Source organism: Ktedonobacteraceae bacterium (genome assembly GCA_035653615.1).
In the GTDB taxonomy this organism is placed as follows: domain Bacteria; phylum Chloroflexota; class Ktedonobacteria; order Ktedonobacterales; family Ktedonobacteraceae; genus DASRBN01.
Genome location: DASRBN010000005.1, coordinates 1 through 57,671 on the forward strand (window position 1 = coordinate 1; position 57,671 = coordinate 57,671).

The 57,671-nt window shown below is 55.4% G+C and carries 46 protein-coding genes and 1 other annotated feature (1 of these 47 running past the window's edge); of the genes, 26 read left to right on the forward strand and 20 right to left on the reverse strand.

From position 1 onward, the window contains the following. Positions 1-112: 112 nt before the first annotated feature. The 3 genes from VFA09_03310 to VFA09_03320 form a co-directional block, all read right to left on the reverse strand. The gene (locus tag VFA09_03310; protein HZU66280.1) at positions 113-2,422 is read right to left on the reverse strand and encodes an AAA family ATPase; all 2,310 of its coding nucleotides are present in this window, start codon (positions 2,420-2,422) and stop codon (positions 113-115) included. A 158-nt stretch (positions 2,423-2,580) separates the two neighbouring features. Then, positions 2,581-2,946: a hypothetical protein gene (locus VFA09_03315; protein ID HZU66281.1), complete on the reverse strand. Its 366-nt coding sequence runs from the start codon at positions 2,944-2,946 to the stop codon at positions 2,581-2,583. Next, positions 2,943-3,830, reverse strand: a complete 888-nt coding sequence (locus VFA09_03320; GenBank protein HZU66282.1) for a hypothetical protein — start codon at positions 3,828-3,830, stop codon at positions 2,943-2,945. Before VFA09_03320 ends, VFA09_03315 begins: the two co-directional genes overlap by 4 nt. A 361-nt stretch (positions 3,831-4,191) precedes the next feature. Here VFA09_03320 and VFA09_03325 point away from each other — a divergent pair, with 361 nt between their 5' ends. From VFA09_03325 to VFA09_03335, 3 genes are read left to right on the forward strand one after another with little or no spacing between them, the layout of a single operon-like run. Further along, a complete protein-coding gene (locus VFA09_03325; GenBank protein HZU66283.1) occupies positions 4,192-4,656 on the forward strand; it encodes a transposase family protein in 465 nt (154 codons plus the stop codon). A gap of 2 nt (positions 4,657-4,658) precedes the next feature. Beyond that, positions 4,659-5,507 (forward strand): transposase, encoded by an 849-nt coding sequence (locus VFA09_03330; protein ID HZU66284.1) that lies wholly within the window; start codon positions 4,659-4,661, stop codon positions 5,505-5,507. Continuing rightward, positions 5,507-5,824 (forward strand): transposase, encoded by a 318-nt coding sequence (locus VFA09_03335; GenBank protein HZU66285.1) that lies wholly within the window; start codon positions 5,507-5,509, stop codon positions 5,822-5,824. The genes VFA09_03330 and VFA09_03335 overlap by 1 nt, the downstream gene beginning before the upstream one ends. Before the next feature lie 225 nt (positions 5,825-6,049). Here the strand turns inward: VFA09_03335 and VFA09_03340 are convergent, their stop codons facing one another. Then, positions 6,050-6,775, reverse strand: a complete 726-nt coding sequence (locus tag VFA09_03340; protein HZU66286.1) for a methyltransferase domain-containing protein — start codon at positions 6,773-6,775, stop codon at positions 6,050-6,052. 41 nt (positions 6,776-6,816) lie between these two features. Beyond that, a complete protein-coding gene (locus VFA09_03345) occupies positions 6,817-7,215 on the reverse strand; it encodes a hypothetical protein (protein HZU66287.1) in 399 nt (132 codons plus the stop codon). 238 nt (positions 7,216-7,453) lie between these two features. Next, positions 7,454-7,714: a binding site (T-box leader), on the forward strand. 415 nt (positions 7,715-8,129) lie between these two features. Here VFA09_03345 and lysW point away from each other — a divergent pair. The 10 genes from lysW to VFA09_03395 all read left to right on the forward strand — a co-directional run bounded on the left by lysW (position 8,130) and on the right by VFA09_03395 (position 18,408). Further along, positions 8,130-8,291 (forward strand): lysine biosynthesis protein LysW, encoded by a 162-nt coding sequence (lysW, locus tag VFA09_03350; GenBank protein ID HZU66288.1) that lies wholly within the window; start codon positions 8,130-8,132, stop codon positions 8,289-8,291. A gap of 4 nt (positions 8,292-8,295) precedes the next feature. Continuing rightward, positions 8,296-9,159 carry a lysine biosynthesis protein LysX gene (gene lysX, locus VFA09_03355; protein ID HZU66289.1) on the forward strand — a complete coding sequence of 288 codons (864 nt, stop codon included), beginning with the start codon at positions 8,296-8,298 and terminating at the stop codon, positions 9,157-9,159. Next, positions 9,156-10,397 (forward strand): NAGSA dehydrogenase family protein, encoded by a 1,242-nt coding sequence (locus tag VFA09_03360; GenBank protein HZU66290.1) that lies wholly within the window; start codon positions 9,156-9,158, stop codon positions 10,395-10,397. The genes lysX and VFA09_03360 overlap by 4 nt, the downstream gene beginning before the upstream one ends. Positions 10,398-10,415: 18 nt before the next feature. Next, the gene (locus tag VFA09_03365; GenBank protein ID HZU66291.1) at positions 10,416-11,246 is read left to right on the forward strand and encodes a [LysW]-aminoadipate kinase; all 831 of its coding nucleotides are present in this window, start codon (positions 10,416-10,418) and stop codon (positions 11,244-11,246) included. Further along, the gene (locus VFA09_03370) at positions 11,243-13,648 is read left to right on the forward strand and encodes a [LysW]-lysine hydrolase (GenBank protein ID HZU66292.1); all 2,406 of its coding nucleotides are present in this window, start codon (positions 11,243-11,245) and stop codon (positions 13,646-13,648) included. Before VFA09_03365 ends, VFA09_03370 begins: the two co-directional genes overlap by 4 nt. Continuing rightward, complete coding sequence (locus VFA09_03375) at positions 13,645-14,793, forward strand: hypothetical protein (GenBank protein ID HZU66293.1); 1,149 nt, start codon at positions 13,645-13,647, stop codon at positions 14,791-14,793. The genes VFA09_03370 and VFA09_03375 overlap by 4 nt, the downstream gene beginning before the upstream one ends. Continuing rightward, positions 14,781-16,031 carry a 3-isopropylmalate dehydratase large subunit gene (locus tag VFA09_03380; GenBank protein ID HZU66294.1) on the forward strand — a complete coding sequence of 417 codons (1,251 nt, stop codon included), beginning with the start codon at positions 14,781-14,783 and terminating at the stop codon, positions 16,029-16,031. Before VFA09_03375 ends, VFA09_03380 begins: the two co-directional genes overlap by 13 nt. Positions 16,032-16,153: 122 nt before the next feature. Continuing rightward, complete coding sequence (locus tag VFA09_03385) at positions 16,154-16,642, forward strand: 3-isopropylmalate dehydratase small subunit (GenBank protein HZU66295.1); 489 nt, start codon at positions 16,154-16,156, stop codon at positions 16,640-16,642. Next, the gene (locus VFA09_03390) at positions 16,639-17,742 is read left to right on the forward strand and encodes an isocitrate/isopropylmalate family dehydrogenase (GenBank protein ID HZU66296.1); all 1,104 of its coding nucleotides are present in this window, start codon (positions 16,639-16,641) and stop codon (positions 17,740-17,742) included. The genes VFA09_03385 and VFA09_03390 overlap by 4 nt, the downstream gene beginning before the upstream one ends. Positions 17,743-18,027: 285 nt before the next feature. After that, a complete protein-coding gene (locus VFA09_03395; protein HZU66297.1) occupies positions 18,028-18,408 on the forward strand; it encodes a glyoxalase superfamily protein in 381 nt (126 codons plus the stop codon). 89 nt (positions 18,409-18,497) lie between these two features. On the opposite strand, the gene VFA09_03400 is transcribed toward VFA09_03395, so the two are convergent. From VFA09_03400 to VFA09_03410, 3 genes are all read right to left on the reverse strand, one after another. After that, complete coding sequence (locus tag VFA09_03400) at positions 18,498-19,358, reverse strand: LLM class flavin-dependent oxidoreductase (GenBank protein HZU66298.1); 861 nt, start codon at positions 19,356-19,358, stop codon at positions 18,498-18,500. A gap of 279 nt (positions 19,359-19,637) precedes the next feature. After that, the gene (locus tag VFA09_03405; protein ID HZU66299.1) at positions 19,638-20,360 is read right to left on the reverse strand and encodes a metal-dependent hydrolase; all 723 of its coding nucleotides are present in this window, start codon (positions 20,358-20,360) and stop codon (positions 19,638-19,640) included. A 393-nt stretch (positions 20,361-20,753) separates the two neighbouring features. After that, complete coding sequence (locus tag VFA09_03410; GenBank protein HZU66300.1) at positions 20,754-21,611, reverse strand: alpha/beta hydrolase; 858 nt, start codon at positions 21,609-21,611, stop codon at positions 20,754-20,756. 165 nt (positions 21,612-21,776) lie between these two features. Here VFA09_03410 and VFA09_03415 point away from each other — a divergent pair, with 165 nt between their 5' ends. Next, positions 21,777-22,145: a hypothetical protein gene (locus tag VFA09_03415; protein HZU66301.1), complete on the forward strand. Its 369-nt coding sequence runs from the start codon at positions 21,777-21,779 to the stop codon at positions 22,143-22,145. Between the two features lie 4 nt (positions 22,146-22,149). Here the strand turns inward: VFA09_03415 and VFA09_03420 are convergent, their stop codons facing one another. From VFA09_03420 to VFA09_03440, 5 genes are all read right to left on the reverse strand, one after another. Then, positions 22,150-24,504, reverse strand: coding sequence for a glycoside hydrolase family 3 N-terminal domain-containing protein (locus tag VFA09_03420; GenBank protein HZU66302.1), 2,355 nt, complete (start codon positions 24,502-24,504; stop codon positions 22,150-22,152). Between the two features lie 14 nt (positions 24,505-24,518). Next, positions 24,519-25,397 (reverse strand): carbohydrate ABC transporter permease, encoded by an 879-nt coding sequence (locus VFA09_03425; protein ID HZU66303.1) that lies wholly within the window; start codon positions 25,395-25,397, stop codon positions 24,519-24,521. Between the two features lie 39 nt (positions 25,398-25,436). Then, positions 25,437-26,324, reverse strand: a complete 888-nt coding sequence (locus VFA09_03430) for a sugar ABC transporter permease (protein HZU66304.1) — start codon at positions 26,322-26,324, stop codon at positions 25,437-25,439. Positions 26,325-26,640: 316 nt separating this feature from the next. After that, positions 26,641-27,972, reverse strand: a complete 1,332-nt coding sequence (locus VFA09_03435; GenBank protein ID HZU66305.1) for a substrate-binding domain-containing protein — start codon at positions 27,970-27,972, stop codon at positions 26,641-26,643. A 224-nt stretch (positions 27,973-28,196) separates the two neighbouring features. Continuing rightward, complete coding sequence (locus tag VFA09_03440; GenBank protein ID HZU66306.1) at positions 28,197-29,219, reverse strand: LacI family DNA-binding transcriptional regulator; 1,023 nt, start codon at positions 29,217-29,219, stop codon at positions 28,197-28,199. Between the two features lie 235 nt (positions 29,220-29,454). Between VFA09_03440 and pheA the strand changes: the two genes are divergently transcribed. Beyond that, positions 29,455-30,324, forward strand: coding sequence for a prephenate dehydratase (gene pheA, locus VFA09_03445; protein HZU66307.1), 870 nt, complete (start codon positions 29,455-29,457; stop codon positions 30,322-30,324). 11 nt (positions 30,325-30,335) lie between these two features. Here the strand turns inward: pheA and aroH are convergent, their stop codons facing one another. The 3 genes from aroH to VFA09_03460 form a co-directional block, all read right to left on the reverse strand. After that, positions 30,336-30,716: a chorismate mutase gene (aroH, locus tag VFA09_03450; GenBank protein ID HZU66308.1), complete on the reverse strand. Its 381-nt coding sequence runs from the start codon at positions 30,714-30,716 to the stop codon at positions 30,336-30,338. Between the two features lie 133 nt (positions 30,717-30,849). Beyond that, entirely contained in the window at positions 30,850-31,911 is a 1,062-nt protein-coding gene (gene aroF / locus VFA09_03455) for a 3-deoxy-7-phosphoheptulonate synthase (protein ID HZU66309.1), read from the reverse strand. Positions 31,912-31,942: 31 nt separating this feature from the next. Next, a complete protein-coding gene (locus tag VFA09_03460) occupies positions 31,943-32,800 on the reverse strand; it encodes a prephenate dehydrogenase/arogenate dehydrogenase family protein (GenBank protein HZU66310.1) in 858 nt (285 codons plus the stop codon). 340 nt (positions 32,801-33,140) lie between these two features. Here VFA09_03460 and aroB point away from each other — a divergent pair, with 340 nt between their 5' ends. The 3 genes from aroB (at position 33,141) to VFA09_03475 (ending at position 38,421) form a co-directional block, all read left to right on the forward strand. Beyond that, complete coding sequence (gene aroB / locus VFA09_03465; protein ID HZU66311.1) at positions 33,141-34,253, forward strand: 3-dehydroquinate synthase; 1,113 nt, start codon at positions 33,141-33,143, stop codon at positions 34,251-34,253. 61 nt (positions 34,254-34,314) lie between these two features. Next, a complete protein-coding gene (aroC, locus tag VFA09_03470; GenBank protein ID HZU66312.1) occupies positions 34,315-35,529 on the forward strand; it encodes a chorismate synthase in 1,215 nt (404 codons plus the stop codon). A 3-nt stretch (positions 35,530-35,532) separates the two neighbouring features. Beyond that, the gene (locus tag VFA09_03475) at positions 35,533-38,421 is read left to right on the forward strand and encodes an adenylate/guanylate cyclase domain-containing protein (GenBank protein HZU66313.1); all 2,889 of its coding nucleotides are present in this window, start codon (positions 35,533-35,535) and stop codon (positions 38,419-38,421) included. Positions 38,422-38,721: 300 nt separating this feature from the next. On the opposite strand, the gene VFA09_03480 is transcribed toward VFA09_03475, so the two are convergent. Further along, positions 38,722-40,107 (reverse strand): pentapeptide repeat-containing protein, encoded by a 1,386-nt coding sequence (locus VFA09_03480; protein HZU66314.1) that lies wholly within the window; start codon positions 40,105-40,107, stop codon positions 38,722-38,724. Between the two features lie 159 nt (positions 40,108-40,266). Between VFA09_03480 and VFA09_03485 the strand changes: the two genes are divergently transcribed. Together VFA09_03485 and VFA09_03490 are read left to right on the forward strand one after the other, a co-directional pair. Further along, the gene (locus VFA09_03485) at positions 40,267-41,991 is read left to right on the forward strand and encodes an alkaline phosphatase D family protein (GenBank protein HZU66315.1); all 1,725 of its coding nucleotides are present in this window, start codon (positions 40,267-40,269) and stop codon (positions 41,989-41,991) included. Further along, positions 41,988-42,857, forward strand: a complete 870-nt coding sequence (locus tag VFA09_03490; protein HZU66316.1) for an arginine deiminase family protein — start codon at positions 41,988-41,990, stop codon at positions 42,855-42,857. The genes VFA09_03485 and VFA09_03490 overlap by 4 nt, the downstream gene beginning before the upstream one ends. A gap of 82 nt (positions 42,858-42,939) precedes the next feature. Here the strand turns inward: VFA09_03490 and VFA09_03495 are convergent, their stop codons facing one another. Both VFA09_03495 and VFA09_03500 read right to left on the reverse strand, forming a co-directional pair. Beyond that, positions 42,940-45,558 (reverse strand): NB-ARC domain-containing protein, encoded by a 2,619-nt coding sequence (locus tag VFA09_03495; protein HZU66317.1) that lies wholly within the window; start codon positions 45,556-45,558, stop codon positions 42,940-42,942. A 314-nt stretch (positions 45,559-45,872) separates the two neighbouring features. Next, complete coding sequence (locus tag VFA09_03500; GenBank protein ID HZU66318.1) at positions 45,873-46,865, reverse strand: ornithine cyclodeaminase family protein; 993 nt, start codon at positions 46,863-46,865, stop codon at positions 45,873-45,875. A 190-nt stretch (positions 46,866-47,055) separates the two neighbouring features. Between VFA09_03500 and VFA09_03505 the strand changes: the two genes are divergently transcribed. The 3 genes from VFA09_03505 (at position 47,056) to VFA09_03515 (ending at position 50,986) form a co-directional block, all read left to right on the forward strand. Further along, complete coding sequence (locus VFA09_03505; protein ID HZU66319.1) at positions 47,056-48,006, forward strand: UDP-glucuronic acid decarboxylase family protein; 951 nt, start codon at positions 47,056-47,058, stop codon at positions 48,004-48,006. A gap of 138 nt (positions 48,007-48,144) precedes the next feature. Further along, positions 48,145-49,788 (forward strand): O-antigen ligase family protein, encoded by a 1,644-nt coding sequence (locus VFA09_03510; GenBank protein HZU66320.1) that lies wholly within the window; start codon positions 48,145-48,147, stop codon positions 49,786-49,788. 19 nt (positions 49,789-49,807) lie between these two features. Then, entirely contained in the window at positions 49,808-50,986 is a 1,179-nt protein-coding gene (locus VFA09_03515) for a lysylphosphatidylglycerol synthase transmembrane domain-containing protein (GenBank protein HZU66321.1), read from the forward strand. Between the two features lie 2 nt (positions 50,987-50,988). Here VFA09_03515 and VFA09_03520 read toward each other — a convergent pair whose 3' ends face one another. Beyond that, complete coding sequence (locus tag VFA09_03520; GenBank protein HZU66322.1) at positions 50,989-51,972, reverse strand: YafY family protein; 984 nt, start codon at positions 51,970-51,972, stop codon at positions 50,989-50,991. Positions 51,973-52,198: 226 nt separating this feature from the next. Between VFA09_03520 and VFA09_03525 the strand changes: the two genes are divergently transcribed. From VFA09_03525 to VFA09_03535, 3 genes are all read left to right on the forward strand, one after another. Next, positions 52,199-54,049 (forward strand): ABC transporter ATP-binding protein, encoded by a 1,851-nt coding sequence (locus VFA09_03525; protein HZU66323.1) that lies wholly within the window; start codon positions 52,199-52,201, stop codon positions 54,047-54,049. Then, on the forward strand, positions 54,046-55,881 hold the full coding sequence (locus VFA09_03530) for an ABC transporter ATP-binding protein (protein HZU66324.1): 1,836 nt from the start codon (positions 54,046-54,048) through the stop codon (positions 55,879-55,881). Before VFA09_03525 ends, VFA09_03530 begins: the two co-directional genes overlap by 4 nt. A gap of 915 nt (positions 55,882-56,796) precedes the next feature. Further along, positions 56,797-57,671: the beginning of an FtsX-like permease family protein gene (locus VFA09_03535; GenBank protein HZU66325.1), read on the forward strand. 2,179 nt of this gene lie beyond the right edge of the window; the window shows 875 of its 3,054 coding nt (coding positions 1-875); the start codon lies at positions 56,797-56,799; its stop codon lies off the right edge, out of view.

Genomic DNA, 57,671 nt, shown 5'->3' on the forward strand with positions numbered 1-57,671 from the left:
TTCTCGACATGATGGAGTTGGAGAGCTACCGAGCCAGAACGGCACAGCTTCGGCTGCAAGGAGAAGGAGGTGAACTGGCGGAGTAAGCACCAGCGGCAGCAGTAATACGCGCTCACCCGAATTTCTTATTGACATTTAACACTGCGGAAACGTGCCACTGATTACACTGATTACGATTGATTACAGTGATGCCACTGATTACGGCAGGTTCTTGCTGATGACAACCCTCTAACGAGAGGGCCTCTTGCTTGCACAGCCTGCTAGACTTCATTCCTTGCCGCTCAATACCTGCATCATCAAAGGCAGGCTTCCTGGGAAATGATGTGGCAGCAGTGTCATTGCCGTAATCAGCGTAATCAGTGTAATCAGGTTGTCGTTTTACCAGATTACCGACACCATTCGAAGTATCATTGCCGTAATCAGCGTAATCACTGTAATCAGTTTCATCACTCCGACGTGCGCTCTCATGGTCATCACTCACACCCATGCCAGTAGATGCAAAATCCATCGTTTGGCGAGACTCAAGGTCTTCCTTGCGAACATCGTTCCCTTGCAATGGCTCTCTCTGCCCTTGATGATTCCTCTTTCCTGAAAGGATGAGGTAGTGGCCATGCAGTTGCGTGACCTCACCGGTTTGCTCCATCTTGCGCAGGATTGAGCGCGTGGTGTGATAGTTCTTTTCCAGCGTTTCGGCGATCTTGCGCGGGCTCATCCCCTCTGGCTGATCGCGGAGCAGCTCGATGATCTCCTGACGGGCCTGAGTGCGGCCAACTTCCTCGGCAACGCCGAGGACCGACCACAAAGCGGTGGTCACATCGAAGCGCAATGCCAACTCCTGCTCGCGCTCGACATCGCGCCCGGTCACAAAAAGGGTTGCATCCTGTTGTCCGCGCTCGCGCTTCAAGATGAGCGTGCCGTCGACAGCCCCGGTCATCCCCGTCGAGCCGGTGATCTCGTCCAGCACATCGCTTGCCCCGGTCTTACGTAGATGATGAACCGCCAGGATCGAGACATGGTAGGTCTCGGCCAGCTGCTTGAGTGGGGTCAGCGCGTCGTAATCGCCCTCGTACTGCGTGCAGCGCCGCGTATCGGTGCGCGGTGCCACCCTGGCCCAGGTGTCGACCACGACCAGCCACGTGTTGAGATGAGTCTTGAGATATTCTTCCAGGCAGGAGAGCCCACCTTCGGCCAGACGCGGCCACTCCAACGCAAAGCCCAGGCCGTTTGGGACTGTCGTCATGGAGGTCAACAACTGTCGAGCGCGTGTTTGGAGGCGACGTGCGTTCTCTTCAAGCGCCAGGTAGAGTACCTCGCCCTGGGCTACGGGTTGTTGGCCGAGGGCAACTCCACCTGAGGCAATGGAGAGTGCCAGCGAGAGCGCGAGCCAGCTTTTGCCAAGTTTAGGTTTGCCTGCCAGCAACGTCAACCCTTCCGGCAAGATCTCCGGGACCGCCCAGCGTACTGGTTGGAGTTCCCAGGCGAGCAACTCCTTCAGGCTGAAGATCTTCGGCTGTGACCCGGTAGGAGACGCAACTGGCTGAGGGCGATCAAGTACAAGCGGTTCGGCGTGATCGAGGGCGTGTTGAAAAGCGGCACGAAATCCCTGGCGGTCCTGGGTATAGAGATCACTCGAGTCTTTGGCCCTGGAGAGTCGCACCACGAAGACATTGCCTGACCAGCGCCACTCTGTGAGCCGTTTCGTCAGGTGCGAGACGAAGGTGCTACCCCCCTGATCTGGTTCATGCATGAGGTAGAGTCGGTCGATGCCCGAGAGCATGGCCGCCTCCAGAACGCCGGTCATTTCCGCGCCGGGAATGCCCAGTGCTGGAATGCCCTGGTACCAGAGCGTCCAGCAGTCTGATTCGCCCTCGACGAGTACCAGGTAGCCTGCTTTCCTGGCATCCTCCAACCGCTCCAGACCGTAGGGAACGATGTTGCCCTCGCCAACACTCCAGCGCGACCCCTCTTTGGCCACCAATGCCGTGCGAATGCGGTAACGTGGGGCCGCCCGGCCATCAGCCAGATGATAGGGGATCTGCACTCCGCCAGAGGCATGATCCATCACTCCCAGATGGAAGAGGTATTTCCAGGGCAACTGCTTCGCTAATGCAAGATCGAGCAGCGTGAGAGCCTGGCGATGCCCATTATTGGACGAACCCTGTTCAAGGGTCGTAGCCCCATCAGGAAAAAGATCCGTGATGGTGAGTCCTATGGCCTCCACAATGCGTTCGAGGGAACAGCCGGCAAAACACTTGAGCAAGACCTGTCCCTGCTCTCCCAGGCCGATGCTCAGGCTCGGTTCGCTATCGGCATGTGCAGGGCAGCAGGCTCTCCAGCCGCGCAACGAAGTGCGCACGCCCTTGAGCTGGGCCAGGACGTGGTCCAGAGTAGGAGAGGCTGGTTGTTCAGCATACAGGGACATCGCAGGTTCTCCTTCCATTTGAGAATGAAGGCAGTAGATATACAGGCCAGCACCACTGTTGATGGCCTGTGGAGAAGCTGTGGATAACTCGGCTGCGCTGCCGGGTTAAAGCGGGCCAGTGCTCTCAGATGTTCACGCGATATGCTGGCCCGCTGCCCTCACGCGCCCTCGGCCTGCTCACCTGTACGAGTCAGCAGCATATAGCCAAAGCCGGTGAGGCAGAGGATATCCAGGCCAAGCGGCCATAACCGGGCACGCAGGCGGCTGATACGCTGGGAGAGGCGATGGCGCGGACCCAATGCCAGCGTCCGATGGGCGTCCCGGTAGGCCAGACGGGCGAAGGAGACGGGTTCGCCGGCCGATCGCAGCAGCAGGAGCAGCACATCGTACTCCGAGGGCGTGCAGTCGATGACGACGCTATCGATAATGAGCAGGTGCTGCTGGTCGTTGTACCAGACCTGATGCTCCTGCAACTGGGGATGTTCTAATTGCCGGAGCTGGGCGGAAACCGTGGTCATCGTCATCGCCTTCCACCTCCCTGGTCTATCCCGACGAGTACATGAGCAGCAGATGCGGTCAACACCACCCGGGAACTGGCATCTGCGTCACCGGGTGGCTCGTTGTCTTCCCCGGTTTCCTGCAGATCGATGAGGCGCACCTCCGGATAGGTACGGGCAGAGTAGCTCCGCAGCAGTGAGCGCAGGCAGCTAAGAGGGAGTATCAGACTCTCCCACAACGAGAGCGAAATCGCCACCTCGCGCCTCTGAGTCTCCCAACACCTGGGCCAGGGAAGAACCACCAGCGCCGCGAGCCTGGTTGCTCGCATAGGGCGCAGAAAGGGTGAGACCATGCCAGGCAGCATGCCGAATTCCTCGACCGTCTGGAAGCTCGCTGGATTGATGGTGGTATGCCTGCTCCTCCGGCTCGACAGCCCAAGCGCCCTGGTGATCGCGTGCAGGTCCTGACGCGAGAGCTGCCAGGTGCCTACACCGGTGCAGAGTACGAGCAACTCGTCTACAGCCAGTGTCACCGTCTTTTGCACCAGTACCCCAGGAGGTAAAAGCGCCTGGGTCTCCATGGCGCTGTAGGATGGAGAATGCCGCACCAACCGGGTGTGCAACGGACGCGCCTCCCACGGGCTGATCTCTGCCTCCTCCGTTCTATTGGTAAGGTATTCCTCGACACAGGTCGCGAGTAACTGGATGCTGGTCCCCGGCAAAGTCGTCGGGCCGAGCAGGTATCTGCGCCGGGAGAAGAGCGACACAATCCCAGGAGTTAGCGCTGCCGCTCCATGCATGTGCCAGTGGAGCAAGACCCCTTCCAGAGGAGGTAGATCATACAGGACTTCCTCCAACAGGGAAAGCGGAGGAAGCGAACTCGTCAAAGAAATCGATGCGTGAGAACGCATATGAGATGCACCCCTTCTATTTAGTTGTAACAATGACGTTGTGCCATCATCTTTTGCCATCCCTCTCGGATAGCTACAGAGAGGCGGCCAGCAGAACGGCTCGCCCCGATGCAGCCGGGCAAAAGGCACAACCAGGACGCTGCCTGCGCCTTCATCCGGCACAGATCCCGTCCTTTGAAATAGATTAGAACAAAATTACCAGATTTTTCCTCAAAAGTGTGTGACCTTGATACCGACTTTTTGGAAGAGAATGTCTCTGATTTTGGGAATGAATGACTCCCGAAAAGGGGCTCACCCGCACTTTGCGTGAAAGAAGTGATATAATGTAAGAGAATTCCAAACCCCAGTGAGTAAAGGCCCCATGTCTATTCCCATGATTTTTCTGCCCGATTCGTTACTTGAAATTGACCAACTGATCGTCACGGAGGAAGGCATCACGCTGGTTGCCAACTGCACGACGAAAAACGGAAGCTGTCCCACTTGCCAGACCAGTTCTTCACGCGTCCACAGCCACTATCAACGGACGTTGAAGGATCTGCCTGCCAGCGGCCTGGCCGTGCAGTGGAAGCTGAACGTGCGACGCTTTTTCTGCGAGAACTCCTCCTGTTCGCGCAAGACCTTTGCTGAAGCGCTTCCCGAGGTTGCCGCGCGCTCGGCCCGCAAGACGGTGCGCTTGACCGAACTCCTCCGGCAACTTGGCTTCGCCCTGGGAGGCGAAGCAGGCGCTCACATTGCCACGGTACTCAACATCGCCTGTAGCGCCGATACCTTCCTACGACTGGTGCGGAAGACCTCTCTGGCGAGTCATCCCACCCCACGCATCTAGGCGTGGATGACTGGGCTTTCCGTCGCAATGTCTCCTATGGGACGATCCTGGTTGACCTGCAAGACCACCAGGTCGTCGATCTGCTGCCTGATCGCTCCGCGACGAGCCTGGAAAGCTGGCTCAAGTCCCATCCGGGCGTGCAGCTCATCAGCCGAGACCGCTCGGGGGACTATGCCACGGGAGCGAGCAAAGGAGCGCCGGAGGCCGTTCAGGTGGCGGACCGGTTCCATGTGCAGAAGAACCTCTCCGAGGCGGTGGAGCGCATCTTCCACCGCCATCGGCGCCTCTTACAACAGATCGTGGTCGCCCGCCCGGCTTCCTCTCCTGCTCCGGTCTCGGTCCCCATTCCACGTCCAGAGCGGGAAGCAAGTCGACAACAGACACGCGACAGGAGAATGCAGCAGTACGAGGCGGTGCGAGCGCTCTATCTGCAGGGTAGCAGTCTATCGGAAATTGCCCGGCGTTTCCACATGGGACGGATGACAGTCCAGAAATTTGCCTATGCCGACGCCTATCCCGAAACGGCTGCCTATCGCGTCAAGGCCGGGATGCTCCATCCCTACGAAGCGTATATCCGTGAGCGATGGCAGCAGGGATGCCGTAACGGTGCCAGGCTCTACCGCGAGGTGGTAGCCATGGGCTATGTCGGCAAACGCCAACAAGTGGCTCGCCTGGTTGCCCATCTGCGCAAGCAACTCAAAGCGGGGATCACGGATTTCTCGGCGCAAGCGCAAGGCTTAACGCCTCGTGCCGCCGTGAGCCTGCTCATGCGGCGGTCAGAAACCTTGACCAAGGAGCACCAGCAGGCGCTGGTGCAGATGCGTCAAGCACACCAGGGATCGCCCAGGTGATGGACATCGTGACCCGCTTTCTGACCCTGCTGCGGACCCTGCAAGGCGACCAGTTAGAGGCTTGGATGGAAACAGCACAGCTCAGTAACATTCGTGAACTACAGAACTTTGTGGGGAAATTACGCAAAGACCAGCAGGCCGTGCAAGCCGGGTTGACGCTCAGTTGGAACAATGGCGTCGTCGAAGGGCATGTCAATCGACTCAAATGCCTCAAACGGACGATGTACGGCCGCGCCAAATTTGATTTGTTGCGTCAGCGCGTTCTCTATCGGCCACCTTCCTCACCAACTCAGCCTTTTCACGCAAAGTGCGGGTGAGCCGATTTTCTAGGGCCATTATATAATGCATTGCTGCTGATTCGGCAAATTGCAGGTTTAGGGCGGATTACTTAGAAAGTAACTACTACTCTGTTAGTTTCGCCGACGACGAAAAGCCTTAACATCATACACTAGCAGTGCCTGGGCCTCTTACTTGGGGAAGTGGACTAGGAAATGTAGTAGCTCCAGTTTACATGCGGGAAAGATTGAAAATCTCGTTTTCCTTCAACCTTTCCTGCATCTAACAATCAAAACAGCGGGCACGTTCTGGTTTCCAGGGACACGCCTGGCCATTTCTCCACCCGCTTTAGGCTCAATAAACCTCTCCAGGATAAAACCTGCTTCCATCAGGTTGTTTAGATACCTACTTAATGTTCGATGGTATGCTCCAACTTTCCCCCGTACCCCATGCGGATTGTCTGAACGCCAGTATCCCTCGGTCAAATAATCGCTTATGGTATAACGAACAGTTCCATCTGGCCCGATTTCCCTGCTTGCGCCAGGTCCCTGAAAGCAGGGATGAGTGATAGAGAAAATAAACCATCCACGCGGGCGCAAAATACGCGCTACGGCCAGGAAAGTGCCACGGATGTTTTCAATATCCATCAGTGACATATTGCAAACCACGCCATCAAATGTCGCATCGGCAAGCGTTGCCAGTAACTGTGCATCATCAAGAACGTAATCAATACCCAGAGGTTGAGCGTCCTCATAACGCCGCGCAATTTCCAACAATTTTGCCGAGAGATCAACTCCCGTCACTCTCGCCCCTTTTTGAGCCAGATAACGGCAGAGCATCCCCTGGCCGCACGCGAGATCACAAATCGTTTGACCACCTGGATCACCCATTAACTCAAGTAGCGGTGGTAGAACAAGATCATGAATCAGCGTATTCCGAGTGATGCTGCTGTCATACCATTCAGCAATATCGTCATAATGGGCTTTCTGCATAGCCTTCACAATTTCATTCTGAATACCTTAAAATTCATAATTTATGCCTGCGCGAACACATCATCATCCTCTTCCAGCAACGGATGAATCCAGTATTTAACTTGAAACTCTTTCAGCATCTCAATAGCCCGTTCAGTTACCTCTTCAAGCGGAATGCTTAGCACCCTGGCCGGCGGCCTGTATTCATGCAAGCCGGGCAAAGCCGCTTTCAGTTCATCCAGGTGATCCAGGTTTTCCTGGTAAAGATGAATCTCAAGTTCCTGCTCCGCATTCTGTACCTCACTGATGGACTGCCGGGCCGTACTGAGCAATATATTGTTATGCTTGGATAGCCATTGCAACAAATTTAAGGCCTCAAGCGGATTGAGAACCGCGACATTGCCATTCTGATCGCGAATTAATACGTTCTTGCCATCTAAAGTAAAATTCGTCGTTGTCATTGCTTCGCCTCTCCTCAAGTCTAACGCTTCCTTGCCGGGAGCGGCCCCCGTCTACTAGTAAGTGTAACATATTTGTTGGAGAGTATCACCGTAATGACGATAGAAAAACCTCACATCACCTCTATATCATCCGCCTGCATTCCTATCGAGTAGCAATTGCCTGGACACTCCAAAAAATCCTTGACAACTCAACTGCGCATATGTTATACATTCACTAACGCACTGAAAACTTCATAAAACAAAGGCCTCGAAGGGACGAGTAACAGTAGCTGTTGCGTCCAGAGAATGGGCGGTTGGTGGAAAGCCCATATGTCAACATACTGTGAATAAAGACCCTGAGCCGCGAGAAGAAATCGCCGCGCGCGAGAGTAGAACTTCGCCGGATGCCCCCGTAATCGGGCGTGAGTATGAAACATACTCCACGAGGTTGGTGCCGCGAGGCATCAACGAATGAAGGTGGTACCACGAGAGCCGTATTTGATCGCTCTTCGTCCTTAATGAAAGGATGAAGGGCGTTTTTATTTGTCCCTTTATCCAGGTCGCAACAAAAGAAATCAAAAACCAAAACGACAAAGCTTTGAAGGGACGAGTAGCGGTCCCCGGTTGCATCCAGAGAGCGGGCGCGTGCTGGAAAGCCCGTATGCCAACCAACCGCGAATAAAACCCGGAGCGCAAGAAGAAATCGCCCCGTGCGAAAGTAGACCTTGCCGGATGCCCCCGTTAACAGGCACGGAGTATAGGGTATAAAAGCTGCCCTTACTTCACAAGGTTGATGTCGTGAGGCATCAACGAATGAAGGTGGTACCACGAGAGCCACGCGCAATGCAATGCTCTACGTCCTTCCCCAAGCGGGGGACGTAGAGCATTTTTATTGATCGTCGTTATGCAATCGAATGTACAGGAGGAAAACACACATGGCAAACTGTCCTGAATGCGAAGCCGAGATTCCCGTCCAGGGTCTCATCGTTGGCGAAATCATCTACTGCCCGGATTGTAACGCCGAACTGGAGGTGTTGCACCTCGAACCACCGTCCGTGGCACTGGCGCCTGAAGTCGAAGAGGATTGGGGGGAATAGCACTATGCGCCTCGCTATTCTCACATCGCGCATCCGCGTTGAAGAAAAGTTGCTGATCGATGCCCTGACACGCCGGTCAATTGCTTTCGATATCATCGACGATGGCGAATTATTGTTCGATCTATCGCATCCTGATGAGCGATGGCAGCAGTATGATGCAGTCCTTTGTCGCACCGTCAGTCAATCGCGCGGCCTGGCAATTCTCAACGTTCTCGAAAGCTGGGGCATACGAGTATACAACTCGGCAGCCGTCACCGCGACCTGCAACGATAAGCTGCTCACCACGCTCGCCCTGCTGCGTGCCAGCATTCCAACACCGCGCACTCTGCTGGCTTTTGATGCTGACCAGACAATTCGCGGCATCGAAATGCTCGGCTACCCGGTCGTACTCAAGCCCACAACCGGTTCATGGGGTCGTCTGCTGGCCCGCGTCAATGATCGCGACGCGGCAGAGGCAGTCCTCGAACACCAGGAAACGCTAGGTTCTTACCAGCACCACATTCACTACATCCAGGAGCATATCGCGAAGCCCCGGCGCGATATTCGCGCCTTCGTCGTTGGAGATCGCACCATCTGCGCCATCTACCGTACCAGCGAACATTGGGTAACGAACACGGCTCGTGGCGCGGTAGCGAGCAATTGTCCCGTCACACCCGAACTCGATAGCCTTTGCGTGCAAGCAGCCCAGGCGGTCGGTGGTGGCATCCTGGCCATCGATGTACTTGAAGACCCTGAGCGCGGCCTGCTGGTCAACGAAATCAACGCCACCATGGAGTTTCGTAACAGCATCGCGCCAACCGGCGTGGACATTCCCAACGCCATGCTTGACTACGTGCTGAGCGGCATACAGGAAGAGGTTCTACGATGAGTCGATTGCGTGTTGCGATTGCCGGCGGCTCCGGCTATACCGCTGGAGAACTCGCCCGGCTGCTGCTCTTTCACCCGCAGGTCGAATTGACGCAGGTGGCATCAAGCAGTCATGCCGGACAATACCTGCATAGCGTCCATCCAAATCTGCGCAAAATCAGTACCTTGCGCTTCTGTCATACCGATGACCTGTCATCATGCGACCTCTTGTTTCTCTGCCTGCCCCATGGCATCTCATCGCGAGAAATAGACCGCTACCGCCGGCTCGCGCCTCGCATAATCGACCTTTCGGCCGATTTCCGCCTGCGCTCCGCCGCCCTCTACGAACAATGGTACGGCGAACCGCATCCAGCGCCACACCTGCTGGCCGGAGCCGTCTACGGCCTGTCCGAACTGCATCGTGAGGAACTACCATCCGCGACACTCGTGAGCGGCACCGGCTGCATGGCAACGGCGGCTATCCTGGGACTCTATCCCCTCTACCGCTCAGGCCTTGTGGATACCACAATGCCGCTGGTCGTAGAGGCCAAAGTAGGCTCATCGGCCGCGGGCGCAACACCAGGCGCCAGCAGTCACCACCCCGACAGGAGCGGCGCCGTTCGCTCATTCCAACCCACCGGCCACCGTCACACCGCCGAACTCATCCAGGAACTGGGGCGAGTTGATGGCGCGTTAAACCGGGGCCCACGCGAGTCCTATCCGGTCCGCGCGCTCTCACCATGTCATTCTGAGCGGAGCGAAGAATCTGCGCCAGGTTCCGCTGAGATTCTTCGCTCCGCTCAGAATGACATGGGCAGGGCCGCTTGGTTTGCCGATTCTTGTTATTCAAGTCCATTATCGGCCCTTGAGCACGAATCGCCTCAACACATCGCCTTCTCCGCCACCGCAATCGAACTCGTGCGCGGAATACTCATCACCGCCCATGTGTTCGTCAACGAAACGATTGACGAACGCACACTATGGCGGCTCTACCGTGAAGCCTACCAGCGCGAACCGTTCATCCGCCTGGTCAAAGAACGTACCGGCGTCTACCGCTATCCAGAACCGAAGATATTGGCCGGCAGCAATTACTGCGATATCGGCTTCGAACTCGATCCGCATCAACCGCGTGTGGTCGTCATGGCCGCCCTCGATAACCTGGTGAAAGGCGCCGCCGGCAACGCAGTACAGGCGCTCAACTGCATGTATGGTTGGGACGAATCGTTGGGTCTGACCTTTCCCGGTCTGCACCCGGTGTAGCAAGAGAGGAACGTTACTATGACGCTTGTTGTGAAAATTGGCGGGGGAGCGGGTGTTATCACCACGAATATTGTGCGCGAGATAGCCCAATGCGTTACGGATGGTCAGCAGATAGTCGTGGTGCATGGCGCCTCAGACCTCACCAACGAACTCTCCGAACGCCTGGGGCATCCTGCTCGCGTGATTACCTCGCCGGGTGGCCTGGTCAGCCGCTATACCGATGCCGAAACGCTGCGCATCTTCGCTATGGCTACTGTGGGCGAGATCAATACCGCCCTGGTCGCGAGTTTGCAGCAGCAAGGAGTCAGCGCGCTAGGATTGTCAGGCGTCGATGGCCGATTGCTGCTGGCACGGCGTAAATCGATCGTGCGCTCCCTGATGCCGGATGGTCGCGTACAAATCCTGCGCGACGACTACACCGGGCAAATCGAACGTGTAAATGAGGCGCTGCTGCGGCAGCTCCTCGCTGCCGGTTACACTCCCGTCATCGCTCCCCTGGCATTGAGTCACGAGGGAGAACGCCTGAATGTTGACGGAGATCGAGCGGCAGCTGCCATTGCTGCTGCACTGCACGCCGAGACCCTGGTTATCCTGACCAACGTTCCCGGCCTGCTTTCCAATCCAGAGGATAGCACGACGCTCATCAGAACAATTCCTGCCGGGTGCCTGCCCGACTACATGCACTATGCCAGGGGACGCATGCGCAAGAAACTGCTGGGCGCGCAGGAAGCATTGCAAGGCGGCGTACCGCGCATCTGTATCGGTAGCGCCTCGCTACTCGACGTGCTGCATGGCTCAGGCACGATAATCGAGGCATCGTCCATCTCAAGAGAAAGGCTAACCGTATGATTTCGACCATCGAACTCGAAAATACCTACACAACAGGCGTCTACAGCAAGCGTCCCATCGCCATCGTGCGTGGCAGCGGAGCAGTAGTATGGGATGAAGAGGGCCGGGAATATATCGACTGCGCGGCAGGGCATGGCGTCGCTAATATTGGACATGGACGACCTGAAATTGCCGCCGCCCTCGCAGCCCAGGCCCATCGCCTCATCACCTGCCCCGAAATCGTCTACAATGACATGCGCGCTCGGCTGCTCGAACGCCTTGCCAACCTGGCGCCGCGGGGACTCGATCATATCTTCCTCTGTAACAGCGGAACCGAGGCCATCGAGGGCGCGTTCAAATTCGCTCGTCTTGCTACCGGTCGCCCCGGCATTATTGCCACATTGCGCGGCTTCCATGGTCGCACAATGGGATCGCTTTCGGCCACATGGGAACCGCATTACCGCGAACCGTTCGCGCCCCTCGTTCCAGACATTACCCATATCCGCTACAATGACCTGGCAGCCGCCGAAGCCACCATCAATGAGCAGACCGCGGCGGTCATCATCGAACTCGTGCAGGGCGAAGGTGGCGTGCATGTCGCGAACGGCGAGTATGTACGCAGTCTCGCATCGCTCTGTCATGAACGCGGCGCCCTGCTCATCATCGACGAGGTGCAAACCGGCTTTGGTCGCACCGGTCGTCTTTTCGCCTGCGACCACTATGATTTGCGGCCCGATATCCTCTGTCTCGCGAAATCCCTGGCCGGTGGCATCCCCATGGGCGCCATCTGCCTCGGCCCTCGCGTAATGGAGAGCGGGCGCATCACTCGCGGCGTCCACGGCAGCACCTTCGGCGGCAACCCCCTGGCCTGCGCAGCCGCGCTTGCTACCCTCGACATCATCGAACAGGAAGCCCTGCCCGAACGCGCAACCATCCTCGGCGAACACGCGCTGGAAAGGCTTCGAGCCATACCCAACCCACTTATCCGCGAAGTGCGTGGCAGAGGCCTCTTGATCGGCATCGAACTCACACGCCGCGCGCAGCCATATCTCGAAAAGCTCACCGAACGAGGCGTCATCGCCCTGCTCGCTGGCCCAAACGTCATTCGCTTGCTGCCACCCCTTGTGATAACCCTGGAGCAACTGGATCGCGTGCTGGACGTGGTAGAGGAAGTGGTAACAACGCAGCCGGTAGGGGCGAGTGCTGTGATGGATGCGGAGCGGGGGAGCTTGCTCCGCTCTGGGGAGTTAGGGGATCGCTCGCTCGATTCCCACCATATTGTACTCGAGACAGAGGAAGCCGGGTTAGATGCCTCGCTTACCAACCCCGCAATCTCTCTCCTGCACAACATGCTCACCATCCCCAGCTATTCGGGCCAGGAGAGCGCGCTTGCTCGCTATCTTGTCGAACAGGCGCAGCAGATGGGCCTGCATGCCACCGTCGATGAAACCGGCAATTTCATCGCCAGCACGCACCCTCTTGACTGCGATACGCACCAGCAGCCCATCATCCTGCTCGGTCACATGGATACCGTGCGCGGCTACATTCCCGTCAGACTACAGGATGGCGTTCTGTATGGACGAGGGGCCGTAGATGCCAAGGGTCCTTTAGCGGCCTTCATCTGTGCAGCCGCCCGCATTGCGAACGACATACCTGGCGATTCCATCCATCATCCAATCATCGTAATTGGAGCCGTTGAAGAGGAATCCGCGACCTCAAGGGGCGCGCGTGCAGTCCTCGAACGCTACCAGCCCATCGCCTGCATCATCGGCGAACCCAGCGGCAGCCAGGCCGTCACGATTGGCTACAAGGGCAGGTTGCTGGTCGAATATAGCCTGTCGCGTCCGGTCCATCACAGCGCGAGCCAGCAGTCGAACAGTAGCGAGACGGCCATCACCTTCTGGAACCGCGTTCATAACCATGCTATTGAATGGAATGAGCAGCATTCCTCACATTCCGCGTTCGCCGCCCTCATGCCCTCACTCAGGAGCATCAATAGCAGCCAGGACGGCTTAGAGGAACACACACGACTGCTGATCGGCTACCGGTTGCCGCCCGATTACGATATCGCCGGCTTGCGTGAAATGTTAGAGCAATGGGCACGTGAAGACGATGCCAGCATCAACTTCCATGGCGAAGAAGCTGCCTTTCAATCCACGCGCGCGACGCCCCTTGCGCGTGCCTTCATCTCCGCCATTCGCGCTGCCGGAGGTCAAGCCATCTTCAAACATAAAACCGGCACATCGGACATGAACGTTGTCGGCCCCATCTGGGGGCAAAACATCGTCGCCTATGGCTCCGGCGACTCGCGCCTGGACCATACGCCGCAGGAACATATCCAGATTTCCGAGTATCTGCAAGCCATTGACATCGTGCAAAGAGTGCTGGGGGAACTTGCGCTCAGGAAGGAAACATTGTTATGAGATCGCTCGCCATTCTTGACTCGACATTGCGTGAGGGAGAACAGTTTGCCGGCGCCTTCTTTACTCTGGAGCAGCGGCTCAACATCGCGCGTATGCTCGATGCCGTCGGTGTGTCATTCATAGAGGTTCCGTCGCCCATCAGCTCGCCTGGCATGCGGCAGGCCATACAATCGATTTGCAAGCCTGGCCTGCGGGCGCATATCGTAGCGCACGTGCGCTGTGTTGAGGCCGATGTCGAGGCCGCGCTGGAAACACCCGTTTACGGTCTGAACCTCTTCTACGGCACATCGGCGGAGTTACGCACGTTCAGCCATGGCCGCCGCGTCGACCAGATCATCGCCGATGCCGTGCCACTGATCCGGCGCATCCGCGCCGCCGGTCGCTACGTGCGCTTCTCCTCCGAAGATGCCTTTCGTAGCGACCTCGTCGATCTACTGACCGTTTTTGATGCCGTCGTCGATGCCGGCGTGCAGCGTATCGGCCTGCCCGATACCGTCGGCATTGCTTGCCCGCGCCAGGTGGAGCAGCTCGTGCGCCTCTGCGCGGAACGCTACCCACACGTCGGTATCGAATTTCACGGCCACAACGACACCGGCTGCGCCCTCGCCAATACCGTCGCGGCCCTCGAAGGAGGCGCGGACTGCCTCGATGTCACCGTACTGGGCATCGGCGAGCGCAACGGCATCGCCCCGCTCAGCGGCCTGATTGCGCAACTCTACATTCACTATCCCGAGCTGCTGGCAAACTATGATCTTACGCAACTGGCCCCGCTTGACCACTATGTCTCGGAGTGCCTCCAGCTTCCCATTCCTTTTAATATACCCATCACCGCCCCGGGCGCATTTACGCACAAGGCGGGTGTGCATACCCGCGCCGTACTGAGGAATCCACGCGCTTATGAGGTGCTTGATCCGGGCGATTTTGGCCTGATGCGCCAGGTCGTTGTCGGTTCTCCCATCACCGGTCGCCATGCCGTCGGCCATCGCGCCGCGACATTAGGTTTGCAGCTCAGCAATGACGAAATCTGCCATCTCACCCACGCCCTCAAAGAGCGGACCGAGCAGGGCAGCTTAAATTCAGATGAAGTCGATGCATTTATTCATGCATGGTATCAAGAGAAAGGAAGTGTCGCATGGGAACGTTAACCGAAGAAATCTTCAGTCGCAAAGCCGGTCGTACCGTAGAGCAGGGCGAGACGGTCGTCGTGGATGTTGACCACGTCATGAGCCACGATACCACGACGCCCCTGGCAATCCAGGCGTTTCGTAAATTATCGCAGCAAAATGGCGGGCGCGTCTTCGATGCGCGTCGCTCGCACATCGTATTTGATCATATCATTCCGGCTGCGACCATCCAGGCTGCCACCCTGCATCGCGATGTCCGCACCTTCGCGCGCGAGCAGGATATCGCCATCTTACAGGAAGGCATCTGCCACCAGGTCATGCCCGAACGCGGCTACGTCGTTCCCGGCGATATCATCGTCGGAGCCGACAGCCACACCTGCACCTACGGCGCGCTCGGCGCTTTTGCCACCGGCATGGGTTCTACCGATATCGGTGTCGCCTATGCCACCGGGCGCGCCTGGTTTCGCATCCCAACCACCATCAACGTGCGTCTCTCAGGAGCCCTGCCGCATGGCGTCTACACCAAGGATGTCACATTTGAAATCGTGCGTAGGATAGGCGTCGACGGGGCTAACTATCGCGCCATCGAATACACGGGCGACTTCATTGAGAACTGTTCGGTAAGCGAGCGCCTGACCCTCTGCAACATGGCGATTGAGATGGGCGGCAAGGCTGGCCTCGTCGCCGCCGATGAAACCACCCGTGAATGGCTGCGTGGCCGCACCGAACGCGATTATCCCATGCTCAGGCCGCGCAACCCGCGCTACGAAAGCATCGTCGAAATCGATGTCTCAACCTTGCAGCCGATGATCGCCTGCCCGCCGGATGTCAACAATGTCGTTCCCGTTGAATCGGTCGAACACGTCAAAATCGACCAGGTCTTTCTCGGCACCTGCACCAATGGTCGCCTTGACGACCTCGCCATCGCCGCGCGTATCTTACAGGGCAGGACTATCCATCCAGAAACCCGCATGGTCGTCATTCCCGCTTCGCGCGAGGTCTACCTGGAAGCAATGCGCCTCGGCTACCTGGAAACATTCGCGCAGGCCGGCGCCTCCATTGGCACCCCAGGTTGCGGCCCCTGCATCGGCCGGCACTTCGGCGTACTGGCCCCCGGCGAGCGCGCATTAACCACCATGAACCGCAACTTCACCGGTCGCATGGGCGACCCCACCGCCGAAATTTACCTCGGCAGTCCGGCCTCCGTCGCCGCCACCGCCCTGACCGGCCACATTACCGATCCCAGGAACTTCGTATAGCCATATATGACATGTTGATTATATCTTTTTGTACCCGTAGGGACAGGGCCTGGTGCCTGTGCTGCTATCCGAGGAGGACAGGCACGGGCTTTATCTCAATCAAACGAAAGGAACCAACCATCATGGGACGTATCTGGAAGCTTGGCGACAACGTCAACACTGATGTCATCATTCCTGGACGCTACAACGTCACAACCGACCGCGCGCAGCTGGCGCGTTATTGTCTCTGCGAAGTATTGCCCGAATTTGCCCAACAGGTGCGGGCAGGCGATATAGTCATGGCAGGCCACAACTTCGGTTGCGGCTCATCACGCGAACACGCTCCGGCAGCTATACAGGCCTGCGGCGTGCAGGTCGTCATAGCCCGTAGTTTCGCCCGTATCTTTTATCGCAACGCCGTCAATATCGGCTTGCCCGTCCTGATCTGTGAAGAGGCCGTGCTAAATAGCGCCGATGAGCAGGAAATGGAGGTCGATCTCGCGCGCGGCATCATTTCCAACCGAACCACCGGGCAGATCTTCCAGGCCGAGCCATTAGATCCCTTCGTCGCCCGCATCGTCGCGGCCGGTGGCATCATCGAATACATCCGCCAGGAAGGAACCCTGCGATGATCCCGAAGCTCTTCGCCAGGAAGGAGCCGCTCGCATTACCTCCAACCGTCTGCGTCGTCGCCGGAGATGATGCCGCGCCCGAAGTCATGCATCCTGCTGTGGAGACCCTTCGTCTGCTCGCTCCCGGCATATGCTTCACCGGGGCGCTCAGTGGTCGTGAGGCCCTGGAGCGATTCGGCGATGCATTTCCAAAAGAGACGCGGGAGGCAATAGATAGTGCCGACTGCACGCTCTTCGGCGCAAGCGGTGGCCCCAGCAGGCCCGTTCTCTGGTATCTACGCTGGGGTAAAGAAACCTATGTCAATATTCGCCCCGTGCGCTGGTATCCTGGTTACAACAGCCCGATGGGCCATCCCGAACGCATCGATTACGTCATCGTGCGCGATAACCTGGAAGGTATGTATCCGCCTCGCGAGGGCAATCTTGCGGAGCTTGCGGCCTTACCCAGCAGCACTACATGGTGGCAGGCTCCCCCGCTAGAAAAACGGGGGAGCTACGCCGTCCGCATCTACACAGAAGAACAGATGCATCGCATGGCCGTCGCCGCCTGCGAGTTAGCCCTGTACCGTCAGGTCAATGGCTATCCTGGCCGCGTAACCCTGGGCGCCAAATACTCGATATTGCCGCGCACCGATGGCCGCCTGCGCGAAATCGTGCGCGAAACCGTGCATTCATATCCCGGCCTGAGCTACCAGGAATTCCTCATCGACGACCTGGCCCGGCGTATGATTGCCGAACCCGAAACGCTCGACGTAGTCGTCCTCTCCAACGAGCATGGCGACATTCTTGCCGACGCCGCCAGTGGCAGTATCGGAGGCCTTGGACTCTCACCCAGCGCCTGCTGCGGCGAATACTACGCCTACTTCGAGCCTGTACACGGCTCCGCGCCCGATATCGCCGGCAAAGGCATCATTAATCCCACCGCCATGTTATTATCCGGCGCTATGCTGCTCGACTATCTCGGCTATAGCGAAGAGGCCCGCCGGCTGGAGCGGGCAATACAGCAGGTCTATCATGAAGGGGAGGTCTTGACGCGCGATCAGCGAGGGAATGCAGGAACGATGGAGTTTGTGGAGGCGGTGCGTAAGCATTTGGATTGATGGGATACTGTAGGGACAGCGCCTTCTCCGCTCGACTTGCTTGAGTGTGATAGCACGCCGCCCTGCCTGGGGCAGGCAACCGCGAACAAGCGGCGTTGGCGAGGCGGGTAGGTGCCAGGTGCCTGTCCTCATTGGGATCACTTATTCTCCGTCTCGACTGTTGAAGTTCATCATAAAATTGCCTTTAGCTTTCCATAAAGGATGGTCGATTCTGTCCTCTTTCCCGGTTATACTTAAACCAGAAACGTCGTTAAGTATCAACTACAGAGAAAGAGGAAAACAATCATGACCAACATGCAGATGAAACTCGAACTGGTTATTGTCCCCGTTTCCGATGTTGACCGCGCCAAGGCTTTTTATACCGAAAAGATCGGCTTTAACGCTGACTATGACTTTCAAGTCCGCGAGGGCCTACGTTTTGTCCAGTTAACTCCTCCCGGTTCCGCCTGCTCGATTGCCATTGGGGATGGGATTACAGATATGCAGCCCGGGTCGCAAAAAGGTCTGCAAATGGTGGTGGAGGACGTGAGAGCCATCCGCGAGGAACTGCTCAAACGAGGCACTGAGGTGAGCGAGGTCGATGTGCAGGATTGGGGGCATTTCGTCTACTTTAACGATCCCGATGGCAATCGCTGGTCCTTGCAGCAACTCCCCAGGCGTGGCTAACCAGCATTTAGAAGTTCATGGGCCAGATTCAGAAGTGGAAGAGAGCAAGCGATCTGTTCTCTTCCACTTCCGCGAGCTTGTTGAGCCAGCTACTCAACCCGCAATGGCCCACGCCTCACACCCTCCCGCATCTCATCCAACTCCCCGGCAGGCACATACTCCACCCACCAGGTAGCTCCCGCCTCGGCCAGCGACTTGATCAAGGCGCGGTCCTGTTCCCAATCATCGCCACGGCTCCGCCCACCCAACATAACCTCATATGATTTTGCCCGCTGCTGTTCGCTTCTATGACTTTCGATGAATGACTTGAGTTCGCGCACTTCATCAGGCGTCCAATCGCTGAAATCGCCTGACCCGTGTTGCTTATAGAGACAACACCCATCATAACGCGCCGCCCGCAGCGATGGCCCTTTCAGCGGCCAGCCCCCGCCTACAATGATTGGAATACGTGGCTTTTGCACTGGCGCGGGCAAAAAAGTCATCTCATTCACTTGAAAGTATTGCCCCGAATAACTGAAAGGTTCTCCACTCCACAATCCCACAATGATAGCCAGCGCCTCGTCCAGCATCTTCGCCCGTTCCTTCGCCTCTCTCACCTCATGGACGCGACTGAAACCGGCCTCACCAGCATCACCCGAACCCACACCCAGCATAAAGCGCCCGTTCGACAATTCATCCAGCGCGACCGCCTCGCGAGCTACCTTCCATGGCCTTCGCCTGCTCAGCGGTGTCACCGACGTGCCTAAGCGCACTCGTTTCGTGCCAACAGTCATCGCCGCCAGCGCAATCCATGGATCGCACGTTGGCACCGCCCCATCGCTCTGATGCACAATGTAATCCTCGACAAAGACGCCATCCCATCCCGCTTCTTCCGCCAGGCACCCTAACTCGGCCAGCACTCGTGCATCCCCGCATACTCCGCCATTCGGGAGAGCAAGACCATACTGCATAGCAACCTCCTTGCAGAATAACCTGTAATACATTTGCTATAAACAGTATAGTCTGGCATCATGACATCTTCTGTCATATTTGCCTGACCCACGTGCGGGGAGAAACTTCTCCAAACATGAGTCATCCCAGCTTTTGACGAATGGGCTTGGAGAGGGCGACCACCAGGATGCGCCCTTACTATGACCGCGAAGCTTTCTTGTAAGGGATCGTCTCATAGTAAGGGCGACCACCAGGGTGCGCCCTCTGCCCTGGCCTCTGCCGCGAATTCGGGACTGAAACTAGGCGATAGTCTGCCCCGGCGTCATTTCGATCACCTCGACGCTTTCCAGGCCCAGTTTGCCCAACTCGTCCTTCAATTGTGCTGGCGTGCCGATCAGAATGGGGAAGGTGCCGTAGTGCATGGGAATGACATGCTTCACGCCCAGCAAACGTACCGCCAGCGCTGCCCCTTTCGGCCCCATCGTATAGAAATCGCCGATGGGCAGCATGGCAATATCAGGCGCGTACAGCTCGCGAATCAATTGCATATCTCCAAAAGCGCAGGTATCGCCCGCATGGTACAACTTGAGACCGTTCTCCAACTCGATCACATAGCCGACCGGCTCGCCTCCATACACCGTCTCCTCTCCCTGGCCGCTGATACCCGAAGAGTGGAATGCCGGAGTCATGGAAACGGTAATCCCCTGCACGTTCACGCTGCCCCCGATATTGAAGCCCACCACATTTTCGACGCCCTGCGAGCTGATCCAGCCCGCGGTCTCCACCATAGCCAGCACCTGGGCATGAAACTTCTGCGCGATCGGTACGACATCATTGATGTGATCAGAATGCCCATGCGTGACCAGGATCATATCCACTTTATCGAGCTGCCTGGCTTCAGCCGGGCTCTTCGGATTCCCCTCAATCCAGGGGTCAATCAAAATCACCTTGTTCTGCGGTGTTGTCACCTTGAATGTGGCATGTCCTAACCACGTGATCTGTGTTCCATTAAGTTGTGCCATACTACTTCCTCCTTTGGTATAGTAATCTCGTCCCTGCCCGCACTGGCAAAGACATGCTGCGAAATATCAATGACGCTCTGCCCCATCACCAGCGCCAGCGTGAAAATCGAATCGACCGGCGACTTGCCAGACTCAGGAAAAGCCCTGTAGGGACAGCGGCTTGTCCCTGTTCGCCTCGGGGCAAAGGGACAGGCACCAGGCCCTGTCCCTACAGGGCATTCCAAACGAATTGGTTCAAGTCCATGATTGGGGTCATATTTTGCGTCAATAAATAAAGTAAATCACATATTGCCGGTGGTTGTCACGTATACCTCTACGGATGTGCAAGATTTCCTGGTCTTCCAGGAAGCTCGCTCAATCATCGGGCAGGAAGGAATTGTGCAGCGTTCCTGTTCATAGTGCTTCCATTCCGCGGTCCGCGGCGACCTGACCGTCTTGCAACGGCGCATCCAGGAATTCAGTGAGCATTGGCAACAGGTAGCTCCGCGTCATGATTCCATGATAGGGAGGTGCCCAGCCCACATGCGTCGTGGCCGGAAGGATCGCGAGCGAGGATCGCGGCAGGCCGGCCAGATCGCCGTCTCCCTGACTACCGCCTAGCAGAGCAAAGAGTTCCAGCACGTGTGCCAGGCGCACGCCATCCGCATCCCCCACCAGGATCAGGGTGGGAGCTTTGATCCCTGCCACACCTGCTGTCCAATCATAGTCGGATGTCACCAGCTGCCTCACCTTCGCAACGAAGCCTGGCCAGCCCTCAGGCCTCGGCGAGGTTCGCAGATAAGCATCGTGGATGGGCGTTCCGGCAAACCCTTCAGGGCTTATCGCGCTCATAGCCACCAGGTCTTCAGGGTACCAGCCATCCCTTTTGAAAGCGGTCGAAGCAACCACCAGTTTCCGTACCACCTCTGGATGCCGGATGGCTGTTTGCAGCGCGACCCCACCTCCCAGGGAATAGCCGAAAATATCCGCCTTGTCCAGGCCGAGATGCCTGATCAGGGCCGCGATGTCGTCTGCCAGCCACTCGTAGCTCAATGGACGGCCGATATCGGCGGTATGCCCGTGTCCTTGCAGTTCCACGGCGATGACGCGCCGCGTTGCGGCAAGCTGCGGCACCAGTTCCCCCATCGCCTCAATAGTCCCGAAGGAGCCGGGAATCATCACCAGTGGCTCCCCGCTTCCATGAAGCTCGTAGTAGAGTTCCAGACCGTTGACCGGCGCGTAATTGCCTCTCTGGTCCTTGTTAGTAGTCATGCGAATCATTCCTTTTCAATGATTTGTACTGTCAGTATGTATGTCGGCACATTATGGATAATCACCGGTAATCACCGACTTGTCCTCTCCAATAAAATAGCATACTATAGTAGAAAACCTTTTCACAGGAACTAATATGTCTATACATTGGGAGAGAAGAAAACCATGGACATTCCTGTAGAGCAAATCAATCAGCTATTCGAACCCTATGACCCACAGCATTTATTGCTCCTCTGGACTGTCATGACCGTTTTCCTATTGATGGTCGCTATCATCGTAAGCGCCAGCGGCATCTATCCTACGCGCAGGAACTTCTGGCAGGTTGAACTGCTTGTCCTGGCCGGTGCTTATCTACTGAGCGCGGCCGGCTTTCTCTTATTTCACGTCAATGCTATATTTACCATCATGGCCGCCGTGTGTATCGCCTTTGTAATGCTCGGAGACGTGGGTCATAAAGAAAAGAATCCCTCTGCGGATGAGTATAGTGCTATGCTCTCTTCAAATAACCCCCTTCATTCAGACCCCGAACCCTGATAGATCACTCAATCGTCACTTTCGTATCCACAATCTCGCGCTGCCGGTACTCAGCGACCGGCCCATCAAGCGTTACAGTCTTCTCATCTCGTATATCAATGGAAGAGCCTCCAATGCTGAAAGTGAAATCTCCAGGCTCAGTCACAAACCGCATGCACGCATCATAGAAGGCGAGCCGCGATGGATGTACGCTAAATATTACTTGCCGCGTCTGTCCAGGTGCGAGAGCAACGCGCGCGAAACCGAGCAACATGCGCTGGGGACGCGCAACGGAAGCAACCACATCTCGATAATATAATTGTACTACCTCCTCACCCGCGCGCTCACCGCTGTTACCTACTTGAATCGAGACCTCGATCGGTTCAGTCGTCGTCTTCGCCTGTATGCGAAGATTGCTATAGACAAAGCTGGTATAGCTCAAACCATGCCCGAAGGCAAATAGCGGGGTTACCGGAGAATCGGTATAATCGCCGAAGAACATCACGTGATCGCCTCCGGCGCGTGTAGCGGCATAGTTTGGAATCTGCCCCACCGAGCGAGGAATGCTCACCGGCAAGCGACCGCTGGGATTCACTCTCCCGGTCAATACATCGGCCAGCCCGTTGCCACCCTCTTCTCCGGGGGGAAATAGCTGTAGCAGCGCGTTGGCTCTGCCGGCAATCTCTGTAAGCGTATGGACGCGCCCGCTGAGTACCACCACTACAACAGGTGTCCCCGTACTCGCAATCGCCTCGACCAGTTCCTCCTGCACACCGGTAAGATCGAGGCGAGTTGCGTCGTTCCCCTCGCCAACCGTCGCTGAACGCAGCAGACCGCTTCGTCCGGCGACCACAACGATTGCCAGTTCCGAATCGCGCGCCACTTTCACCGCTTCAACCAAGCCGCTGAGGTCGTCGCCCAGCACCTCACAACCCTTAGCGTAGCGCACCTCTACATCCTCCCCTAATGCTGCCCGCAGGCCGGCCAGCGGCGTAACATGTGGCGCGAAATATGGACCCGGCGCATAACTCCCGCGCGCTTTTGGAACGACCAGCCCCGTAGCCTCGAGATTTTCTGGCGCCTGGTAAATCATCTCAAGGTGCGAAGGATAGTGGTAATCGCCTTGCAGAAGCCGTTCGTCGTCCGCGCCCGGTCCGATAACCGCGATGCGCTTCACAGTAGGAGCAATTGGCAGCACTCCATCATTGCTCAGCAAAATGATCGACTCGGCAGCACCTTGACGGGCCAATGCGCGCTGTTCGGAAGTTTGAAAAACCGCGCCGGCAGCCTGCTCGTCAACATAGGGATTCTCGAAGAGTCCAAGCAGGAATTTGAGGCGCAGTACACGCCGCACCGCTGTATCAACAGCCCCAAGCGATACTCGTCCCGCCTCGATCTCAGCCCGCAATGGCGCCCCATAGCAGTCCATCGTTGGCAGTTCCATATCAAGCCCGGCCTGCAGAGCCATGCGAGCCGCCTCTCCAGGCGTTGCCGCCACATGATGGTGATCCATCAGCATCCTGACAGCCCCATAGTCCGCGACGACGACGCCATCAAAGCCCAGTTCCTCACGTAGCAAGTCATTCAGGATCGCAGGGCTTCCCGCGCAGGGAAGGCCGTCGACGGAAGTATAGGAGTTCATGACTGTAGCAAGTCCGGCATTGCGAATCACAGCGGCGAAAGGTTCGGCGTAGGTCTCCCGCAGCTCGCGTGGGCCTAGCTGGACAGGACCCCAGTTGCGCCCGCCTTCCGATAGAGCATAGCCAAGGAAGTGTTTCCCCGTAGCCGCGACTCCATTGGCAAGATCATTGCCCTGAAGCCCCTGAACGTAGGCTGTCCCTATTATCCCGGAAAGTACCGGGTCTTCGCCATAGGATTCCTCTACTCGTCCCCAGCGCGGGTCGCGTGCCACGTCCAGCACCGGAGCAAGCGCGTGCCGGGCGCCAACCGCCATCATCTGAGCACGGATGACCTCCGCCATTTGCTTCACAAGGGCGGGGTTCCACGTCGCGGCCAGCCCTATCCCCTGCGGAAATGTCGTCGCATCGCGATGGCAGAATCCGCCCGCGGACTCCTCATGAACGATGACAGGAATGCCAAGCCGCGTTTGTTCGACGGCAACACGTTGAATAGCGTTCATGAATGCCGCGCTTTCTCGCGGGCGCAGTCCCGTCGAGGCTCCAATGCGCGTAACTTGCCCAATGCCATGCGGCATCTTCTCGATGATCGTATCGGGATCAAGAACGCCCGTACTGACGAAAGCAGTACTCCACAGGCAGCCGAGTTGGGCCAGCTTCTCGTCGAGCGTCATCAGCGCCAGTAAGCTCTCGACTCGCTCCTCGACGGAAGCGCTCGCGTCGCGATAGGACAATGTAGTCAAATTTGAACTCCTCGTTATTTACTAAAGCCAGCAATCAGGCCGCTGAGTAACTGACGCCTCCCGAAAATGTACAGCAGGATGATGGGGACGGCGGAAAGGAAAACTGCCGCCAGGATTGCCGGTACATCGGTGGTAAACTGCCCCTGGAAGTTCCAGAGCGCCAGTGGCAGCACTCGCACATCCGGGCTTTGCGTCAACACGAGCGGGAACAGGAAACCGTTCCAGATCTGGATGGTCTCATAAATGATGACTGTGATCAATGCCGGTCGGCTCAGGGGAAGGACCAGCCCGCGTAAAATTCTAAAATCACTGGCCCCATCCAGAATCATCGACTCGTACAGCTCTTTCGGAATATCCCGGATGTACGTCACCAGCACAAGCACTGAGAGAGGAATACCGAAAGCCACCGAAGGGAGTATCAGCGCAAACAGCGTATCGTACAGGTGCATGTCACTAATCAGCGCGTAGATTGGTATAATCGTCGCTTGCAAGGGAATCGCCAGCCCTAATAAAAACAGGCGAAACAATACTTGCGTGAAGCGATTGCGAATCCGCGAAATGGCATAAGCCGCGAAAAGGGAGACGGCGACAATCAGCACAACACTGATAACCGTGACGAAAACGGAATTGGCGAAGTAAAGGCCAAAATCATTCTCCAGCGCATTCTGGTAATTCGCCAGCGTCGGATGCGCGGGCGGCAGCCAGGGGATATCGGTGAAAAAATCCGTTTGTGGCCGCAGGCTCGTCATAAACATATAAAGAATAGGAAAGAAGGCTATCACCAGCCAGGCGATGCCAAGCAGAGCAGGGATCATTCCCCATAATCGGCTCCAGCGCAAGGCTCGCTCCTCAGTCCGGTGAACAGCTTCGATAGAAGTTGTGTCTACCTGCATAGAATTCTCTCACCTTCTCATTATCTTGTCATCGTTGTTCTATAATCCCTCGCGCTGGCTTGACATCCTGGCAAAACCGGTGAAGCGCAAGAGGATGAGTGAGAGCAGAATGCCGATCACCGCCAGTAGCACCGCCAGTACGCTCCCATAGCCCACCGCTTCGTTCTGAAAAGCAGTAATATACATCTGGAGCGGCAATGTGCGTGTGGCGTAGCCCGGCCCTCCACCGGTTGTCACCCAGATGAGATCAAAGTACGTGAGCGACCCCGTAAGGATCAGCGTCGTAGAAGTAACAATTGTGTATTTGAGCTGGGGCAGCGTAATCGAGAAGAATTGCTGCATACGATTAGCCCCATCGATATTCGCCGCCTCGTACAGCTCTCTGGGAATTTGACGCGTGCCGCCCATATAGAGCAGCGCGTGAAAGGGAATGAACTGCCAGGCAATCAGGGCAACGATGACATAAAATGCCAGGCTCGGGTCACCCAACCATCCTCTCGTCAAGCCCGACAGTCCAATAGCATTGAGCAGTGTATTGAGCAGGCCAAAGTTTGGATCAAGGATTGATAGCCATGTCAAACCGACAGCAACCGTTGAGAAGAGCAGCGGTATGAAATAGAAGAAACCCAGTACCGAGCGATAACGCTGCGTGCCCGCCATAAAAACGCCCAGCAGCAGGCTTACCGGCGTTTGAATAACCCAGCTCAGCGCCATTAATTCAAGCGTGAGGAAAAGCGCGTGACCGGTAACAGAATCGGAAAATAGCGCGATCCAGTTTTGGATACCGACCCACACCTCCGGCGAAAGGCCATTCCATTGCGTAAAGCTGAGGTAGAGCGCAATGAACATCGGAAAAAGGGCAAAAAGCGCGTAAAACGCCAGCGCCGGCATCGTCCACAGTACTGCTATCCACTGTCCTCGTCGCATTTTCCTTGCAACCTTTATCGATGCATCCACGATGGCCTCCAATCTGGCGCCCACGCTCGCAAACGTCTATCCCGCCGGTTCCCTCGTGTCAAAGGTACCGTCCCGTTAATGATTTTTAACAGGCTCCTCGGTGCAGTAGAGGCGGGAGTGGTGCTGCGGCGGCGAGGGGGAGCTTGCTCCCCCCGCATCCACCACAACCCCGCCCCTATTGGTATCCGTAATCTCCATAGGTAAGAGACCTTGTGCCTGCTCTCTCCTCTCCGGTTAGAAAAACGGGAAAGTCAGAGCCCCTCAGCCCGAAACCTGTACCCTCTGCTCAAGCCGTAGTAATCGTCTGGTTCATATTGGCTGAGAATTGCTGCGGCGTAATCTGTTTCAGGAACAACTGATCAAGATTCGTGAGCAGCGCCTGTGCAGCCTGCGGCGACAACGCCTGGTCCCAGGATAACTGGTAATGAGGAGCGTTCTGCACAATATTGTAATTGAATTGCAGCCACTCGCTATTTGGCGCGTTCGCCAGCTGCGTTTGTATCCCCTGCACCGGCGGCACATCACCCAGGCCAATCAATTTCTGGATGTCATCATTGCCCAGAACAGCATCCTTGAGATAGGCGACGCAGCTCTGTGGAGACTTGGAAGCGGACGCAATGGAATAGTAATTGCAGGGATTTCCCGCCAGGTCCTTTGGATCGCCCGAGCCACCTTCAACAGCCGGGAAGAGGAACCAGCCAAGCTTGCCACTTTGCACAAATTGCGGGCTATTCGTCTCAAAAACAGGGAAGTTCCAGTTTCCCTGTAACATCATCGCCGCTTTCCCTGTGTATACCAGCGCCGCATCCTGGTTCGTATCCGCGACTACCGAGGCAAAAGACGAACCAAACGCCCCCATACTTACTAACTGCTGAATAGCAGCGTTGGCTTTCATAAAGGCATCTTGCGACCACGCGTTCGGTTGATTGGCGAAAACAGCATCAAATGCTCCTGGCCCGCCAAATCTATCGACAAGATACTCTTCATACATCAGGTACGGCCATTTGCTTCCGCCTGCCAGCGCAATCGGAATAACATTGTGCTGCTTCAACGTGCTGATAATATTCAGCAGGTCGTTCCAGGTTTGCGGGACCGTCAGGTGGTACTGATCGAAGATCGCCTTGTTATAGAAGAACATCACCGGCTGCATACCACTATTCGGCACCCCATAAATCTTGCCATTGAACGTAACGGACGACATCACCGCCGGCAGATAGCGATTCTGCCAGGATGGGTCCGCGTTCAAATCGGCGGTCATGTCGTACACATCGTTCGCGTCTATATAGCTTTTGAGAACGCCACCGCCCCAGCCAAAGAAGATATCGGGCGGATTATGTGCTCCCATTGCCACCTGCAATTTTTGCTTGTAGGGATCGTTCTGGAAGAAGTCGACGACCGCGTGGATGTTCTTATGCGAAGCGTTAAACGTATTCGTGATATCCTTCACGACTTGCTGCTCGCTGCCAGTGCGGATATCCCAGATAGTGATAGTCGCACTACCACTTCCCCCTCCCGTTGTCTGACTACTGCCAACTCCAAAGCAACCCGCCAGCGTTGTCGAGAGCGCCGCCGCGCCCGTTAGCTGGAGAAAGGTGCGGCGAGATATCTTTTCTTGCATCTTTTTGCCTCCCTGGCATCTTTGTCGCCCAGACTTTTTGTCAAGCCCGGGATAATCTAACATGATGATCTCGGATAAAGAGTCGCTCCATGTATTCCTGGGAGTTCCCGTCTTGCGAACAGCCTCCTTAGATGTTCCCAGATGCAGTACAGTAAGTAATGCTCTTTTGCCCCTCCTTTCTTTCTTGCAGCAGCAACTCCGATGGCTGCTTAATGGATTAGAGACTAATGCAAGCGCGCGCACGATTCGCGAACGACCAGTGTCGTCGTCAGCTCGACGCGCTTACTATCCAGCGGCTCCTCGGCGATCTGGCGTAATAGCATCGTTGTGGCTATCCTGCCCATCTCGACCAACGGTTGTCGTACTGTCGTCAGCGCCGGCGTCACGATTGAAGCGATGGGCACATCATCGAAGCCGATAACGCTCATTGACTCAGGAACACTGAGGCCGCGAGCGCGTAACGCGCTATAGACGCCCATCGCCTGTGTATCGCTTCCGGCAAATATCGCCGTGGGTGGCTCCGGCAAGTCCAACAACGCGCAGGTCTGCTCGTATCCTGTCTGCTGTATAAATGCACCTGGGCGTATTAATTCTGGATCAATAGCTACCCCGGCATCTTCCAGGGCCGCTCGATAACCCGCAATGCGATCCCGGCTGCACCGCAATGCTGAATCACCACTGATAATCGCGATGCGCCGGTGCCCAAGCGAAAGCAGGTACTCCGTTGCCATACGACCACCAAGCCAGTTCGTCGCCCCGACCGATGGAACATCTGCCCCCAGTTCTCCACGGTGGTCCACCACCACAAACGGGATTTTGTTGCGCAGCAACATATCCAGGCGATTCGATTGGCCATGAGCCAGCACCAGAATTGCCCCATCCGTCGCGCCATCAATTACTTTGGCGAGCCATCGCTGCTCAAATTGCACAGAATCATGCGTGAGCGAAAGCGCCAGCCGTAGCTCTGTGCGCTCCAGCACCTCTTCAACGCCGCGCACGATTTCTACCGAATAAAGCGTCGCCAGGTCGGGCACCAGCATATCGATAATGCCACTGCTCTCTTTCAAGGCATTTCTCACCCGGCTGCGTATAAAACCACTCTCTTTGATCACCTGCTCCACACGCTCCCGCGTCCCTGGCGCCACATCTGGCCGGTTATTCAAGACACGCGAGACAGTGGGAACAGAAACCCCCGCTTTTGCCGCAATCTCTGCGATAGTTCTGCGTTTAGATGCTTCCTGTTTCATTTTCTGAAAATATTCGGCTCCTTATGATAAAAATTTTCTGAAAAACTTTCGGAATATGTATCTAGTATTCCCGAAAATTTTCCATTTGTCAATAGGTCGCTTCCTTTCCTGGTGATTCCCCAGAAGTGAAGTTGTGCAGCGGCCCCAGCTTCCGTCATCCAGCCTGCTTCTTGACAATCTCCTGATAAATTGGCACAATTGCCCAAACCACACAGAACGCGAGGAAAGTTCATACATGACGAATCAGTTCAACGCGCCAACCGAAACGCTTTCAGCTACTCAGCGCACCATCAGCGCCGCGTTCCAGGGCGAACGTGGAGCGTTCGGCGATGAGGCCGTGCGAGCATATTTTGGCAAAGAGGCTCAACCCGTTCCTTGTCGCAGTTTCGCAGATGTGTTCCGTGCCGTTGCCACGCGCCAGGTTGAAGCCGGGCTGGTGCCTGTAGAAAATTCCCAGGCCGGCAGTATCAACGAAGTGTACGACCTGTTGCGCCAGTATGACCTTTTCGTCACCGGGGAAATCAGCCATCCCGTCAATCACTGCTTGCTGTGCTTACCGGGTCAACAGTTGAGCGATATTCGCCGTGTCATCTCGCATCCGCAGGCGCTGGCACAGTGCGATGCTTTTTTGCGCACACTCGACGTGGAAATTGTCGCGACCTATGATACCGCCGGCAGCGCCAAAATGGTGCGACAGGAGAATCTGGTGGGGGTAGCGGCCATCGCCGGAGCTGGCGCGGCGCAATTGTATGAATTGGAGATTCTGGCCCGCGATATCCAGACCATTAAAGATAACTATACCCGTTTTATTGCCCTGGGGCGAGAACCGGCGCGTCGTCGTGAGGGTGAGGCGAAAACCATGCTGGTGATGGCTACTGCCCATCAACCCGGCTCTCTCTATACATGCCTCGGCGTCCTGGCCGAAAAACAGATCAACCTGCTCAAATTGGAATCCCGACCCTCGCGTCATCGCATCTGGGAATACGTCTTCTATCTTGACTTTGAAGGCCATCGCGACGACCCACACGTGTCGGCAGCGCTGGCCGATCTAGCCGCATATACTACATTTTGCAAAGTATTGGGATCGTTTCCCAAAAATACATAAAGGATAATTTATCATTGATTTTTCATCTTCGCCGCCAGCCCCGGTCGCAGCGAAACCGCCTCGCGTAGATAGACATGCTGCATTTCTGACGCGCCGCGCGTCGTATTGACGTGCAGCAGGACGCGAATGCATTTCTTCAGGCTCTGCGGCACCGGAATTTCGCGCATGCATATCAGTGCGACCTCATCCCACCCCAACGCTCGCGCTGCCTCCGCAGGAAATGCCGCGTCCACGTCCTCTGTCACCGTAAAAATGGCACTGGCAATATCTTCCACCTGCAAGTCGTTCTGTCGCACCATCAATTGTAAAAGCTCCATCGTCGCCTGTAAAATTTCTTCGCGCTCATTCCGTTCGACCGTCGTAGCCCCCCGGATACCCCTGCAATACATCATATCTCCTTAGAAATAGTTTGAGAAAGAGCTAGAGGCAAAAGCGAAATGCCTTCGCTCGCGCCCATTCATTCGCGGCTCCTCCCAGGAAACCAATAAATCGTGCCACTCCATTGGGGCCACGATTGCTTGAGTCCTAAGCAACCAGCATCTTCCCCTCCAATAGCTGGTTGATGATGCGCGTTTCATGCACAATCGCTTGCAACTGCTCCGGAGTAATCGATTGCCGTCCATCGCACAATGCGCTGTTCGGATCGCGATGCACCTCCAGGATCAGCCCATCCGCGCCCGCGGCGATCCCCGCGCGTGACATCGTCGGCACCAGTTCGCGCCGCCCCGTGCCATGGCTGGGATCAACAATCACCGGCAGATGTGTCAGTGTCCGTAAGAGCGGAATGCAGGCCAGGTCGAGCAGGTTGCGGGTATGCGTATCAAAGCTGCGGATACCGCGCTCGCACAGGATCACATGCGGATTGCCCGCCGCCACAATGTATTCCGCCGCCAGCAGCCATTCATCAATCGTGGCCGCGAATCCCCGTTTGAGCAGCACCGGACGCCTTCGCCTATCGCGACCCGTGGCGAACAACAGCGGGAAGTTTTGCATATTGCGACTGCCAATCTGCAAAATGTCGGCATACTCAGCAACCGCCTCGACCATCTCCGGCTCCATCACTTCCGTAATCACCGGCAGCCCCGTCAGTTCGCGCGCCTCCGCCAGCAGTTGCAGCCCTTCGATACCCAGTCCCTGGAACTGGTAGGGAGACGTGCGTGGCTTGAACGCTCCTCCGCGTAAAATCTGCGCCCCCGCCTCCTTGACTGCCTGTGCCGTCTCCAGTAACTGCTCTCTACTCTCAACCGCGCATGGTCCCGCAATCACCATCGCTGCCGCACCGCCGCCAATGCTGACCGGTTGGCTCCTGCTCGCATCGCCCACCTGGACAACGCTCTTCCCTGCTTTAAAGGCCGAACTCACCAGTTGATATGGGGTGCGTACCTGCACGATCCCCTCCACCGCGCTCTGATTCTCAATGGCCATGCATGCCTGCGCATCCAGTTGACCATCATCCAGCACAATCAGCTCGCGTTCGTCGATAATCGTCGAGTGAGTTGGTCTCCCATTGCCGGTGATCTGGCAAAGAAGCGCCGCCAACTGGCTACGTTCCTCGCTGCTCACCCGCTCCCGAAGCGTAATAATCATAGTGTTTTCCTTTCTAAAAGTCCAATAATAGCTAAAAAGCGCTCCCCGATCCTCCATCCCGTATCTCTTTCGACTGCGCAAAATAGCCCTCAAGCGTATCATCACCGGTCGCAATAAGCGACCGTAGGCTCGCCAATTCCATCACCAGCGCGTCAATCCTGTCTATGATTGCCTCCCGGTTTGTTAAGCAGATGTCCCGGTACATCACCGGGCTTCCTGCCGCTAGCCGCGACATATCCCGGTAGCCGCTAGCCGCCAGTTGAGACATTCGCGCCCATTCCTCATCCTGGCCCAACATCCGCACCAATGCCGCTGAAACCACAAATGGCAGATGACTGACGCCTGCCACCAGGCGATCATGTTCCTGTGCATCCAGTACCAATGGCTGTGCTGCCAGCCCCCTTACTAGCTCGCTCATCTGTATCACAGCAGCGGTAGGCGTATCATATGCAGGCGTCAAACAATACGTACAACCCTCGAATAGTCCTGCATCAGCCGCTTCAATCCCCGAACACTCGCGCCCGGCCATCGGATGACCGCCCACGAATACCGCGTGCGCGGGCAACAATCTCCTTGCCCATTCGATGACCTGTGCCTTCGTACTGGCTGTATCGGTCACTAATGTACCTGGCTTGAGAGCCGGCGCGATACGCTCGAACAGGGCCGGCATCGCCCCGATCGGTGTCGCCAGTATCACCACATCGGCCTGCCTGACAGCCTCCTCAGCCGTGGCAGCGCAATGCGTGATCGCGCCACGCTCCATTGCGCCACGAATAGCATCAGGATAAGCATCATACCCCGCGATTTGCCCCACCAGATTCGCCTGCCGTATGGCAAGTGCCAGCGAACCGCCGATCAGACCCAATCCCAATATCGCTATTCTCTTCATGGCAACACCTTTCAAACAAAAACTGTGAGCAAATAAAAAAGCAGAGGCTAAAATCCTCTGCTTCCCTCCGGCCTGTCTTCAGGCCTCTGGAGTCGTTTTTTGCGCAACCCAAAAGGCCCTTCGTCAAGCCGGAGGGCTAAAATAAAACCAATATGCGTATGTGTGTTTCAGTTGGGTTCGCAAGTCAGTATTCATGATGGCAAATTGTACCTGTAACTGATGCTTTTTGTCAAGTGTTTTTTTCGCAGACTACCTTGACATCCCCACCCCATTCCTCTAAACTCACCACAAGATCACAAAACTGATCCCGAAATTCTTGCGAAGTGAGTAGGAAACAAACGTGGAAGTTAACGCCGCTGGGGCGCTTACTCTTAAATCCGGCACAACCTCTTCTCAAGCAATCATTGCATGGGGTGGCCTCCAACGGCTGCCGGAGATACTGCATGCCTCTGGACTGCCCCACAGGCTATTCATTGTCACCGATGCGAACGTCGGAGAACTCTATGCAGGGCTAACCCTGGATACACTACAACAAGCCAGCTTTGCTCCCAACCTGCTGACCATTCCGGCAGGAGAATCGAGCAAATCACTGCTTTACTGGCAGCAAATTCTGGACTGGCTTGTAGAAAATAAAGCGGAACGCCAGGAGCCACTCCTGGCCCTGGGAGGGGGAGTCGTCGGCGATCTTACCGGTTTTGCCGCGGCAAGCTATCACCGTGGCATCCCTCTCATCCAGATTCCCACCACCCTGCTCGCGCAGGTCGACTCCGCCATAGGCGGCAAAACCGGCGTTAACCATCCAAAAGGCAAGAATCTCATCGGCGCCATCTACCAGCCCAGGCTCATCATCGTAGACCCCGCCTGTCTCCTGACCCTTCCCGACCGCGTCTACCGCGAAGGATGGGCCGAAATCGTGAAGTACGGCATGATTCTCGATGCCGAATTATTTGAACTCCTCGAAACCCATGCCGCTTCTCTTTACGCGCGCAAAGGTGACCCCGCGCTGCTGACCAGAATCATCAGCCGCTGCATCCAATTGAAAATGGACGTGGTCTCGTCAGATGAACGGGAAACCGGATTGCGCACGATTTTAAATTATGGTCATACCTTTGGCCACGCGCTTGAAGCACTTACAGACTACGGTGCCTGGCTGCATGGCGAGGCCGTTTCCATCGGCATGGAGGTCGCCGCTCATATTGCCGTCTCAAAAGGGCTGCTCTCACCCGGAGATGCATTACGCCAGCGACGGCTATTGCAAGCGCTCGGTTTGCCCACCCATTGTTCTGGCCTGGACATCGAAGCTCTTCTTATAGCTATGCAGCGAGACAAGAAGGTCCAATCCGGGCGCGTGCGCTGGGTTCTGCCTACACATATAGGGCATGCCGCTATCTATCATGATATTCCATTAGATACGGTTCGGAATGCCATAAACACTGTGCAGGCGGTACAATAAAGAAAAGCATGGCTATGCTATTTCTACTGCTGATGCCATTCCAAAAAAGAGGTCATTACTCATGTTTAGATTTCTCACCTCCGGCGAATCTCATGGACCGGGACTTACTGCCATCGTCGAAGGTATCCCCGCCGGTTTGCCGCTTTCGACCGAAGATATCGATCCACACCTCGAACGCAGGCAAGGAGGATATGGCCGCGGTGGAAGGATGAAAATCGAGAAAGATAAGGTCATCTTTCGCTCAGGAGTGCGCCACGGCCTCACACTCGGCTCACCCATCACCCTTGAGATCGAGAATCGCGACTGGCAGAACTGGCAGGTCAAAATGAGCGCCACCCCCGTGGATGAACCGGTTGAAGCCGTAACGCTCGTTCGCCCCGGACACGCCGATTTCGCCGGAACCATAAAATATGGACATCAAGATATCCGTAATGTCATCGAGCGTTCCAGCGCCCGCGAGACGGCGGCAAGAGTCGCCGTCGGCGCCGTTTGCCAGACCTTTTTAAGACAATTCGGCGTCGAAATCCATAGCCATGTCCTCTCTATTGGTTCCGTTGGTGATAGTGATGCTTCCAGAAGCGCTATCAGTAACTCTTTCTCACCTGAATATTGGCAGCAGGTCGAGCAATCCCCCGTGCGTTGCGGCGATAGCGAATTGACAGACAAGATGATTCGTCATATTCAAATGTGCAAATCACTAGGGGAGACCTGTGGCGGCGTATTTGAAGTGGTAGCCACAGGTGTACCAATTGGCCTCGGCAGTTACAGCCAGTGGGATCATCGCCTCAGCACGAGGCTGGCTGCCGCTCTGATGAGTATCCCATCCGTCAAGGGCGTTGAAATAGGCGCAGGCTTTGCATCTGCCGCTCTACCTGGCTCCCAGGTGCATGACGTGGTTCAATGGAGCGACCAGCAGGGCTGGCAGCACCTTTCAAATAACGCTGGCGGCATCGAAGGCGGCATCAGCAATGGAGCGCCAATCGTCCTACGAGCGGCGGTCAAGCCCATTTCAACGCTCGCCCATCCCCTGCCCACGATTGATATACGTTCACGTGAGAATGTAGAGAAAGGACGTTACGAACGCAGTGATGTCTGCATCGTCCCTGCCGCCGGAGTCGTCGGCGAGGCAATGCTGGCCATCGCACTGACTGAGGCATGGCGAGAAAAATTTGGGGGCGATAGTATGGCCGAGTCACTGGCAAATTATAACGCCTATATAGCTACGACCGGCGCTCACCCTCAACCTGAAACTGGCGAGAAGACAAAACAGGAGTGACACATGCGCCAGTTGCCAACCGGTATTTTAACACTCTTTTTCACCGACATCGAAGGCTCAACGCGCTTATTGCAGCAACTCGGTGACAGGTACGCCGGAGTGCTCCGCGATTGCCGCCGCCTGCTGCGAACATCATTCCAGCTTGGAAACGGCTACGAAGTCGATACCCAGGGCGATGCCTTCTTCGTCGTCTTTGAACGTGCCATTGATGCCGTGACATCGGCCATTACCGCCCAGCGCGCCCTCTTCACTACCGCCTGGCCGAACGAGGCGCAGGTGCGCGTTCGTATTGGCATCCACACCGGCGAACCGCAACTGGCCGAAGAAGGATATATCGGCCTGGATGTCCACTGCGCCGCTCGTATCATGAGCGCCGCTCATGGAGGACAGGTGCTGCTTTCCCGGTCAACACGCGACCAGGTTATGCCTGATTTGCCACCCGGTGTGCGCCTGGATGAACTCGGGCAATACCATCTCAAAGACATCGCCGGCCCGCAAGAACTCTTCCAGGTCGTCGTTCCTGACTTGCCCTCCGATTTCCCACCTCCTTCAGCCTTGAGCATACTCTATCCTATCCAGAATTTGCCGGCCCCGGCTACATCTTTCGTCGGTAGAGAACACGAGGTCGCGACCCTCTGCGAGCGCTTGCGCCATCCAGAGGTCCGTCTGATCACACTGTTGGGTACGGCAGGCGTCGGAAAAACTCGCCTGGCCATTCAGGTCGCCACGCAACTCGCGGACCTGTTCCCAAACGGCGTCTGCTTTGTGCCTCTCGAACAGGCAAGCGATGCTGCTGGCGTCGTGCCTGCTATTGCCCAGGCGCTTAACATCTCACCGGAAAAGGGCCTTTCACTCCTTGAGCAGCTAAAAATCAGCCTCCAAAAACAATCATTGTTACTGATCCTGGATAACTTTGAACACGTGATACCTGCCCGTCGTGTTGTCGCTGACCTGCTAACCGCCTGCCCCAGGCTAAAGATACTCGTCACCAGCCGCATCATGCTCCACTTGCAAGCGGAACACCTGTTTGAAGTGCGCCCCCTGGGTCTGCCCAGCCCGGCGCAATTACCCGATCTCAGCATTCTGCGGCACAATGCCTCGATCTCACTCTTTGTGCAGCGCTCCCAGGCCGTTCAACCCGACTTCCGCCTGGCACAGGAGAACGCTGCCGCTATCGTCGAAATTTGCCGGCACCTGGATGGTATTCCGCTTGCCATCGAACTCGCCGCGGCCCGTTCGCGCTATTTCACCCCCCAGGCTTTGCTCTCAAATCTGGAAAAAGGCCTCGCCTTCCTGCAGGCGCATTCTCAGGACTTACCGGAGCGCCAGCAAACCCTGCGCGGAGCCATTACCTGGAGCTACAATCTTTTACAAAGTTCGCAACAGCGTGTATTCCGCCGCCTCAGTGTTTGTGCTTCAGGCATAACTTTAGAAGCTGCCGCGCAGATTTGTACCGCAAGCGGCCCAATAGATGAGGATATCTTGGAGACGCTAGAGGCCCTCGTGGATCAGAGTATGCTGCGCATGCAGGTTCTCGAGCGCAATGAAATACGATTCTGGCTCTTGCAGATATTGCGCGAATATGGTTTAGAACTCCTTGCCCAAAACGGAGAATTGGAGACCACACAGGATGCCTTCGCCCTATATTATCTCTCCTGGACAGAACGTATAGCTCCACTGCTGCTTGGAGCAGAACAAACAGACTGGTTGGATCGTCTCGACCGTGATTATGAGAATGTACGAACCGCCCTCGAATGGCTATTGGAGCATTCCGGGCAAGAAAACGTACGGGCGGAACAGGCCTTGCGACTCTGTATAGCACTCATGTTTTTCTGGGAAGTGCGCGGGCACATCGGCGAAGGGCTGGCATTTCTCGAGCGCAGTCTTGCTCATAGCCAGCATGTCGCGCCATCCATACGCGCGCAGGCCCTGCACGATGCCGGCTTCCTGGCATTAATGCTCGATGAGAATGCGCGCGCCGAGGCATTCCTGCGCCAGGGCCAGCTCGTATTCCGCGAGACCGGCGATAAAGCTGGCATGGCCAATATCTTGCGACTGCAAGGAACGCTTGCCCTCGTCAAAAATAATTATAAGGTCGCCCGCCGCCTGCTCGAAGAAGCCCTGGCAATCTTTCGAGAACGCGGCGATGTACACCGCACCATCGCTACTCGCGATTCATTAGCCCAGATCGCTATCGCCCAGGGCGACTACGCCAGAGCGCGTTCGCTCCTGGAAGAGAATCTCGCTTCCTATAGGGCGCTGGGTGAGCAATATAACGCTGCCTATCAGCTCTATCTACTGGCACGCGTAAATTTTCTTTCCCGCGGAGAGCTTTCAAGAGTCCGCTCCATGGCGCAAGAGAGCCTTTCCCTCTTTGAAGAAGTCAGGAATGAGCGGCTTGCGGCATATGCCCGCAATCTGCTAGGGCAGATTCTGCTCCTGGAAGGAGAGGATACCACAGCAAGCACAATGTTCGAGGAAAGCCTGGCGGCTCTCAAGACTATGGGTGATCGTTCCGGTATCGCAGAAGTCCTCCTGAATCTTGCTCGCCTGGCGGCTTATCAAGGCGATACCCAAACCGCCTTCGCCCGCTGCACAGAGAGTTGGAACCTGCTTCAGATCATCGATTCGAAAGAACTGAGCGCCGCCTGCCTGGAAACATATGGAGAAATTGCGGTGCGGGATAGGCCACAACTGGCAGCGCGCCTATGGGGAACCGCCGCCACACTACGCGCAGCGATTCTGGCACCCATGCCTCCAATCTATCGCGCAACCTACTTAGCAGCAGTCACCGCGGTCCGCAATCGCCTCGGCCAGGAAGCTTTCCAACACGCCTGGTCCGAAGGCCACCACACGCCTCTCACACATGTGCAACTTGCCGGAGCGACCTGATACGGTTTGCGCTTGCCCGCATCCTACGCCTCTCGCACCCGTGCAGCTTGCCGAGGCACCGTAGGGGCCGATTTATTGCGCCCACCGCCGATGTATCGGCCCCCGCTCCCTGTTGAAATTTGACGACCCAATCGGTAAGGACCCCCAGGCCATGTCATTCTTCGCTGCGCTCAGAATGACACCGTGGCGAAACAGATTCTTCGCGGAGTTTCCCTTCGAGCGAAGCGAAAGGCTTAGCATGATACGAGATGGTCGTCAACATTCTATAGGGCCAGCAGCTCGTCCCTGTCCTGCCTGCCCTCACCTGGAAACCAGGTTGATCGCCGCGCTATCCGCGGAGCTACTTGTCTCCGAAAGTTCCCCGCTCCCCAACACCGCGTCCACAATCGTAGTCCCCTCAAGAGAGGCCCTGGAATAGAGCGAACCTCTTAAATCAGCACCGCTAAGATCGGCCTCTCGCAAGTCCGCGTCAGTCAGATTGGCCAGGTAGAGGTCTGCACCGTGCAGGTTTGCTCCCTTAAGATTTGCTTTTCTAAGGTAGCTCCCGCTCAAACACGCACCGCTCAGGTCTGCTTCTCTCAAATTCGCCTCTTGTAAATTGGCCTCTCTCAGGTTGCAGTCTTTAAGAATGGCCGCATGTAGATCAGCTTTCATAAGTAAAGCTCCGCTCAAATTCGCCTTACTTAGATCACATCCGCTCAGGTTTGCTGAATCAAGTATAGTGTCACGCAGCACTGTTTCACCCAAATTTAGCCCGCTGAGATCAATCCCACTGAGATTCATACCGCTCAGGTTAGCTCCACTAAGTTGAGCGCCTCGTAGTTGAAACTCGTGCAGGGCAACTCCCCGCAGATCGGCTCCCCGCAGATCCACACCGCTCAAATCCATTCCACTGAGAATCACACCATCAAGATAGCAGCCACGCAAGTCCGCGCCATGTATGAAAGCTCCGCGCAGCGTGGCTCCTTGCAGTATCGCCTGCTGGAGATTCGCCCCGCTAAGATTAGCCTGGATGAAACTTCCCCCACGCAGCGAAGCCCCTCTCAGATCAGCCTGCGAAAGATTGGCCCCATTGAGTATAGCCACATTGAAATCAGCCTGCGAAAGATTGGCGCCCCTGAGGTTTCCCTCGTAAAGGTTCGCCCCGAAGAGTTTCAAGCCCCTGAGATCGGCCTGCTCCAGATTACATTGAGAGAAATCCGCTCGATAAAGAATAGCACCGATAAGGATTGCTCCACTCAGGTCAACCTCTCTTAAGTCTGCCCAACTCAGATTAGCGAATCGCAAGTCTGCCTGGCTGGCGCTTGCTCGAAAGAAAATAGCCTGGAGCAAATTAGCGCCATTCAGATTCGCTTTATACAGGTGGGCCTCGCTCAAATTGACCTGGTAGAGATTAGCTGCGCTCAAATCGGCATTGCTCAAGTCTGATGCATGCAGATCTGCGCCTACCAGGTTCGCGCGCGAAAGATTGAAACCATTCAGCTTGCCCCGCGAAAGATTGGCCCCGCTCAAATTAACCGCAAGCCCTGGATTCTTTTCTCTCCACGCATTCCAGGCCTGAAAACCCTCTTTGAGTAGACGAAGTTGATATCGATCTGCCAGGAAAATCACCTCCTCACGGCCCGCACCGTAGGGGCCGATTGATCGCGCCCAGCGCCGATTCATCGGCCCTTGTGGGATCATCATGTGAATTGATTAAACCGCACTGACTCTTCACAAAATATTCGTTTTGTCGTTCCCCAATAAATGAACGCCACTTGACAAGAAGCACTGCGCATTGTAGAAAGAAACAATGCTTGAGTAAGGCTCAGGTTAGTAAATTCTGCTTAGCGAAAGGACGTGAATGTGACCCGCCTGCGTGTTGGTCCGCTGGTACGTGCTACCGGCCCGGATCATGTTGCAATCTGGACAGAATGGACCCAGCCTACCGGCATTGTTTTGCGAGCAACCCCCGATGCTCATTCCCCCTACCAACACCAGGAAATACCCTTTGTTCGTTCGCATACCATCACTGTTGGCGGGCGACATTACGCAATCTCTCGATTAACCGGTCTACAGGCCGCTACATGGTACACGTATGAGATTACCTCCACGATACAGGATATGCAACAAATCTCACCACCTGAGCCAGAATCCGCTACTTCAATACTTCAATGTTTTCGCACGTTTGACCCTCCCGAAGCTGGTAGCGCTCTGCGGCTTGCCTATGGTTCCTGTCGCAAGCTATCGTCGTCTGAACCCGATGCTCTAAGCGCTTTCGGGTCCTGGTTGTCGCGTTCCTTCCACGAACGAGAAACTCTATGGCCCCACCTCTTACTACTCATCGGCGATCAGATTTATGCCGATGACTACACAGGCAGGCGCAAACGCACGCGACCTCTTCCCTCAAATGCCGGCCAGGAGAAATCAGGACGGGCGGGAGCCCAATCGTTCGCTGAATTTGCGGACCTCTATGAAACAACATGGACATGTGATGCCGGCATACGGCAGGTACTCGCCGCATTGCCCATCTACATGATCTTCGACGATCACGAAATTACCAATGGCTGGAATATCTGGCCCGGATGGCGATCACTTGCCCTGCAACACGGCCTCGAACAAATGCTTGTCGACGGGCTGGTTGCTTATTGGGTCTACCAGGGATGGGGTAATGTTTGCATGCAAAGTCCTGAGAGCTATCCCTTGCTCGCCATTATGCACAAAGCAACACAGAGCGGTCAGGATGCGCTTGAAGACCTGAGAGCATACATGCGCCGCGCACTTTATCAAGATATTCATCTCCACTGGCATTATGCCATTCAAACAAATCCCCCCATCTTTGTCGCCGATGTGCGTGCAGATCGACCGGCATCACTCAGTGCGGCAGACGATCATAGCGAACCCGCGCATATTATGAGCCAGGAACAAATGAAAGAACTTCACGCCTGGATGCAGCAGCACGATTCTACTCCTGTCCTGCTGGTCTCTTCGGTACCTGTATTATTAACGCCATTCATCGGCTTCGCGGAATACCTGATGGGCGTTCGTCCGCTTCATAACGCTCATTCTGCCACTATACGCGGCCTGGGACGCTATCTTGCCCGCATACAACAAAAGATTTCCTTACGCATGAGCTTTGACCACTGGCCGGTCTTTGCCGCCACATGGCGCGAATTCGTCAAACTGCTGCAAACCCGCCAGCATGATATCATCGTTCTATCCGGTGATGTCCACTTCTCCTACTCAATGGCAGCCTATCGCGGATTTTCCCGCTTCCGCAAACGTGCAACGTTCTACCAGTTAGTTGCCAGCCCGTTCAGCAACACCTTAGAAAGCCGCGATAAACGGCTGGTAGCCGGTCAGGCCTGGATAAAGCGCTTCATCTATGGCGGATTGCACGTGCGTATGCTGCCTCTCTATCATCCCAAAACAACAAAACACCTATCTCACGACCTGCTCTTCCAAAATACCGTCGCGCTTGTGACATTCCAGGTATCCCCCTCAGAGCGCGGGTTGGGCTTCCAACAGGTCTATCTTGGCATCAAAGACGGAATACTACAGGCAGTTGCCACGAATGGAGTTGAAACATGAAACAATACGGTAGCCAGAGTATGATTGCGCCCTTACGAAAAGTGCTTGTAAAGCGTCCAGAGGAATCCTTCGCCGTGGATGACCCCGCCGCCTGGCACTATACGGCGCGTCCAGACCTATCTGCAGCCAGGCAGGAGCACGATAACCTTGTTGCTTTGCTGCGACAGGCCGGCGCCGAGGTCATATACCATGATGAACCCCAGCCCGGTCGCGCCGACGCCATCTTCGTCTTTGATCCCGCTCTGGTGACCGATCAAGGCGCCATCATCCTCTCCATGGGCAAGCCCCAGCGTCGTGGAGAAGAGGCCGCGATGGCACACTGCTTTGAACAACTCGGTATTCCGGTACTCTATACCCTGCACGGTGAGGCGCGCGCCGAAGGTGGAGACCTGCTCTGGCTCGACCATGATACATTGGCGGTCGGCCTGGGATTCCGCACAAACGCCGCGGGTCTTGACCAGCTGCGAGAAGCCTTGCACGCGATAGGCGTGCGCGTGCTTCCCGTCGAACTCCCTTACTACACCGGGCCAGAAGCCTGCCTGCACTTGCTCTCGCTCATCAGTATCGTCGATCACAACGTGGCCGTCGTTTATCCCCCGCTGCTCGCCGTCCCATTCTGGCAAGAACTCAAGCGGCGAGGCTTCAAACTCATAGAAGTGCCCGAGGCTGAATTCGCTACCATGGCTCCCAACGTACTCGCGCTCGCCCCTGGTCGCTGCCTGATGCTGGAAGGGAATCCCATCACTCGCCAGCGCCTTCAAGACGCCGGCTGCGACGTAATAACCTACCGTGGCAACGAGATTTCCCTGAAAGCCGAAGGCGGAGCAACTTGCCTTACCCGCCCAATCCTGCGGGAATATGACTGATTCCTTTTGGGGTGATAGTCACAAGACGCTTGCGAGCAAGCTCGTCAGGGGTCCAGAGGCGCTTGTCTTCCCTGGAGAATGGTCAGGAAGAAAGCTTAAATGAGCTGGCAAAAGCAACCGCTTCCTCCTCGCTCATGTCCTTGCCGGCATTATGAGCCGCATCCCAATGCTCTGCATCCACCCGATCCTGGATAGAGAGCATCACCTGTTGAATAAAGTTGTTATTCTTTATCCAGGGCGTAAAACCCGTTTTGCTTTGACGACCCTCCGCCGCACCCCATAACCGCGCGGCTTGCAGGCTGGCCGATTCTGGGTCTGGCAGCCCACGCAATCCAACCGCGAAACCTAACCACCCAAGTGCCGTAGTAATAAACTGTTTGTGCTCCAGTTCATGGCTGATCTGGATACTCTTAATCAGTTTGTCAATCGACTCATCGTATTTACACTCCAGCAGCACCAGCCCACCCTGGTCCTTCAGCAGGTCAGCAATCGCACTCCTGTCACCCTCCTGCTCGAATAATTCGAGGGCTTGAGTATGCAGTAACCGCATTTGCTCAAAGTCACCCAGGAAAGCTGCCACCGTTCCTAAATAAAAGAGGAATTGGCCGCGCCACCATCTATCTCCTGTCGGAGAGAGCAGCTGCAACCCTTGTGTGAATACCTCGTGCCCCATCTCGTATTCGGCCATAGCCAGAGTCGGCCATCCGCGGTGAAGCAAGGCTGCCGCCAGGCCCCGCGAATCATCCAGTTGCTGCCACAGAGCAATGCTTTCCTCCGCCAGTTCTGCTGCCCGGGGCTGATCGTTTTGCAAACTCGTCAAGCGCGACATCTCGCTCAGTGCTTTAGCACGCGCGGCAAGCACGTTTGGATCGAGCATACCCCGTTCAGCAGTTTCCAGCGCATCTTGCAACTCTCTGCGGCTTTCATCCAGGTAGCCCCTCCATTCCCAGAAAGGTCGTAATGCTGCTGCCAGGCGCAGGCATAGCTCAACGGCGTACATCTCCATTTCAAAAGAAACTCCCGGCACTCTTCTTTCCCCTCCGGTAATCTCTTTCCCTGCGCTCCCTGTGCGGGCTCTAACCGGAGAAAAGATCTGTATCTTTTTTCCCTCCCTCGCCTTTTGCAGCGACCATTCCAGTGCCGCCTGGAAGTTATCGCGCTCGACCGCCAACCGTTTCAGCCATTCAAACTGTTGCCGGCCTCGCAAGCCAATCTCGCCGGCCTCCGCTAACCCCAGATAATAGCAAGCGTGCCAATCGCGCAGCCGCTCAATCTCCCCCTGTTCTATGAGCTGCTCAACAGCATATTCTCTCAATGTTTCCAGCATAGTAAAGCGCGCCTGCTCAATTGACTGTTGCACCAGCAGGCAGTTGTTTACCAATTGTTCGATCATCACCAATGCGGAATCTGAGGTCAGGGCATATCCATGTCCTGCCGGTATATCTCGCATCAAAGCCTCAGCCGCCTCCAACGACCAGCCGCCATTAAATACTCCAAACCGGCAAAACCACATCTTCTCGCTCGGCGAAAGTAAATTGTAACTCCAGATGATAGTGTTGCGCATCGTTTGATGCCTGTCGGGCAAGTCCCTGGCCCCGCCTACGAGCACAGGAAGCATTTTCTCCCCCAGCTTTTCCAGCAGCTTTGTTGGCCCCAACACCTTCATATGTGCGGCAGCTAGCTCCAGCGCCAATGGCAGACCATCAAGCCTCGCGCAAATTTGCGCGATAGCAGCGGCATTTTGCGCGCTCAAAGTAAAACTCGGCTCCCTCGCCTTTGCCCTTGCCACGAACATCTGGATCGCCCCATACTTCTCCAGCAACGTCGCTTCCATAGTTGTCCCAGCGGCAGGGAGATTCAGGGGCGGCACGTTGAAGATATGCTCCCCACTCAACTGCAAGATAACCCGGCTGGTAATCACTATCTTCAGCCCTGGAGCAGTTGCCAACAACTTACTGACGATAGTGGCTCCTTCAGCCAGCTGCTCGAAATTGTCCAGCACCAGCAGCAACCGTCTGCTATGCAAATAGTTCGTCAGGCTCCCTAAAGGAGAAGAATCCGGTGTAAGCCGGATGTTCAAAGCCTGCAGGATGCTCATCGGTACCTGGGCCGGATTGTGTACAGCCGCCAGTTCCACAAACCAGACACCATCATCGAATGTATCGATCAGTGCGTTCGCCACGGAAAGTGCCAGCCGCGTTTTCCCACTTCCACCCGGCCCAATCATTGTCACCAGCCGCACACTGTCCTGTAGCACGAGCTGCCGGAGTTCTTCCACTGCCTGGTCGCGACCGATGAGCGGCGTGACCTGCGTCGCCAAATTATGGCGAGCAGAGCGCATAAAAGTACTCGAGTTGTTGGAAAGGGCAGGCCTGGCAGTTTCAGTCGTCAGTTCGCTTAAAGGGTGGCTGCGCCATTCACTCTCACTAAAGATGTTTGGCTCGGCCCCCACAAGGTGAAGTAATTCGAGCGCCTCTTCACGCGTGGCGATTGCCTGCCATTTTGCTAGTATGAGGATAACCTTTTTTACTTCCTGCTTCGTCAAATAGGCTTTGGTCGTACCATGTAATTTGCGGTTCAATACTTTATGGTTCAGTCCAAGTTCTTGGGCCAGGTTTTTTTGCGAAAAGCCGCCCTGCCGGAGATATCCTTGTACTCTTCCGGCGAAAGTCACGCTACCCGGTTCTATTACGCTACTCATATTTTGCTCCTGCCAGTTTACTTTATGCCCTTTAATACCTGAGTAGACAATGAGTAGACGATGCGTTACCAAATCCCTCGTATTTCTGCCGGAGTACAGTATACTTGGAACGACGAGGTAAAATCAAGAGAAGGTTGGGAAAAGGATATGGTGAGCAATAACTATCACTATACGCCGTTTCTCAATTCCTGAACTCAAGTCCTTGACGTGAGATGGACTGCTCTTAGCAAAACTACCTCCAGATTATGCGGGACCGGGGGGGCCCGCATACTTTCTTTTTTGGCTCACTTTCATACACTGAAACAGCCCTCTTTTCAAACCTCGACTTCGATCCCCTTGCCCAGCTCTTGTGCCTTTCTATAAACATAGAGTGCTGTAGCGACATCCTGCACAGCCACCCCCACGGATTTAAAGAACGTAATCTCATCCTCTGAGCTTCGTCCTACCTGCTTCCCCGTCACTAAATCACCCAGTTCAATCCAGCTCTCCGGCCCAGGAATCAGACCGGCGGCAAGCGGTTGCAGTAGATCGCCTGCCTCGCTGAGTGCAGCTTCTCGCAGGTCAACCACGATGCGCGCCTGTGCCAGCATCTCGCCATCCACCTCGCGCATCTCAGGCGTAAACGCGCCTATCGCGTTGATGTGCGTTCCCTTTCCCACTTCTTGCCGCTGGAAAAGTGGCTCAGTAGAGGCCGTCGCGCATGCTACCAGGGTCGCGCCCTCCAGCGCTTCACGCGAAGAGCCTGCTCGCACTACAGGCGGGCAGGCCGGGCCGAGCAGCGATTGTAGCCTGCTTTGTAGGTGCAAGAAATGTTCGTCGCTGCGATTAACAACGCGCACCTCGCGCAAAGGACGCACCGCGGAAATTGCCATCACCTGCGTGGTCGCCTGTGTGCCCGCGCCAAAAAGCGCCAGAATGTTAGCATCCCGCCGTGCCAGCAAATCGGTTGCCAGCCCGGAGACTGCCCCGGTGCGCATGGCAGTCAGCCAGTTACCCTCCATAATCGCCAGCGTCTGGCCGGTTGCCGCATCCAGCAGCAAGACTGTAGCACAGAGGCGTGGCAAATTCCGAAGCGGATTGCGCGGCATAACCGTAATTATCTTTAGACCGAAAGCCTGCTCTCGCACAGTTTGTAATAAAGAGGGCATCAGCAACGCCAGACCTTCTTCCGCAAGGTCGATTGCCTGGCGTTGTGGAGCCTGAGCGGAACCTGTACTCAATGCGCGAAATGCGACTCGCATCGCATCGATGACTTCCGTCATATCCAGGCATTGTTCCATATCAGCGCGCGAAAGTATCAGAGCCATAAGAATGCTCCCTGTTTCCTAAAGCCGTTACCATCATAGGCGCGAATCGTTTGGCAATACAAACAATATGATAAATAAAACCGTCTCGCAAGAGTAACAACAAAAGATTCCTATCTTCCCTAATCCTGTTCAGTATGATATCCTGCATGCGACTAGAGAAGGCATTCTAACGAATCTGGAGGTTCAATTCTTGAAAGTTGTAGTTACAGGAGGAGCAGGCTTTATTGGCTCCCATCTTTGCACTCGTCTCTTACAAGAAGGACATAGCGTCCTTTGTGTTGATAATCTCATCACCGGTTCAAAATCCAATATCCAGCCCTTGCTCGAAAACCCGCAATTTCGTTTTCTGTTGCAAGATGTGACCCAACCCTTTGCCTTTGAAGCCGATGCTATTTTTCACCTCGCCAGTCCGGCCAGCCCGGTTGGCTACCTGGAAAATCCCATTGCCACCATCCTCGTCAACAGTCAGGGTACATACCAGATGCTGGAACAGGCCCGCAAGCAAAACGCCATGTTCCTGTTCTCCTCAACCTCTGAAGCATATGGAGACCCGCTTGTACATCCCCAGACAGAAGATTACTGGGGCAATGTCAATCCGGTTGGGCCGCGTGCCTGCTATGACGAGAGCAAGCGCCTCGGCGAGACGTTGACCATGGAATATGTCAGGCAATATCATGTCGATGCTCGCATCGTCCGTATCTTTAATACCTATGGCCCTAATAGTCAGGCCAATGATGGCCGTATGATACCGAATTTCATCACCCAGGCATTGCAAGACAAACCGCTCACTATTTATGGCGACGGTACCAAAACCCGCAGCATCTGCTATGTAAGCGATCTGGTCGAGGGCCTTCTACTGGCCATGTTCAAGCCTCACACCACAGGCGAACTATTTAACCTTGGCAATACAGAAGAGCATACTGTCTATGAATATGCCCAGACGATTATCCGCCTGTGCGAAGCCTCGTCGGAAATTATCTACGAACCTGCGCGCGTGGATGACCCTGAGCGCCGCCGCCCCGATATCTCAAAAGCCGAACGCGTGCTCGGCTGGCATTTCAAAGTCGGCATGGAAGAGGGCTTGCGTCGTACCATCGAATGGTTCAGCAGCCAGCGAACCTTTTTAACAACGGTCTTGTAGTTTCAATCCCTGCACGTGAGGAGTCTCGCTGCTGCCGCGTCCCTATGGGTGGTCCGTGGGGATAGTGCCTGCCCGCCTGGGGGCCATTATATGCGAAAAGGTAAGAGCAAGTGCAAAATGAAATAGAAAATAAGATCCATGAATATTCCCGGTACCGGTGGCATCGATAGAGCCACTCGTCCTTTAGCATCTACCAGAACCGGCATAACATTCGACGGGTTCCGGCAGTATATCACAACATCAAATCTGATCGGTTTGATAGGGGCCCTTCTTGCAATCTTTCTCTTGCTCGCTCCGCCTGCTCCCTGGAATATCCGTTTACCGCTCTATCTTGTCGTCCTGGGCTGGACTATCCTGCGCCCGCGAACAGCGCTCTACCTTCTACCGCTAGCCATACCCTGGGGCTCGCTCGACTACATCACCCTGGCCGGACTGCGCGTCGATAGCGCGGACATTCTCGTTGCATTCCTGGCTGCCGGCTGGCTCCTGAGTTATGCACTCCCCTCATATATGGCAGGGCCGCGGGATCGCACGCTTTCACATATTCCGGCGTATCTTGTGCTGGCAACCCTGGCCCTGCTCAGCGTAATGTTTCTTTCTGTCACTGTCGCATTAAATAAAAGTGACAGTCTGAAAGAGATCAGCAAATGGCTGGAATTTCTCCTACTCCTGGTGATAGGAGCGCAATATATTCGCACCCGCCGCCAGCTCTGGACGATGATCATTTTCATCTGCCTTGCAGCCATCTCGCAGGCCTTTTATGGCTATATTCAGTACCTGTACAATATCGGGCCAGAAGCGTTTGTGCGCGATGCCAGCCTGCGTGTCTACGGCACATTCGATCAGCCCAACCCTTTCGCGGGCTATATTAACATGCCCTTGAGCATCGTCCTGGCCGTGGCATTACTGGGTCGTGGTCGGCTGACTCGCATCCTCGCCGGAACCGCCACCATCCTGCTGGGCATCGTCGTCTACCTGACGCAATCGCGTGGCGGAGAAATGGCGCTTGCCACCGCCCTCGTCTTTATCATACTGGTCGGTATGCCTCAGATACGCACCCTCATGCGAGTTGGAATTCTTGCTATCTTTGCCTTTGTAGAAGCATTACTGGCCGGCTTCATTCCTCTCACCATCTTCAATCCAATCTTGCACATCCTCGGACTCGTGCAAATATCTTTGACGCAGCCAACTGCTCAGGATTATTCCACAGCGGAACGACTGGCGCATTGGATCGCAGGCCTGCACATGTACTTTGCTCATCCCATCCTCGGCGTCGGCATTGGCAACTATCCGGATGCCTATCCACAGTACTTTATTACTATCTTCACCAATTCTCTGGGCCATGCTCATAACTATTACATCAATATCGCTGCTGAAACCGGTTCAATAGGATTGATCGTCTATATCCTTTTCTTGCTCGCGATCTTCATCGCTGCGGGAGGGGTAGTTCGTAATATATCTAGAAAGTACGCCCTGGCAAAAGCTCATGCGCCCGAGGCCCGGCCCGCAATTGAGGCCCCGCTGGGAACCCGTAATAAGCTGGTCTTACTCTTGCATCCCGTCAGAATGATGCAACATTACCGGCGGCAAAATCGTTTTAAAATTGTCAGCCAGCTCGCGAACGATAGAGCCTTAGCTATTGGCCTCTTCGCCGCTCTTCTGACGGTTTGCGTACATAACATCGTTGATGATCTCTATGTTCATAGTTTAACAAGTTTAATTGCGTTACTACTCATCGCACTTATCCGTCTAGAGAGAGTAACGTCCGCCCCAATGGATTAAGCGGCAATGGAGGTTTTTTTTGATTACGTCTGATAAGAGTAGTGCATCTGAACAAAATCAGCCCGAAGATATAGAGGAAAAAAAGTCCGAACTTCTCCAGTCACAAGAGGCAGGCGGCGATCCGGAAATCACACGCGATCAGTTATCGCTGGGGAAGCGACTGTTGAACTGGCGTACAATCATCCCACTGGTTATCGTCATCGCTTCTCTCGTGTATGTTGTACATAAGGAAAACATTGATCCCCAGCAAACCTGGGATACAGTACGCTCGGCCAACCTTCTCTTCTACTTAGTAGCCTTTTTTGTCTACTACCTCTCGTTTCCCATCAGAACCGTGCGCTGGAGAATGCTGCTGGTAAATGCCGGCTTTACGCGTGCAAATGGCATTAAATTACCCGGCTTCTTCAAGCTTTTAGAGATCATTTATCTATCCTTCTTTGCCAATGTAGTTGTCCCTGCAAGGTTGGGTGAATTATATCGTGCCTATCTCTTACGGCAAGAGGCCGGAGTATCGGCAACACGCACATTTGGCACCGTATTGGCGGAACGCCTGCTTGATTTTATCGTCCTGCTGCTCCTCTTCATCCCGGCGGCCATCATCAGCCTGCACGAAAACATACCCACACAACTGCGCTTTGGATTGTATGCCACGCTGGCGCTGGTAATGGTCGGCATTGTAAGTTTGATCGCGCTGCGCCTGTTTCGTTCCCATATCGGAAGAATCGTGCCGGAGCGCTTCCATGGGCACTACAACCACTTCCAGGAGGGGACGCTCGGCTCATTTAAACGCGTACCCGCCCTGACAGGATTGACCATCACTGTATGGTCGTTCGAAGCGCTGCGTTTCTTCTTTGTCGCGCTGTCACTGCACCTGTTTAATGGCAATATTGGGCAGATCTTTGTCGCCTCGCTCTTCATCGCCCTTGGTGAGTCATTGCTCACCATCGTGCCTTTCACTGCCGGCGGCGTCGGACTGGTCGAAGGCGGCATGCTTGCCATGATCGCCCTCTTCCATCCCAACACCTTGAGCCTTGCCGCCGCGGCCATACTGCTTGATCGCTCAATTAGCCTCTTCAGCATCCTGATCTTTGGCTTCATCCTCTTCATGGTCGCCTTTGGTAGGCAAACAGCCAGGCAAAAGAAGCGGATCAACCAGAGCATAACTGTGCAAAAAGAACCAGCAGTTGCTCAAAAATAGCGTCAATCATACAAAGCCGCTATTGCCTGCGCAGTAGCGGCTATTTTTTCGCGCACCTGCCTGGGACTAAGCACCCTGGCATCCGATCCCAATGAAAGCGCATATGAAACCGCCTCTTCCAGCGATTCCATATTCACATGCACCACCACACTTCCATCTGGCTCTTCATCCAATACGCTGTAGTCACCACGCAAAGCGGAACGCGCAGGGGCTTGAACGCGCAGCTTTAAAACAACCGGCTGCATCTGCTCTTCAATATGCCTGCGGGCCTCCTGCCAGTAAATTCGCAGGTCGAAATCCGCCCGTCGCTCCATCTTCTCCTCGCACACTTTCAAGTCTTCGATGAAACTCACGCGGTACGTATGAAAATCCTGGCAGCCATGACAAAAGCCCACAAAATACCAGATGCCCGTGCGCGCGTGTCGGCGCGACAACCCCTTGTAAACCAGCCCATAAGGATCGACTCGCATCCATTCCAATGATGAAGGTTGGCACGGCTGCGGATAGAGCACCTGCAGCCGGCAAGAACCAAGTATCGCCAGGCGTATCTCCTCGAGATAGACGGCAGAAGATGTCGAACTCTCATACCAGGCGGACGTATCAAACAGAATCCGTTCCCTGGCCGCCTTTACATCGACACGATACTCTTCAGGCAGCGCCGCCTCCAATTTTAAAAGCGCGCGTTGCAATCCGTCATCATCAGCAAAGAGGCTGTAATTTCCGGCCATATCTGCGCTCAGTACCAGTGAAACCGCCTCTTCACGCGTGAAAATTGCCGACTCGAAATGGTAGTCGTCGGGCAGATAGTAGCCGCCGCCCGGCCCATAGTCCATCGACACCGGCACATGCGCTAGCGATAGCGTATCTACATCGCGATAAATGGTGCGGGTTGAGACCCCCAGAATTTCGGCGAGGCGCCTGGCAGTCATTTTGCCCCGCGCATGGAGTAGCAAGGTAATAGCCATCAACCGTTCAGACTTTTGCATATGCACATTAGCCTTGTAATTACAAAAATGACCCTACACGCAATTTCTTAGCGAGGCCAGGAAAACCCAGAAAAGACTGACAACCAGTTGTCACTCATTATACTATATACTGCCATCACCTACAGATATTCTTAGCCATAGAATCTCCCGAAAGGAAAACGGTGTGACTCCTTCAACTAAGGACAATCCTACTACATCTATGTCTACTAATTCTTGGAAAGCCAACTTGCGCATTTATATGCGTATCATCGCCCTGCTGCGACCCCACTGGCTCTACTCAACAGGTTCTGTTGTCTGCCTGGGCCTTGCAACCGGCTTTGGATTGATCGTCCCCTGGTTACTCGCGTGGATCATCGATAGAGGCTTCGCGGATGGACAAATCGGCCCCTTGCTGCTGGCCGCTGGCGCCATACTGGGAACCAGCGCCTTGCGTGGCCTCTTCGCCTATGGCCAGGGCTACCTCTCGCAGGCCGTATCAAGTCTCGTAGGCTATGACCTGCGTGACCAGTTGTATGACCACCTGCAAAGGCTCAGTTTCTCGTTCCATGACGAGTCAGAAACAGGACAGTTGATGTCGCGCCTCACCGTTGATATCGAGGCCGTGCGTAACTTTATCCCGCTCGGTTTGCTGCGCGGTCTGCTGGCAATAGTGACCTTCGGCGCCGTCAGCATCATCCTGTTCCGGCTTGACTGGCGCCTGGCCCTGGTCACAATGCTCTGCGTACCAGTCCTGGCGTTTCTCTCCTTCCAGGTTGCCCGCCGCCTGCGACCAATCTGGCTGGATGTGCAAAACGAAACCGGCGCGTTAGGTACTGTCATGCAGGAAAGCCTCAGCGGTGTGCGAGTCGTCAAAGCCTTCGCGCGTGAAAATTTCGAAATAGCGAAATATGAAAAGAAAAATCTTGAACTACGCGAACTTAATTTGAGCGCTATGCGGCTCTCGGCCTGGAATCAGCCATTAATGGTGCTCGCACTCAATGTCATCACTGTATTGATTGTCTGGATCGGCGGCGTTGCTACCATCGGCCATCAACTCAGCCTCGGCACGCTGGTAGCCGTCACACAATACATTTTTCTGTTGAACACGCCTGTACGCACCTTCGGCTTCATGGTCACCTGGTTCATGCGCGGCCTCTCCGGCGGCACGCGCATCTTCAGCGTCATGGATACTGAACCCGCCATTGTTGATGCTCCAGGCGCGCTGGAACTACAAGATATACAGGGTCACGTACAATTTGAGCATGTCTCTTTCGCCTATGGCAACGGTCGAGAAGTGCTGCACGATATCAATATTGATGCGCAGCCCGGTCAGATCATCGCTATTCTGGGTGCCACAGGCTCTGGGAAAAGTACGATTCTGCACCTGCTGCCCCGCTTTTATGACGTAACCGCCGGCCGTATCCTGGTCGATGGACACGATGTGCGCGAGGTAACGCAGGCCTCCCTGCGCCGCAATATCGGCCTGGTCTTGCAGGACGTCTTCCTTTTCAACGCCACCCTGCGCGACAACATCGCCTTTGGCCGTTTCGATGCCACGGACGAGGAGATCATCGCGGCGGCAAAGATTGCCCGCATCCACGATTTCGCCGCCAGCCTGCCCGATGGCTACGACACCTGGGTCGGCGAGCGCGGCGTCACGCTTTCAGGCGGCCAGAAGCAGCGCGTCGCCATCGCCCGTACCATTCTCCTGAACCCTCGTATCCTCGTCCTCGACGATTCGACCTCCAGCGTCGATATGGAGACCGAGTATCTGATCCAGCAGGCCCTGGATGCCGTCATGCGCGGGCGCACCTCGTTTGTCGTCGCCTCTCGCGTGCGCACCATCAAGCATGCCGACCAGATCATCGTGCTCGAAGCAGGCAGAATCATTGAACGCGGCACCCACGAGACCCTGTTAGCGCAAGGTGGAGCTTATGCCAGATTATACGACTTGCAGCTGCGCGAGCAGGAAGAGTTTGAAGCACGCTTGTTAGCCTCCTCAGAGGATGAGGAACAGCGCGAGGAGGAAGATCAGGGTGCATTTGAACCCGGCGATCTCATACCCCCAACTGAGGAGCGAAGGGAGGTCACGCGATGAAGCTCAAAACCTACACTTCTTACCGTCAAAGCAAATTCTGGCAGGAGAATACGCTCGAAAGGTCAGACGAGAACATCTCAGGCAACTTCGAGTGGAATCTCATCGCGCGCTTCGCCCCATACGTTGCGCGCCACAAACGCGCAACAATCGCCAGCGTCCTCTTAATGCTGGTGTACACGGCGCTCAACCTGGCAAATCCCTACCTGATCGGCGTGGCTATCGACAAATTCATTGGCCACAACGATTTAAGGGGCCTGGCCATCATCGGCATTGTTCTGCTGCTGGTCAATGTTGCCATGTGGCAGGCGCAATACTGGCAGGTCTGGTTTATGTCATGGGCCGGGCAGCAGGTACTCTATCGTCTCAGCTCCGATATGTTCGTGCATCTGCAAAAACTCTCGCTGGGCTTCTATGATCGCACGCAGGTCGGGCGTGTCATGTCGCGCCTGCAAAGCGACATCGATGTGCTGGAGTCGATGCTGAGTTCGGGATTGCTCTCCATGCTTGGCTCGTTGGTAGCGTTGGTCGGCATCATCGCGGCAATGCTGGCGATGAACGCCCTCATGGCATTGCTCGCCTTTACAGTATTGCCCGTCATGATCGGTATCGCCGCCTTCTGGCAGCGTTTTGCCCAACGTTCCTTCCGCCGCACGCGCGCTGCCATCTCCATGGTCAACGCTACCTTGCAGGAGAACATCTCCGGTATGCGCGTGATCCAGAGCCTGGTGCGCGAAGACCGCAACCGCGCGGAATTCGACGAACTCAACTCCTATAACCGCGATACCAATCTCGAAGCCAGCCGTGTTGCCGCGCTCGTGTTGCCGCTCGTCGAAGTCGTAGCAGCTCTGGCAATCGCCCTCACCGTCGTCTACGGTGGCATACAAATAGCGCATGGAGCGCTCACCGTCGGTACGCTCGTCGCTTTCACGCTCTACATCAACCGTTTCTTTGATCCCATTCGTGATATCAGCCAGCAGTACACTCAGTTGCAGCGTGCCGGTGTCGCGGCAGAGCGCATTTTCCAGATTCTGGATATGCCCGTCGAAATTGTAGATAGGCCCGGTGCGCAAGACCTGCCACAGATAAAAGGCGATGTCGAGTTCCGCCACGTCAAATTTGGCTATATTCGTGATTTGCCTGTACTGCATGATCTGAACCTGCACATCAAGGCCGGCCAGACCGTCGCTATTGTAGGACCTACGGGCGCTGGCAAAAGCACCATCGCCGGACTCATAGCCCGTTTCTACGACATACAATCCGGTGCCATCTTGATCGATGGTCACGACATTCGCGACGTAACGCAGCGTTCCCTCCGCAGCCAGATCGGCGTAGTATTGCAGGAGCCATTCCTCTTCACCGGCACCATTCGCGACAACATCCGCTATGGTCGCCTCGAAGCCACCGACCAGGAGGTCATGGAAGCCGCTCAAGCCGTCGGCGTACACGATCTTATCATCCAGCTTCCAGAAGGATACGATACCATTATTCGCGAGCGCGGGCGCAATCTCAGTGTAGGCCAGCGCCAGCTGATTTCATTCGCGCGCGCCCTACTCGCCGACCCGCGCATCCTGATCCTGGATGAAGCCACCGCCAACATCGACACCTTTACCGAGGTGCTGGTGCAGCAGGGCCTGCGCCGTCTCCTCCATGGCCGCACCGCCCTGGTAATCGCGCACCGCCTCTCGACCATCAAAGGCGCGGACAATATCGTCGTACTCCAAAATGGTCGCATCGTTGAGCAGGGCACGCACGCAGAGCTGCTACAACTCGACGGCATGTACGCTTCCTTATACGCCATGGGCTTCCGGCATACAATGAGCGAGACGAAGTGAGGTAAGTCGATTACTGCCTGCCTGTTGTCTGTCCTTGCTTGAAACATCTATCTGATCAGTTTAACTGTTTTAATTGGTGAAAGGTACCGTTGTTTCGCCCATAATCAGCAAGTCGGGACTCAAGAGGGGTGGCAAGTGGGAACGCGGTCAATGCCAATTTTAAGGCTTGTCTTAAGCAGACCCTGACGAGAGGAAACCTCGCCCTTGACGAAGCACTGGAGCCGCATCTGTCGAAAGAAGAGGAATTGGGTGATTCAGATGTGCTAACTCTTCTTCATCAGAAGTTTATCATTACTGCTCTATCAATCTGTCAATGGTGTATTTATTTTTGATCAAAAATAAATACACCATTGACAAATTGTTAACGATGTGTTATATTTTTATTGCAAAATGTAATGAGTGGGGAGTACCCACTACCAATGCGATCAAATAGGCTCGTAGAGTCATTGATGACGCCGGGATGCCAGCCACATAGCTTGCCGGTTCGCTTTATACCATTGAGCTTTGTTGAAAATTGATACTTGTTAGCATTAAAAATAGCGCAATATATTAACTTGAATATTGCTGTAGTTCTATCTCTGCCTTGGCAAAAAGATAGAAAGAGGGAAATCACTATGCTAAACCCAATGCAAAACCCAAACTCCTTCGACCAACAGATCTTGATAGAGCGGCATCGGGAACGGTTGATGCTTGATCTTGCGCCAGATAAACGCCGCGGAAGCTGGAAGATAACCGTACTTGTTATCCTCTTTACAGTGGTGGTAGTGGGTGTACTCTTAATTGCAATCCTGCTTTTAGGAACTTCTCATTAGTTATGTAGTCACGATTCCTCTAGCCTACAAGGCTCTCAAGTACTACTACTTTTTTCGTAAAGTCACTTCATCCAGGACCATTGCTCTAAGAAAAGAGTTTGTAATGGCACGTCCAACTAACCGGTTGCTGCGCCGTGGTGGCTTAACCGCACCACTCCCGATTCTGACATTGGCGCTCTGGCAGTTGCGTCAGACATGGCGCTTACTCCTCGTCACCGGGGCAGGTATCATCGTCGCAGTCGTGCTTGTCTGTGCGGTGCCACTTTATGCACAAGTTGCTATGAGTGCGGGTCTACGCAACACACTCGGCTCATCATCAACCGGGCCGTATGTCATTGTACATGGTACTGCCGGAACGCTCTCCCGGCAATCGATCCAGAACGTTGGACAGCAACTCGACCAGGTCATACACAAATACCTGGAGCAATATATCGATGCTCCCCAACAATTTTCCGTCCAGAATTCCCTTGTGCATCTCGTGCGGACGACCGGCCTGGGAGGGAAGATTCTATTGACTCCCTCACATGACCAGGTAGCGCTGATAGGCTCTTCAATGCCGCAAGCTGCATCTCATGTAAAAATTGTGCAGGGGCATCTTCCTCAGGCGCTTTCTCAACGCATCGAGGTCGCTGTCACGCCGCAGACCGCTTCCATCCTGCATGCCACACTGGGATCAACTATTTACGTGCAGCTCGGCTTTTACATATATCTACCACAAGCCACAACCGGGCAAAGGATCCTGATCAACCTGCCCTTATACATCGTTGGTCTCTTCACTCTTCCAGAGAGGAATGACCCGTTCTGGCATGGTGAAACCTTTCAAGCCGGGCCGCTTTCGCTGCCATCGGGATCAGGGGAGCCTCCAACACGCTATCCGGTACTCGTCTCCAACGATAATTACCTCTCTGTGCTGGATCGCACGTTGAGTACAAATATACCGGCGAATGCGATCGCATTCCCGGCGATCCTCAATACACC

Excerpts from the sequence above, each read along its gene's own strand:
- VFA09_03370 (HZU66292.1), top strand. The coding sequence starts at position 11,243 with ATGATTTCGACCATCGAACTCGAAAATACCTACACAACAGGCGTCTAC.
- VFA09_03360 (HZU66290.1), top strand. The coding sequence starts at position 9,156 with ATGAGTCGATTGCGTGTTGCGATTGCCGGCGGCTCCGGCTATACCGCT.
- VFA09_03315 (HZU66281.1), bottom strand. The coding sequence starts at position 2,946 with ATGACGATGACCACGGTTTCCGCCCAGCTCCGGCAATTAGAACATCCC.
- VFA09_03500 (HZU66318.1), bottom strand. The coding sequence starts at position 46,865 with ATGGCTCTGATACTTTCGCGCGCTGATATGGAACAATGCCTGGATATG.
- VFA09_03390 (HZU66296.1), top strand. The coding sequence starts at position 16,639 with ATGATCCCGAAGCTCTTCGCCAGGAAGGAGCCGCTCGCATTACCTCCA.
- VFA09_03320 (HZU66282.1), bottom strand. The coding sequence starts at position 3,830 with ATGCGTTCTCACGCATCGATTTCTTTGACGAGTTCGCTTCCTCCGCTT.
- VFA09_03375 (HZU66293.1), top strand. The coding sequence starts at position 13,645 with ATGAGATCGCTCGCCATTCTTGACTCGACATTGCGTGAGGGAGAACAG.
- VFA09_03340 (HZU66286.1), bottom strand. The coding sequence starts at position 6,775 with ATGCAGAAAGCCCATTATGACGATATTGCTGAATGGTATGACAGCAGC.
- VFA09_03425 (HZU66303.1), bottom strand. The coding sequence starts at position 25,397 with ATGCAGGTAGACACAACTTCTATCGAAGCTGTTCACCGGACTGAGGAG.
- VFA09_03440 (HZU66306.1), bottom strand. The coding sequence starts at position 29,219 with ATGAAACAGGAAGCATCTAAACGCAGAACTATCGCAGAGATTGCGGCA.
- lysW (HZU66288.1), top strand. The coding sequence starts at position 8,130 with ATGGCAAACTGTCCTGAATGCGAAGCCGAGATTCCCGTCCAGGGTCTC.
- VFA09_03530 (HZU66324.1), top strand. The coding sequence starts at position 54,046 with ATGAAGCTCAAAACCTACACTTCTTACCGTCAAAGCAAATTCTGGCAG.
- VFA09_03475 (HZU66313.1), top strand. The coding sequence starts at position 35,533 with ATGCGCCAGTTGCCAACCGGTATTTTAACACTCTTTTTCACCGACATC.
- VFA09_03415 (HZU66301.1), top strand. The coding sequence starts at position 21,777 with ATGGACATTCCTGTAGAGCAAATCAATCAGCTATTCGAACCCTATGAC.
- VFA09_03365 (HZU66291.1), top strand. The coding sequence starts at position 10,416 with ATGACGCTTGTTGTGAAAATTGGCGGGGGAGCGGGTGTTATCACCACG.
- VFA09_03510 (HZU66320.1), top strand. The coding sequence starts at position 48,145 with ATGAATATTCCCGGTACCGGTGGCATCGATAGAGCCACTCGTCCTTTA.
- VFA09_03460 (HZU66310.1), bottom strand. The coding sequence starts at position 32,800 with ATGAAGAGAATAGCGATATTGGGATTGGGTCTGATCGGCGGTTCGCTG.
- lysX (HZU66289.1), top strand. The coding sequence starts at position 8,296 with ATGCGCCTCGCTATTCTCACATCGCGCATCCGCGTTGAAGAAAAGTTG.
- pheA (HZU66307.1), top strand. The coding sequence starts at position 29,455 with ATGACGAATCAGTTCAACGCGCCAACCGAAACGCTTTCAGCTACTCAG.
- VFA09_03430 (HZU66304.1), bottom strand. The coding sequence starts at position 26,324 with ATGCGACGAGGACAGTGGATAGCAGTACTGTGGACGATGCCGGCGCTG.
- VFA09_03310 (HZU66280.1), bottom strand. The coding sequence starts at position 2,422 with ATGTCCCTGTATGCTGAACAACCAGCCTCTCCTACTCTGGACCACGTC.
- VFA09_03520 (HZU66322.1), bottom strand. The coding sequence starts at position 51,972 with ATGCAAAAGTCTGAACGGTTGATGGCTATTACCTTGCTACTCCATGCG.
- VFA09_03435 (HZU66305.1), bottom strand. The coding sequence starts at position 27,972 with ATGCAAGAAAAGATATCTCGCCGCACCTTTCTCCAGCTAACGGGCGCG.
- aroC (HZU66312.1), top strand. The coding sequence starts at position 34,315 with ATGTTTAGATTTCTCACCTCCGGCGAATCTCATGGACCGGGACTTACT.
- aroF (HZU66309.1), bottom strand. The coding sequence starts at position 31,911 with ATGATTATTACGCTTCGGGAGCGGGTGAGCAGCGAGGAACGTAGCCAG.
- VFA09_03410 (HZU66300.1), bottom strand. The coding sequence starts at position 21,611 with ATGACTACTAACAAGGACCAGAGAGGCAATTACGCGCCGGTCAACGGT.
- VFA09_03480 (HZU66314.1), bottom strand. The coding sequence starts at position 40,107 with ATGATGATCCCACAAGGGCCGATGAATCGGCGCTGGGCGCGATCAATC.
- VFA09_03490 (HZU66316.1), top strand. The coding sequence starts at position 41,988 with ATGAAACAATACGGTAGCCAGAGTATGATTGCGCCCTTACGAAAAGTG.
- VFA09_03345 (HZU66287.1), bottom strand. The coding sequence starts at position 7,215 with ATGACAACGACGAATTTTACTTTAGATGGCAAGAACGTATTAATTCGC.
- VFA09_03395 (HZU66297.1), top strand. The coding sequence starts at position 18,028 with ATGACCAACATGCAGATGAAACTCGAACTGGTTATTGTCCCCGTTTCC.
- VFA09_03385 (HZU66295.1), top strand. The coding sequence starts at position 16,154 with ATGGGACGTATCTGGAAGCTTGGCGACAACGTCAACACTGATGTCATC.
- VFA09_03380 (HZU66294.1), top strand. The coding sequence starts at position 14,781 with ATGGGAACGTTAACCGAAGAAATCTTCAGTCGCAAAGCCGGTCGTACC.
- VFA09_03325 (HZU66283.1), top strand. The coding sequence starts at position 4,192 with ATGTCTATTCCCATGATTTTTCTGCCCGATTCGTTACTTGAAATTGAC.
- VFA09_03495 (HZU66317.1), bottom strand. The coding sequence starts at position 45,558 with ATGAGTAGCGTAATAGAACCGGGTAGCGTGACTTTCGCCGGAAGAGTA.
- VFA09_03405 (HZU66299.1), bottom strand. The coding sequence starts at position 20,360 with ATGGCACAACTTAATGGAACACAGATCACGTGGTTAGGACATGCCACA.
- VFA09_03400 (HZU66298.1), bottom strand. The coding sequence starts at position 19,358 with ATGCAGTATGGTCTTGCTCTCCCGAATGGCGGAGTATGCGGGGATGCA.
- VFA09_03335 (HZU66285.1), top strand. The coding sequence starts at position 5,507 with ATGGACATCGTGACCCGCTTTCTGACCCTGCTGCGGACCCTGCAAGGC.
- aroH (HZU66308.1), bottom strand. The coding sequence starts at position 30,716 with ATGATGTATTGCAGGGGTATCCGGGGGGCTACGACGGTCGAACGGAAT.